The following is a 56,770-nucleotide window of genomic DNA, read 5'->3' on the forward strand; positions in this document are numbered from 1 at the left end:
CGAGGACGGGGGCGCCGACCAGCCCGGTGGCCGGCCGCCGGTGGAAGCGGAACTCGCGCTGGGTGAGCCAGGGCATCAGGCCCATGAAGAAGACGCCCATGAGGATCATGAGGACGCCGAGCACCTTGGACAGGACGTCCGACTGTTCCTGGAGGGTCTGCCCGAAGTAGCCGAAGAAGGCGCCGCCGGAGACGAACACGGCGGTGAAGCCGAGGACGAACAGGGAGGCGCCGACGACCATGCGTCCGCGCCGGGCCTCGGCCAGGTCGGTGCCGGAGACGCCGGTGACGTAGGAGAGGTAGCCGGGGACCAGCGGCAGCACGCAGGGCGAGAAGAAGGAGACGAGTCCGCCGAGCAGGGCGATGGGCAGGGCGACGAGCAGGGCGCCGTTGAGCACCGTGCCGTTGGTGCCCGTCTCGGCGGCGAGCGTGTGCAGGGCCGTCACGTCACTTCTCCGCGACGACCGGCTCGAGCATCTTCCGCAGCCGTTCCTCGTCGAGCGCGGTCAGCGAGCGGGCCGCGATCTTCCCGTCCCGGTCCAGGACCAGGGTGGAGGGGACGGCCTGCGGGTTGAGGGTGCCCTTCTCGAAGCGGAGCATCAGCTTGCCCGTGGGGTCGTACAGGCTCGGGTAGGGGATGCCGAAGTCCTTCTCGAAGGCGAGGGCTGCCGTGGTGCTGCCGTCCCGGGTGTTGATGCCGACGAACTGCACGTCCCGGTCGGCGTACTCCTTGGAGACCTTGGCGAAGTACTTGGCCTCCGCGCGGCACGGGTTGCACCAGGAGCCCCAGATGTTGAGGACGACGACCTTGCCCTTGTGGTCGGCGACGTCGAGCGGCTCGCCCTCGAGCGTCTTCCCGGACAGCTCGGGCGCGGCGACCCGCTCGCCCGCGGCGACCGTGGAGACGCCGTCGGTGCCGGTGACGAAGTGGGTGTCGCCGCCCCCGCCGGACGTTCCGCCCGAACCGCACGCGGAGACGAGCAGTGCGGCCGCGGCGGCGCCGGCGGCCAGGGTGGTGCGACGGCGGACGCGGAGGGCGCGGTTCGGGCTGTGGTCGGCCCGGTTCGAGCGCTGGGGGGCGCGGCTGGCGGCACTCATGTGAAAAGTTTCGCATGTCCGTTCCGGGGATCTTGCGCACCCCCCGGGCGGGCGGAAACCCGCATCTCAGGCGGCTTCGCCGGGGCCCGTTCCGGCCGTTTTCCCGGTGTCCTTCCCGAACGCCTTCCAGCCCCCGGCCGGTTCCTGGCCGACGTCCAGGGTGCGCAGCTTCTCCAGCACCTCCGGCTTCTGCACGTCCAGCCAGTCGGTGAACTGCCGGAAGGAGACGAGCCTCACGTCGCCGCCCTTCTCCTTCTCCCGCGCGATGTGCTTGAGCGCTTCCTCCACGGCGTCCATGTAGATGCCGCCGTTCCACTGCTCGAAGTGGTTGCCGACGAAGAACGGCGCCCGGTTCGACTCGTAGGCCCGCTCGAAGCCGGATATGTACGCCCGGGTCGCCTGCCGCCGCCAGCCGGGGTGGTGGCGGGCGGGTGCGTTGGTCGAGTTGACCGACTGGTTGGCGAGGATGTTGTAGTCCATCGACAGGACCTCGAAGGAGCGGCCGGGGAACGGTATCTGCTGGAGCGGAAGGTCCCATATGCCCTGTTTCTTCGACGGCCAGACCTGACGGCCGCCGGGCGAGGAGGCGTCGTAGCGCCAGCCGAGCTCGCGGGCGGTGGGCAGCAGGTTGTCCTGGCCGAGCAGGCACGGCGTACGGCCGCCGACGAGTTCCTTGTCGTAGTCGAAGGGGAGCGGCTCCAGGTCGGTCCAGCCGGAGTTGGTCCGCCACTCCTTGACGAAGGACGTGGCCTGCTCGATCTCGCTGCGCCACTGCCGCGGCGTCCAGGTGCCGACGCTGCCGGAGCCGGCGCAGAAGTGGCCGTTGAAGTGGGTGCCGATCTCGTGCCCTTCGAGCCAGGCGCGGCGGAGGTTCCTCAGCGTGTCCTTGATGTGGTCGTCGGTGAGGTAGCCGATGTCGGAGGCGCCGCGCGGGTTGTTCGGGGGGTCGTAGAGGCGCTTCTTCGACTCGGGGAGCAGGTAGATGCCCGAGAGGAAGAAGGTCATGGACGCGCCGTGCTCCTTGGCGAGGTCCAGGAAGCGCGGGAAGAGGCCGTTGCCGACCTCGCCGGCCCCGTCCCAGGAGAAGACGACGAACTGCGGCGGGGTCTGACCCGGCTCCAGCGGCACCGGCTCGTCGGGCTGGTGGGGCTGTGCGCCGGTGAAGGAGGTGGAGCCGTCGCCGATCGGGCGGGCGGTCCTCGTCGGCTTCGGGTCCGGCTTCGGCGTTCCGGTCCGGTCGCCCGTGCCCGGACGGGAACCGCCGGCGCCGTCCGCGTCCTCGTGGCCGCCGCAGCCGGCCAGCGGGACCGCGACGGCGGCCCCCGCCCCGAGCCCGAGCATTCCCCTGCGGGTGAGACTGCGCATGGCAACCCCGTTCGTCACGTCCTCTGGTGGTCACTCGTTCAGAGGACGTGACGGAGCGGGAAGTTCCCGCCGGCGTGCGAAGGTTTCGCAACGGAGTTCGAAGGGGGCCTTCCGTCCCGCGTCCCGAAGGCCGTCCCGCGTCCCGGAAACCGTCCTACGCCCCGAAGGCCTTGCCCTTCCCCTTCACCGGCTTGGCGCCCGCGAGCAGGTGCGCGGGGACGAGGTCGCGGGCCGGCTCGCTGTAGCCGACGGAGACGATCCTGTCCCCCCGGTAGGTGAAGGTGGTCAGCGAGGCGAGCGTGCACTGCCGCTTGCGCGGGTCGTGCCACAGCCGCCGCTTCTCGACGTAGGACCGCACGATCCAGATCGGCAGCTGGTGGCTGACCAGCACCGCCTCGTGTCCGCGCGCCGCGTCCTTGGCCGCGTTCAGCGCGCCCATCATGCGGACGACCTGGTCGACGTACGGCTCGCCCCAGGACGGCTTGAACGGGTTGACGACGTGCTTCCAGTTGGCCGGGCGGCGCAGCGCGCCGTCGCCGATGCCGAAGGTCTTGCCCTGGAAGACGTTCTCGGCCTCGATCAGCCGCTCGTCGGAGGCGATGTCCAGACCGTGCGCCTTGGCGATGGGCTCGGCCGTCTCCTGCGCCCGCTCCAGCGGGGAGGCGACGACGTACGTGACGTCGCGGGAGGCGAGGTGCTCGCCGACCCGGTCGGCCATGCGCCGGCCCAGCTCGGAGAGGTGGTAGCCGGCGAGACGGCCGTAGAGGACGCCGTCCGGGTTCTCGACCTCGCCGTGCCGCATCAGGTGGACGACGGTGACGTCGTCGTTCTTCTCCGGGGTGCTCACGCGGTCGCCTCCGCTGCCGCTCGGGCCGCCGCCGGGAGGGCGTCGGCGATCCGCTGGACGGCCCGCTCGTTGTGCGCGGTGGACACGAACCAGGACTCGAAGGACGACGGCGGCAGGTAGACGCCGTTCTCGAGGAGCGAGTGGAAGAACGCGGTGAAGCGGAACGACTCCTGCGCCTTGGCGTCCTCGTAGTTCCGCACCGGCCGGTCGGTGAAGAACACCGAGAACATGTTGGAGGCGTTCTGCAGCGTGTGCGCGACGCCCTCCTTGCCGAGCGCCTCGGTGACGAGGGACTGGATCTGCGCGGAGACGGCGTTCACCTTCTCGTACGCGGCGTCGTCGAGCAGCCGCAGCTGGGCGAGCCCGGCGGCGGTGGCGACGGGGTTCCCGGAGAGGGTGCCGGCCTGGTAGACGGGACCGGCCGGGGCGAGGTGGCCCATGACGTCGGCGCGCCCGCCGAACGCCGCGGCCGGGAAGCCGCCGCCCATCACCTTCCCGAAGGTCATCAGGTCGGGCCGGACGCCGTCGACGCCGTACCACCCTTCCCGGCTGGTCCGGAACCCCGTCATGACCTCGTCGGAGATGTACAGCGCGCCGTTCGCGGCGCACGCGTCCTTCAGTCCCTGGTTGAACCCGGGCAGCGGCGGTACGACGCCCATGTTGCCCGGGGACGCCTCGGTGATCACGCAGGCGATCTCGTCCGGGTGCGCGGCGAAGGCGCCGTGCACGGCGTCGAGGTCGTTGTACGGCAGGACGATGGTGTCGCCGGCCTGGGCGCCGGTGACGCCAGGCGTGTCGGGGAGCGCGAACGTGGCGACCCCGGAGCCGGCGGAGGCGAGCAGCGAGTCGACGTGGCCGTGGTAGCAGCCGGCGAACTTGATCACCTTGGTGCGCCGGGTGAACCCGCGGGCGAGCCGGATCGCCGACATGGTGGCCTCGGTCCCGCTGGAGACCAGCCGCACCTGCTCCAGCGGCTCGATCCGGGCGACCATCTCCTCGGCGAGCGCGACCTCGCCCTCACCGGGCGTGCCGAAGGACGTGCCGCGGGCGACGGCCTCCTGCACGGCGGCGATCACCTCGGGGTGCGCGTGCCCGAGGATCATCGGTCCCCAGGAGCAGACCAGGTCGACGTACTCGCGTCCGTCGGCGTCGGTCAGGTACGGGCCGCTGCCCGACACCATGAACCGGGGCGTGCCGCCGACGGCGCGGAAAGCGCGCACCGGCGAGTTCACGCCGCCGGGCGTGACGGCCGCGGCACGGTCGAACAGCGCCTGCGAGACCGGGGCTTCGTATGAATATGGCAGTTCGCTCATGACCTGCGACTTCTCCGACCTTCTCCGACATTCCGGGGGTCTCCCGGCTCCGGGTGCGTATGACGTGTCCAGGGTAGGCCAGGGGCGGCCTGCGGCATCCTGCCCCCGATCGGCCGTGATCTGCGAAACTGACGTTTGATACACACAGCTCACACGGCCCGGACCGGCCGGAGGCTGCGGACATCCCGCGGGCAGATGTTTCACCGTACGTTTCGGCGGGCGGCCGTGGGGGAGGTCACTGACACGATGATCGGGTTGCGCGGCGGGGGCCACGCGTCCTAGAAAAGCAGTCGGGTGGAGATATGCATCGCGGTGGCGGACTGGGCGAGGGGACCGATGACCTGGGTCCTCGACGTGCCCGGCGGGGAAGGCACCGACGCGAGGCGGAGGACACGGACGAGACACGACGGACGCGCGGTGAACCGGAGCGGACCGGCCCGCTGAGCGGGGCGGGGAGCAGGAATGGTGGTCGGGTGGGGGTGACGTACAAGTACTTCGGCGCGCCGGACGGCGCCACCGCGGCCCGCGTACCGATCTCGATGCGCCCCGAGGAACTCGGCGGCGACGAACTCGGCATGAACGGCATGTTCACCAAGATCAAGCCGGAGACCATGGCCGCGATGGTCCTCACCGGCATCGAGGGCGTCCCCCTGCACAAGGTCCCGCCCCTGGAACTGGTCGTCCTGCACCCCGACTACGCGGTCGTGAAACTCCCCATGACGGTCGTCGACCCGCTGCGCGGCATAGGCGAGGAGGCGGTCGGCGCGGCGGCCTTCATCTGGTCGACGGTCCCGGACCGCGGCGGCCCGCGCGACGCGTTCAACGTGTACCAACTGCTGCACGAGTGGCAGGACTTCAGCCACCGGCTGCACGAGGCGGGGCATCAGGCGTACTGCCTGGTGTGGCCCTGACCTGGGGCTTTACTGGTAGTGGGCGGGGTCTTCGGGCCTCGCCCGTCTCGGTGCCGGAGAGGGGCCGTCAGGCGGCCAGGGCACATTGAGGGCACATTGGTTTTGCTGGGGACGCTGATGTGCCCTGGGCTTCTCGTGCCGACTCCTCCATGAAGGCGTCGTCGATCGCCTTGCGGGTTCGCGTCTCGCTGGATGGCAGCAGGTGCGTGTACGTCCGGAGCGTGAAGCCCGGATCCGAGTGGCCAAGGTACTCGGAGAGCGCCTTGATGCTCTCCCCCACGTCCAGGAGCACGGAGGCACAGGCGTGCCGGAGGGCGTGCATCCCGTCCTCCCGGGCCGCCTGGAGGTACCTCGCACCGCGCTCACGCGGCGGGATCACGCCGGCGCCGGCCAGGGCGCGCTTCCAGTCCCCCATGTTGAAGACGCTGCGGTTGTAGGCCCGCCCCTTCTGGTCGACGAAGAGGAGACGGAAGGTCTTCGTCTCGCCGTCCGGCTTGGCCCAGGGCAGGGTCACTTCGACCGGCGGGAACTCCTTCATATGGGCCTTGAGGGCAGCGGCAAGCTGGGCCGGTAGAGGCACGGACCGGATCTTGTTCCCCTTGGGCAGCGCGAAGACGGGCTTCGTGCCGACGAGCCGCACCTGGCGGTTGACGTGGATCCAACCGGTCCTGAAGTCGATGTCCTCGACGGCAAAGCCGAAGACCTCGCCCTGGCGCAGGCCGCAGCCGAAGGCGAGCTTGCCTCCGGCCTGGAAGCGCTCGGGCAAGCCCGCGATGACTGCGCGGACGCGTTCCAGCGGCCAAGGGATGATCTTCTTCTTGGTCGCGGTCGGCAGCTTGACCGACTTCGCCTTGCAGGGGTTCTTCGGCAGGAGCCCATCCTCCACGGCCGCGCCGAGGATGCTGGAGAGGATGTCGAAGATGCCCTCGATCGTCGACACCTCCAGGCCGCCGTCCTGAAGCGTGCGGACCCAGCTCTGGATGACCGAAGGCTGGTTGAGGGAACGCAGCTCGCGTCGCCCGAGGTGCTCGACGACGTGGTTACGGACCGTCGCCTCGTAGCGGAGGGCGGTCGTCGGACCGACGGAGTTCGCCTTCAGCCATTTCTGCGCGTAGGCGCCGAGCGTCTGCTTCGTCTCGGCTGGTACGACGGAGGAGCCGCGCCTGATCTCGACGTCGACCTCAGCGGCCCGGTTGTCCGCCTCGGCCTTCGTGTCGAAGTTCTCCTTGCGCTGACGGCCGTCCAAATCGCGGTAGCGGACCTGCCAACGCTTGCCGACGCCGTGATTGGCCGGCGCCGTCCACCTGGACCTGGTCATCCGCCGCCACGCCACGAGCCTACGCAAAGAAGCCGCGGCCACACCGGGCCACAACACCTCCGGCCACAGCCACAACGGCACGCACAGCGGCAAGCCGCCTGCCCATTCGCAAGACGACGACTTCCTGCCGAAGCAGGCACCGAGCGCGCCCGACGTGGCCCAACCCTCAGGCGTGGCGGAGGCAGCCGCCAACGTGCCGCAGGCCCCGAAACCTCCCGCCAAAGAAGAAGGACACGCGCGGGACGCCACGTTTGACGAACTCCTCCTGGCCGCCCTGGCTCAGCGCCAACCGCCGGCACGCGCCATGGAACGGCACGCCCAGCGGATCCTCGTGATCCTGCCCGACCACGCCCAACAGGCCCTCGACGACCCTGCCTGGCCCGCACTGGCCGCAGTCCTCACCGAAGCCGAGAACGCCGGCCACGCCCCCGAGCAACTACTCCAGCACGCCGCACGCCAGCGCACCCTCGACGACGCCCGCTCCACCGCCAGGACCCTCACCTGGCGCGTCCAACGCCTCGCCGCCCGGCAAGCTCCCAGCGCCCGAGCACGGGCTGCCCAAGCCCGCATCAGCGTTGCAGCCCGACCGGCACAGCCTGGCCAGACTCCATCCAGCCCGTCACAGCCTGGCCTGGCGGCACCTGCTCGACACCGGTGATGCCGTCAGCGGGCGCGGAGGTACCTGCCGCGTCCACCCTCAGGTTTCCCACACCGAGGGAACAGCGTCACCGCACCGTGTTGGCCAGAGGCTCCAGCAACTCCAGCGCCTCCTGCCAGCGGAAGCGGTCCGCCGCGCCGCCGGCCCTCGGCCGGTGCGGTTCGCAGGAACCGATCAGGACACCCATCCCCCTCAGCCGGTCCAGACTCTGCTGGTAGGCGGGGTGGGCGGCCTGGGCGGAGTTCAGGTAGGGCAGGGCCACGGTCGGGATGCCCATGCCGTACGCCTCGCACAGGATGCCCAGGGCGAGGGTGTCGGAGATACCGGCGGCCCACTTGTTGATCGTGTTGAAGGTGGCGGGAGCCACGGCGATCGCGTCCGCCGGGGGCAGGGGGCGCGGGTCTCCTGGTGAACGCCAGGCGGAGCGGATCGGGTAACCGGTCTGTGCCTCGATCGCCGTGGCGTCGATGAAGCCACATCCCTGCGGTGTGGCGATGACGCCGACATCCCAGTTCGCCTCCTGGGCGGCTGTGATCAGCTTGCCGACATCACGGGCCACGCCTGCCGCGCACACGACGATGTACAGGAAGGGCTTCTTGTCCGGGGCGGTCGGTTCGGTCACGCGGGGACTCCCAGTTGGCGACTGAAGTGGTGCAGTTCCGGCAGGGTACGTCGGCGGTCGCGGGCGGCCATGTCGGCGACCAGGTTGCGGACGTCGGGGCGGCGGATGTCCTGGGCAGCGCAGGTCTCGGCGATCCTCAGGGCTTGGTAGCCGTCGGCAAGGCGGCCCTGCTGGCTGTAGGCGCGGGCCGCTTCGACCCATAGTGCGGCCCGGCGTTCGGGCACCGGGATGTGCCGGCGCATGAGGGGCCGGGCAGCCTGAAGGGCGAGGCCGGCGTCGCCGAAGGCCACCAGAGCGCTCAGCTCGTGCAGAGCGACGTTGGTCGGGCTGAAGGTGGCCCAGGCGTCGGGCCGGTCCAGGGTCACGTACCGGGAGACTTCCTTGGCCTCGGTGAGGAATTCCTTCGTGGCCGCGCGATCACCGCGGCTGCTGGCCGCGGTCACACCGCGCAGGAGCAGCAGTCCGACGGCGGCGAGGTACTTCGGTGAACGCCGGTCGTAGGAGCCGGTGAGCTGGTCCGCGGTGTGCCGTACCAGGGTGACGGCCTCTGTGGCGTGCTTCTCGCGGACCAGGACGTGGGCCTGGACACGGACGCTGGAGGCGAGAACGACCGGGTCGCCTGAGCGTTCGGCTTCTGCCATCGCCCGGCCGACGGCGAGCCATGCGTTGCCCTGGTCGTGCTGCTTGAGCAGCAGGCTCGTCGCCGTCTGGTACGCCGTGGCCAGGAGCCGGGACACGGTGTCCCTGCCCGTCGCATCACCGGCCGCCAGTCGCAGGTCGGCGATCAGGCTCGGGAGGGTGCGCTCCAGCTCTGTGTAGTGGCAGGTGTGGAAAAGCTTGAGTGCTGATCCGACGCGCTCGTACAGGACGGCCATGTCCTGAGGGCCATCGGTGCCCCCAGGGCCGGGACCGGGCAGGAGGGCCTGGACGAGGGCGGTGTGCGAGGCCGAAGAGCCGGCCGGGGCCGTGAGCGCTGCGATGCTCGCGGCGAGGAAGGTGCGGCGGTGCATGTCGTCAGCTTCTTGATCGGCGACGGGGACGTCCTGAGCTTGGGCAAGGCCCAACTCATAAGGCGGGATGTTCAGTTCCTGCGCGATGGCGCGTAGTACGCGGATGTCCTCCGTGCCTCGACCGCTCTCCAGACGGCTCACCTTGGACTGGTGATACCCGAGCGCTGCGACAACGTCGTGCTGTGAACGCCGCTGTAACACCCGTGCTCGACGGATCCGTTCTGCGATCCGTCTCGCTTCCCCATATGCATCGGCCATCTGCCACGGCTCCCTCCGCCGTCGCTGATCCTGCCTGCTCAACCGAGCATAGGTCAGCCGTAGTTCGCGGTGATGCAGCCCCTGCATAAGTCATGCAGCGCCAGCGTCAGGGCTCACCACTCACGGCGACGGCGTGGTTGCTTGGTGTAGCCCCACCTACACCGGGAGGCCGCTCATGGAAGCGCACCAGCTCGCTCTCTCCCTGCCCACGACGCCCGCCGCAGCAAGCCAGGCCCGGCACCAGGCCGTGGACGCTATAGCGGGCGGGGGCTGGGGACTGGGCACCGAGGTGGTGCACGCGGCCGAACTACTGATCAGCGAGCTCGTCACCAACGCGGTCCAGTACGCCGGCACCGGATCCGTCTCGCTCGTGGTCTGTCTCGACGAGGCCGTCCTGCGGATCGAGGTCTGCGACACGAGCCCGGTGCTACCCCACCCGGCTCTGCCCGACGCGGAGCGCGAGGGCGGCCGGGGCCTGTTCCTCGTCGCCGCTCTCGCCGACCGGTACCACGCCGAACCGACCGAGAACGGCAAGCGCTGCTGGGCCGAGATCGACCTGCCCAGCAAACCCAGCCAGGAAGTCGCCTGCGTCCTTCCCCTCCAGAGGAGTTGATGATGACGACCACCCACGCCCCCAGTGTGGCCGCCGAGGTGATCGCCGTACGCCCTGGGCCGCCGCTCGCCGGCACCGTGAGCGTCGACGGCTCCAAGAACGCCGCTCTGCCGCTTCTGGCCGCTGCGGCGGCCTTCGGTCGCCCGGTCCGATTGAGCAACGTCCCGGACAGCACGGACGTCCAAATCATGCTTGTTCTGCTGCAACAGGCGGGCTGGCATGTCGCGCAACCCGTCGGTGAACCGACCACCTATGTGATCCTGCCGACGGAATCATCTCGGGGACTGCCCGATCTAACGCAGGCGGCCCAGATCCGAGCCTCGTACTATCTCGTTCCTGCTCTGCTGGCGCGTTACGGCCAGGCGCGGCTGCCCTGGCCGGGCGGCTGCCGGATCGGTGCGCGCGGGATGGAGCTGCACTTCAAGGTGTACGAGGCGTTCGGCGACCGGAGCCGGCAGGACAGTTCCGGATACGGCATCGAGGCCCACACCTCACAAACCGGCACCGTCTCCATCGCTCTGCCCTTCCGCTCCCGCGGTGCGACCGTGGCCGCGACACTGCGCGCCCTCACGACCGGCCGACCTTTACGGCTGGGTCAGCCCAATCTCTCGCCCGAAGTCCTGAGCGTGCTCGGCGCCCTGAGTTCGGTGGGCTGGGAGACGCGCGCTGGCAAGCATGTACTCACACTCTCACCGCCCTCCTCGCCGCCCGCTGCCCCCGCCAACTGGACGGTGCCCGGAGACAAGATCGAGGCAGCCACGCTGGCCTGCGCGATCGCCGCGACACGCGGCACTGCCCGTATCAATGGCGTGCAGGGCAAGGACGTAGGCCCGTTCGTGGCAGCCCTTCATCAGCTCGGCATCCCCGCAGACGCGGAGCCGAATGGCCTTACCGTCCGCGCCCAGGAGACAGCCCTCACTGGCCGTCCCCTGCGGGCCATCGCTTCCCTGAGCCCGGCCGGTCTGGACGCCGACTTCGAGCCACCGCTCATGGCACTCGCCCTCGGGCTGCCCGGCACGCATCTGTTCGCCGACGCCATCAATCCCGGCCGCCACGGCAACCTGCTGCCTCAGCTGACCCGCCTGGGTGCCGAGATCGAAGAGATCTCCCCCACAGAATGCCGACTGACCGGGCCCCAGCAGCTGACGGGCGCGGGCGTCGAAGCTACCGACATCCGCACCGGGTCCGCCCTGATGGTCGCCGGCCTCACCGCCCGAGGCGTCACCACCATCGGCGGCCTCGACCAACTGCGCCGCGGCCACGCCGACCTGACCGGCAAGCTGCGCACCCTGGGCGCCGACATCTGCGAGGTCACCCCATGACCACCGACGACCGGAACCTGCGCCAGATCGTTGCCACGACGGACGTCCACTCCTCCTTCGACAACGCCGCGCCCTTCCTGACCCACCTCCACGCGCTGCGCCCGACCTCGCTCATCGTGGACTGCGGCGACTTCTTCGAAGGCAGCGGCTACTACCGCCTCGCCCGAGGCACCATCGAGCGGGAGATCCTGCTCAAGCTGTACGACGTGCTGGCCCCTGGCAACCACGGCTGGCCCCACCACTTCGAACCCGACCTTCACCGGCGCACTGTCTGCGCCAACGCCGTCGATGCCAACACCGGCGACGCTCTGTTCCGCCGCCTGTACATCGCCGACATCGATGGACGGCGCGTCGGCGTAACCGCTGTGATCGGCCGGCAAGCCTTCCACTCGATCCCGGCCGCCCAGCGAGCCGGCCACTGCGTCACCGATCCCCTCCAGGCCCTGCGGGAGGTGAGTCTCGCCCACCACGAGGTGGATAGCTGGGTCCTGCTCAGCCACTCCGGCTTCGACGAGGACCGGAATCTCGCGGCGGCCTGTCCCTTCCTCGACGTGGTCCTCGCAGGGCACTGCCACAGCGATCAGTACGGGCCGGTCCGAGTCGACGGCACCCTGGTCGTCAAGGGCCGAGAGCTCGCCGGCGGCTATGCGATCGCCATGCCCGTGGGTACGGGATGGGGCGCGGGCGCCACGTCCTTCCCCGATCGGGCCCCGAGCGTCGTTCCGACGGAACTTGCGGATCTGCGCTCCCGCATCGAAGACGTCAAGCAACAACTGGCCGACATCCTCGGCCCGATCAGTCCCGCCTACCGCCACCAGGTCCTCGATCGGCGCAGCCTGCTTCGGAACCTCACCGCCCGCCTGCGCACGTCGCTCGGCACGGACGCGGTCATCCTCAACGAAACGGCACTACGCGCCGTACCACTCGGCGACACCTTCACCCAGGGTGACCTGCTCTCCATCGAGCCGTTCGGTAACCAGCTGGTGCACGCCCACGTGCCGGATCCAGCACGAAGCGACCTCCCCGGCTGGCTGTCTCAGCTGACCACCCAGACCGGCCCGCTCGTCACCGCACCCGATCCCTTGCCGGACGCCGTCACCACCGTGCTGACCACCGACTACCTCGCCGACACCTACCTAAGCGGACGCACGCGCGAGGCCGGCCTGCGTCTGGACCAGGCCGTCCAACACGTCCTCACCGCTCCCGACACCGTGGAAGGAGGCAGGTGATGATCCTCACCGGCCCGGAGATCACCGTTGCCGCTCACGACGGCCGCCTCCGCATCACCCCGTTCGCCGCCGACCAGGTCAACCCCAACAGCTACAACGTGCGTCTGGGCCCCACCCTGATCACCTACACGGGCCCCGTCTTGGACGCCCACCGGCCCAACCTCACCCGCGAAACCACCATCGGCCCGGACGGGCACGTCCTCCAGCCGGGCGAGCTCTACCTCGGCCACACCCTCGAAGAGGTCGGCTCCGACACGTTCGTGCCGCTGCTGTTCGGCCGCTCCTCCGTCGGACGTCTCGGCCTGTTCGTCGAGATCACCGCCCCCATCGGCGACATCGGCTTCCACGGCCAGTGGACGCTCATGCTCACCCCGATCCGACCGCTGCGCGTGTACTCAGGCATGAAAATCGCGCAGATCATGTTCTTCGTCTCCACCGGCGTCGTGGACCTCTACCGCGGCAAATACCAGGCCGCCACAGGACCGCAGCCCTCCGCCTACTGGCGAGACCTCGCCCGGCTCCAGGTGGTGGCATCGTGATCCTCACCGGTCCCGCCATCGCCGCCGCCGTCCAGGCCGGCGAGATCACCATCGAGCCGTACGAGCCCAGCCGCGTCTCCCCCAACGCCTACGACTGGCGGCTGGGCGCCACCATCCGCGTCTGCGACGGCGACCTCGACGCCGCAACCCCCACCGCCTTCACCGAGCAGTCCATCCCCGACGCCGGCTTCGTGCTGCGCCCTGGCCTGCTCTACCTCGGCATCACCCTGGAGCGGACCGGTTCGGAGACGTACGCGCAGCTGCTGAACGGCGACCGCACCACCGGCTCCCTGGGCATCTGGGTCCACGTGTCGGCTCCGCTCGGACACCAGGGCCATGCGATCCGGTGGACGCTGGAGATCCGCGCCGCCCGACCTGTGCGCGTGTATCCGGGCATGACCTTCGGCAAGCTCGTCTTCCTCACCACCTTCGGCGCACCGGCCAGCTACCAGCAACAGCCCGCCAAGTACGCGACCACGGAAGGCATCGACGTCTCGCGACTCTACGAGGAGATCGACGGAGGCACGCGGTGAACGCTCGCTCGGCCACCGGCCCGATGGCTGCCACCTTCCTGGACCTCCCCGTTGGAAGCCCCGGCGGCAGCGTCGAGCTCTTCCTCGACCTCTACACCGGCGAGGAACCCCTCATCCCGGCCCGCGCCTTCATGCTCACGCCACCTGGTCACGGTCCCCGGCCACCCGCCGGACTCAGCGTGCTCCCCGTAGCAGGCAAATGTCTGGAAGGAACGGCCTTCAGTCGCTACGTCGCCACCCTGAGCAGAGCGCTCACAGCCATACTCGATCCCACGCAGATCGGCGTCCTCCACTTGCAGCACCTCGCATTCGGCGCCACTCCTGCCCTCATCCGCGCTCTGCCCGCGCATCCTCGGATCGCCCTCGTCCACGGCACGGACCTGCTCTTCGCCGAGACCCACCGAGACCAGCTCCAAGTGCTGCGCGAAACAGCCAGGGCCGCCGACGCCATCGTGGTCCCGACCAACGCAATGGCCGAACGCCTCCTCAAGCTCGCCCCGCAGATCGAACGCCGCAAGATCACCCCCATCCCCTGGGGCATCCCCGACCACCTGCTCACCGCACCGCCCGCCCGGCCGGCACGCACCTCCAGCAGCCACCTGCGGCTCCTGTACGCAGGACGCCTGACCGCCGAAAAGGGTGGTGAGGCCCTGATCAAGAGTCTGGCCCCGGTGCCCGGTGTCGAGCTGAGCGTCGCCGCGCCCAGAGCCCAGTTCCACGCACTGGCCCCGCTGCTGCAACGAGCCGGCGTACGAGTCCGCTACCTCGGCTGGCTGCGCCGCCCACAGCTGTGGAAAGCCTTCACCGAACACGACGTACTGGTCATGCCGTCCACCACCCTGGAAGCCATGGGACTGGTCGCGCTGGAAGCCCAGGCATGCGGACTACCCGTCCTGTACCAGCCCGTCCCTGGTCTCAGCGAAACGCTCGCCGCTTCCGGCATGGCCACTGACTTCACCCACTCCGCCGCATTCGCGCGCGACCTCGACCGGCTGAGAAGGACACCCGGGCTGCTGGCCGCCCTGAGACAGACAGGCTATGCAAACGCGGCACGCTATCCCCTCTCGGCGACCGCACGATTGCTGACCGACCTCGGCCAGCAGCTCACTTGAACCGACCGCCAGACGACCCGACACGTCACTACCCGAACCGCTCCGCGAACGTCACTACGCTGGCCGACGGGACACCCCAGCGAAGAGGGAGACCATGACGTACGACCGCGACCGCATCGAAGCCCTGCTCGACGAGGGAGTCCGCGACAAGGTGTATCCGGGTGCCGTGTGGGCCCTCGGCGACGCCACCGGCATCCTCGCCCAGGGCACCACCGGCATCCTCGACCCCGACGAGCCGGACGTGCCGATGCGCACCGACACCGTCTTCGACGCCGCCAGCCTCACCAAGATCCTGGCCGTCTGGTCCTCCATCGGCGCCTTGTGGGAGCACGGAACCCTCGACCTCGACCAGCCGCTCGCCAGCTTTTGGCAGGAGGTCACCGGACACCCACTCGGATCCGTCACCGCCCGGCAGTTGCTGACGCACACCGCCGGCGTCCCACTGCGAGCCCAGCTGAAGAACCTCTACGGCACCAACCCGGACGACATCCGCCGTGGCGTACTGCACGAGCCACTCCACCGATCACCCGGCGAAGCCGTCGAGTACACCGACCGGGCCGCCCTCATCCTCGGCTACCTCGCCGAACACCTCGCCGACCAGCCCTTGGACCAACTGGCCACCGCCCGCACCTGGCACCCGCTGGGCATGACCGGCACCCGCTTCGGTCCCCTGCCCGCCGGCCTCGCCGCCCGCTGCGCTCCCACCGAACTCGACCAGAACACCGATACCCACCTCAAGGGAGTCGCCCACGACTTCTCTGCCCGCCTCCTGGGAGGCGTCTGCGGCATCGCAGGCGTCTTCACCGTACTCGACGACCTCGCCACCTTCCTCCGGTACATGCTCGGCCCTGCCGCGTCCCATGTGCGGGCTGGTTTCGGCAGCGAGTGGATCACCCGCTCCCTGACCATCGAGACTGGTGAGCTCCAGCCGGCTCGTGGCCTGTTCTGGCATCCCGCTCCCGGCACCACCACCGAGGAGGACGTCTGGGTGCACTACGGCTTCACCGGCACAGGCATGTGGATCTCCCCCACCGGGGGCCGCTGGGCGGTGCTCCTGACCAACAAGCTTTACTACACCCGCGACCGCGCACCACTGACCGACATCCGCAACGGCTTCCGGGAGCTCGCCTTCAGGTAAGACCGGATGGTGTGACCGCCAGTCTGAGTGGGCACCGTCCAGCAGAGGCTAACGGTCTCAGTCACACAAGACTCTACTCAGAGAGCACCGTCGCGTACTCCACGAAGAGCGGGCTCGCTACCACGCATCGAGAATCAGTCCCGGTGCTCGGAAGAAGCCCGGTTACACGCGCGTATCCGGTCATCAACGCGGACGTGTCAATGCTGACGTCCTCACCATCCAGGGCGCGCAACAGCTCCTGCACTCCGCGGCCGTGCAGGTCCACGGCTGTGCGAGTTGGAGTCTGATCCACGGGCAGCGGGTCGCGGTGCCTAGCGAGTGCCTCGACGACCTGCCCGGCCCGGGTGACGAAAGAGGACCCCAGACTGGACCCGGAGTTAACCACCTCCAGCACAGGACCATCCACCGACACCGGAGTCCAGCCTCTCAGATGCCGGACCGACCCATGCATCAGCAAACGGCAGCTTCTTTCTGTATCGCCTGTGCCTTCTCCACGCACCGAGTCCACGAACAGCACGAGATCCTGATGGGCACCGCTGAGTGTCACGCACCGAAGCGAGACCTCGAACTGCATCCACTGGCCGGGACGCAAGTCGGGCTCGGTGTACCAATCCGCAACAAGCTCCAGATGCTTGTGCACCTCACGCAGGTGCCGCAGCTGGCCTTGCTCCCCATCCGCGACCGGCGCGTCCATGTCGATACCGCCGAGCGGCGTGGTCACACGAAGTGCGCCCGTGCGCGGGACACGTCGCGGCTCAGGCACGAACTGCCGCAGTTTACTTTCCGACAAATAGACGATCTCACGCAAGGGACGCCCCCATCCGGTGTACTGGCCACGTGCCCGCTCATACTGCCATCCCACGCTGACACCGACCGGTGCAGCGCAACCATGCAATGAATCAGGCCAGTTGAGCCCAGATCATGCTCTCGGACTCGATAATGAGCAGGCACATACCGTACGCCGCGATGACCTCGGGGGACGTCATGGAAGACCGGCTTGAGACGGACTCAGCACTGCATCAACTCAGCGAACGGGTGGAGGGCATAGGGAAAGGACAAGCCCGCCACGAGGACAAACTGCACGACGTGCGAGCGGACGTCGTCAGGCTCAGCGGCGAGGTCACCGAAGTGCGCCAGGAGGTCGCAGGTCTAGAGAGCGCGATCACCGACACACGCCAAGTCCTCGACACCTTCATCGAACAGTATGGCCGCGATCGAGAGGTGGCCAAAGCCCAGGCCGAACTGTCCCGCCTGACAACCGAGTGGCACGCGGACTTCGCACAACGCAAGCACACCCGCGCTCTCGCCCGCGGGTTGGTCCACACCCTTACCGCACAGGCTGTCTATAGAAATGTGGTCAACACGGCTACCGTGCGAGCCTGCACCGAAGAGCGGATGCTCCTCGAACCGACATATTGGCTGGCTCCGGCCGCGATGGCGGTCGCGGCCAAGTTCCGCAACGAGGACGAGCGGGGCGAGCGCGCCCGCGCACATGCATGCATGCTGGACGCCGCCAAAGCCAACCTCTTCTTCTCGCTGACCTGTTCCCGCCTCGGAGACGAGACTGAAGCGGCCGCATGGATGGACCTCTACCTGCAGTCGCTCGACCCTGGGGAACTCGGACAGGACTTCTTCGTCGTCCTAGACGCCATCGCGAGCAAGGAACTGGGGGACAAGGCGCTCAGCTACACCCAGCAGGCCATGGCGCGATGGAACCGGAGCAGCATTCGCATTTTGAGCGACACCTACGCAACAGCTGACATGAACGGTGGTGAGCAGTGGGAGGCTCGGCTGCAGAGCCTGCGCCGGCGCATGACCAAGAACCAGTACACGGCACTGCGCAAGACTTGCGGAGACCAGTGGGACACACTCTGCCACGGCTGGGAACTCGCGACCGTACCCGACAGAACCCTGGCCTATCTCAGACGCATGTTCCCAGACGGTCCCGACGGAGTGGACTGGCCCGTCAGCGACGGCAACCACATCGAAAGTGCCCTGGAGCGCCTGATCAACCAGCTCGAACCCGACGAAGCAGACATACGCGAGAAGATGCGGCGGCTTGAGCGTGTCATCGAACACGGAGGAGACCTTGAGGCAGCCACGCGGGCACATGAGTCGTCATTCGGCCCCGACACGCAACCAGTGACCTTCATGGAACTGCTCGACCAAGCCGTCTTCGAGCCGGACGAAGCACAACTCGGGCCGCCGGCTCGCCGCATGGCCCTTCGCGCCATCTGGCCGAGCTTGGAGCACGCCGCCAACCGAGTCGTCACAGACTCCCGGCATCACCTTCCACATCACATCACCCTGAGCGTCGCGGGCTGGTCCTCCACCGTTCCGACGGATCCGCAACTTCTGGTGGAGCCGGGCCCGCTGGTCAATGACCTCACCTCGCACATCAAGCAACAGACCCAGGCCCAGTCAGACGCTGTGGTACGCAGATGGCCACGCGTCTGCTGCGCCTTGGTGATAGGGGGCTTCAGTGGGTCACTCGTAGTGCCGTTCGTCGACGGGGCATGGCAGGGGCTCTTCCTCCTACTCACCCTCGGCATGGTCTCGTGGGTGATATGGGAGATTTGGAGCGTTCCACTACGCAAGAAGCATGTGAACGAACAGGGAGACCGATTGCGGAACGAGTCCGTCGCTACGCTGGCGAAGGCGCTGGACCAGCGCGAGGACTTCTTCGAGGAATGGCACGAGGCAATGAAACAACTGACAGCTCTCACCCTATGGGGAGGGCACCGCAACGAGAACTGACCACTGGGTGACATGATCCGACGAGAAGGCAGAAAAGGAAACGGGTGGACACCTCCAAGCTGATCGGCGGCCGTTTCAAGCCGAGGGAACGCCGCGACAGCGGCGCCATGGGCGATGTGTGGACAGCCGAGGACACGAAGCTGGGCCGCACCGTGGCCCTGAAGTTCCTCGCACGGCGACGTCTTACCCAGCAGGGAGCCCTCACAGAGTTCACCGAGTGGACAGTGAGAATGTTCGAACGTGAAGGCTTGGCCATGGCGCGGGTCAACCACCCCAACGTCGCACACATCTACGACACCGGCGAACACGACGGCGAGTTCTACATCGTCATGGAGTACGTAGAGGGTAGGTCCCTCGCCGAGCATCTGAAGACAGGGCCGACTCTCACGCTTGAGCGAACCGTGCGATGGACGCGCCAGATCTGCGAGGGCCTAGGCGCCGCGCACGCTGCTGAGGTGATCCACCGCGACATCAAGCCTGGCAACATCATGATCACGCACAAAGGTGACGTGAAGATCGTGGACTTTGGGCTGGCTTTTCTCGCCGACGTCACTCAGTCCCACACAAGTGCGGGTACCCCGCTGTACAAGGCACCGGAGCGATGGAACGACGAGCAAGGTAGCCAGCGCAGCGACCTGTACTCCGTAGGATGTGTCCTCTACGAGATGCTGACAGGGCGCCCACCGTTTGGCAGCCCACAGGACGACCCTATGACTGTGGGCAGAATGCATCAGGACGATACGCCAGCACCCCCGAGTGCCCACCGCCCTGGCGTTCCCGCTCAGCTCGACTCCATTGTCCAGAGGCTCCTGGCCAAGGATCCAGCGCAGCGACCGAAGAGCGCCCAAGCGGTTGCACAGGCGGTGAGCAAGACCCAGATCGTCCTGGACGCATTGGACTTGGACGACGTCGTCGGACAAGCCGACTTGCCCGAGTCTCACAGAAGCAATGCCGGTCTCTCTGGACGCATCCGAGGACTGGACCACCGCATCTTCGATTTGGAGCTCCGGTTCGGACCGAGCGACCAATCGGTGATTGAGGCACGGGAAGAACACGCCGAACTCACAGGCCAGTCAGGTGACGCACGAGGAGCAGCAGCCCTCTACGACCGACTCGGCCATGACTGCCAAGACTTCTTCGGCCCCTACGACGTACGAGCACTGAACGCCTTCGAGGGTGTCGCACGGTGGATTACGCGATCGGGCGCGAACTAGCGATTCCTTCAGCCCACGTGACGCGCTGCACATAGCTGGGTCCGAAGCACGTTCCACAAGCTAACCGCACCTCACGAGCTGAGCCGGTGGGAGGAGAATGCGGAGCCGCATCCGGTGCATGTCAACACCGTCCGACTTTTTTCCTCTCAGTGTTCTGCGGCTGCATCGCCCGCCTGCGCGCCTGGGCCAGCATCATCTCCGATCTCACCAGATCGTCCGAACCATCGACGAACTCGTAGTGATGGGCCTTGAGTTCGCGAGACTGCGGCTTGGTAGAAAGTCCGTGTGCCAGAGCCTTGGCAGCTATCTCCGTCCGTTGGTCCCACGGGGGCACGGGCTCTTGAGTTCGCCGCAAATCACCCGACAGGCGGCTCGGCATTGTTGACGGCAACGATCAGATACGGATCGATTTGCACCCAGAAGGCGCCCCCGTCCCGTTGGACTGCTCCATCGAACGCCATTCCGCGCAGACGCTCCCAGGCCACTTGCACGTCGGCGATGGCTACACGAAGTTGGACACGCGGAACGCCCGTGGCCCGTTCCCTGGTATGCGCTTGTCTAATGACGAGATTCTCGTAGGAGACCCAGTCGCTGCCGCGGCGGGGTGCACTCAACCCCAGAGCCGTGAGCGCTTCGGTCACGCGGCTGATGTCCGTGACGGGCAGGTAGGCGCCCTGGAGCCGGGCCTCGGTCGGAAGGCGGCTCGCTCGTTGCCCGGCGGTCGGTGCTGCCTCACTGCGAGGAACTTCGTGGACGCTTTCCGCTTCCGCCCGCTGGACCTTGCGGATGAGGAAGAGGTTCTGGCCGTCCGCGGTGGCCAGATGGGTGCGTTGCGCCGTCCAGTTGCCGGACGTCATGGGGCCTCGGGCGACGATGCGGGCCTGGCGGCGGTCTGGGAGCAGGAGACTGGCCCGGGTGTCGGCCCTGTCGAGCTCCTCTAGGAACCGCGAGCGAGCTTGGTCAGCCTCGTCGCGGGAGGGCAGGACGAGTGTCGTGGAGACGGGACAGAGCAGGTTCTCGGCCAGCCTGATGATCAGGGCACTGTCCTGAACGGTCCGGCCGAATGAGCCGAGCCATTCCTGGCCCAGACCTGCGCCGAGCAGACTGGCAGTCATGGACGCCAAGGTGTCCGTGTCCGCGCCTTCCTGGCGGGCTGGGATACCGATGCCACGTTCAGGGCCGGCGGCGGACCGGGCCGCGAGGTAGATGGCGGCCACCGCGCACAGGGTTCCCGAACCACGCGTCTTCGTCCGGGTGAGGCCATGTTCCTCCAGAAAGGCGGAGGGAGCACTTAGCGCGCCACTGTCCAGTGAGGACCGTGCGCTGGTGAGAAGATCCTCCACCTCCTGCACGGTGTCGTCCCAGGCCCGCTCATAGCCGCCGGGCAACGCCTTGGCTGCGGCATCGAGCCAGTGTCCGTCCAGGCTCTGCCACACCGGTTCCCGCCAGTCTTTCAGACCGTCCAGCGCGGCCTCGATGAGCCAGCCGTAGGCCAGCGGTGCGGGTTGTCGCAAACTGATCCATAGAGCGTACGCATGCACCAGGGCGCCCAAGAGAGCACGCGGGTGTCCGTGTGTCGTCACCGCGTCGCGGATCACGTCGGCTGCTAGGTCGCCAAAGGAGCCCTCGTGGTGAACGATGACGTGCGGCGCAATGCGCATGGCCGCGCCGTTGGCCCCGGCACTAAAGTACTTCTCCTGGTCATCGGCCCTCTTACCCCAGGCCGATTCATGCTTCTCCCAGGCACGGCAGGCGCGTTTGACGCTGGCCCCGGCGCCACGTTCGTAGTCGAGGAGGAAAGGCCACTCAACTCGCTGCAGCCAGGTGAGCCAGTCGTCTCCCGCTGTGAGGCGAGCGCGGGCCACGGCGATGAGCATCTGAGTGTCGTCGCTGTACTCGCCTGGTCCGATCTCCTCGAGGATCGGGCGGAATCGGCTGCTGGCCATCCGCTGCCAGGCGAAGAATCGACCCGAGACCTGGCTGAGTGGCGGAAGTGAGCGTGTCCGGTCCCGCCGCTCGTAAGGCCAGCCCATGGCGTCCCCGACGGCTGCTCCTAGGAGCATGCCGCAGGCTCTGTCGGTCCATGGGTGAAGCTCAGCGTTCACGTGTTCACTCTGCCAGAGTTGTTCGGGGGATGTACGGGCTCTCCGGTGGCCGATTGCCGGAGCGCACCGAGCGGCTCAGGGCGTACTTGTCGAAGAGCACAGGAGCGACAACCAGAGGTGGCAGCAAAACCGCCATGCCGAACTGGGCATGTCTGAAGTACTCCAGCTCCGCCTGCTTCTCGTCCCGGACGATGACAGAGTGTACGGCGGACAGTGGGATAGTTCCGGGTATCTGTATCTCCGCCTGGTCGTCCGTGGGCCACCAGGACGGGTGCCCATGTTCTCGCCGCAAAGTCACCTTGCCGGTCACCGTGGGCGCGAACATGGCGTTGAAGCCGTCGGCACCCAGCCGGGCGCCGGCGCTCCTGTCTCGTGCGGAATTGTAGGGACAGAACCGGGCGCCGGAAGTGGCGAGCAGGTCGACGTCCAGCGTGAGAACCACCCAATCCTGAAAATGGCGGTCCCTGCTCGCTGCCTGAGCCAGGTACCAGGTGTTCGGATACTCCATGCTCAGGAAGGTGAACTCCAGTGCGCCGTCCAGACGCTGAGTATCGGCAGGCCGGAAGGCGTCGGCAGCCGTCTGCAGGGTGGCCACGGGACGTATCTGCCGGGTGTCGAGGATGTGGGACAGGTTGGCCGACTTGGTGAGATGGCACAGACGGGTGATACCGCGGGCCCGGGCCTGCTCAAGGACGTCACTCACAAGCTCACCCGCACGTACAAGTCAGACATCTCCTGCGGCAGCAGATCGGTCAGCTTGCTTGAGTGCAGCATGATGAGGTCTGTACGAGCCCGGGTGATGGCCACGTACAACTGCCGGGCCTCGCGTGCCTTGGCCTCGTCGAGGCCATGCGCCTCCACCTCACTTGCTTTCGGCAGCTCGTCCGCATCACAGAATGGGAGGATCACCGAGTCGAATTCGAAGCCCTTCGCCGCAGAGTAAGTCCCGTAAAACACCCCCGGCTCGTCCGTCCACCGCGCAAGCTCACGGTGCAGGCGGTGAACCGGGACACGACCTCCGTCGAGGAGCGACCTGAGTTTGTCCTCGTGGTCTCGGGTGCGCATAAGAATGGCGACCTGACGGTCCGCGCCCAGCGCCAGGGCGTTGCTCGCCGCCTGAACGAGCTGTTCTTCCTTGCCTGCAGTCTCCAGGATGGTGGGTTTCGGGCCGTCGGCCGCCGCACCGGTCGGCTGGACCAGATCGACGTCGTCCTTGAAATGCGGCATATCCGACAGGGACTGGGCGAGTTGGGCGACCTGACGGCTGTTGCGATAGTTGTGGGCGAACTCCACGACATTTGACACATGAAGGCCCAGGGAGCGCCAGGACATCCGGCTTCCGTAGATCTGCTGCGCGTAATCTCCGAAGAAAGTCAGTGATCCGTCGCCGGGAATGGCCGCCGCCAGGCTTCGAATCATCTCGGGTGTAAAATCTTGGCCCTCATCGACGACGACATGCCGGTAAAGCCGATTGGTGGGATCAACCTTCAGGGCGGCCAAGACGGTTGACGCCATGTTGTCGAAGTCGTACTCGTACCCGGCTTCGGTACGCAACTGCACGTACCGTTGGCAGATTTCGAAGACGACTTCGCGATCGAGCTGCTGAAGGGGCCTGCCCCGGCCAACCCGACGGGCGCGGCCTTCCACATACGTCTGCTGGTCGACTATGCCGTGCCCGACCATCCAATGCAGCTCATCTAAGAAGAAATCGAGCGGGCGGTGAATAACGGCCCGGGAGGGGTGGCGCTCACGAGCCTCCCCCAGCGCCCGCTCAACCATTTGCTTCTTGGACTTGCATATGCGCACCGGCGCCTTAGTGCGATGCGCGAGATAGCCGCGCGCGAAGGTGTGATAGGTCTCGATCTGCAGGTTCGGAGACGCGGTGCTCATACCCCTGAGATAGGTAACGAGAGCCTTGTTAAAGGTGACCAACAGAGTGCGGCCTCCGATACCCGGGGCCGTGGCCAGATAATGAGCCCGATGGACCGCCATCGTCGTCTTGCCGCTGCCCGCCGTGCCCAGAACGACGCAGTGACCGCGTTCGTTCAGGAAGACGACGTCCCGCTGGTGACCCTTCGGGTCAGGTAACGAAAGCCCCATCGCGACATTATGACGCGTCCATGGTCACTTGGTACAGATGATGCACGGTCTGGTCTCCTCAACTTGCTCTCCACCTACCTACGAACCGCAGGGCCCCTCCGCTGTAGCCTGTGCCGTCGGCGTCAGGCCGCTTGCCCCGGGGTGCATAGCGTCGCCCCAGCGCTCGAACGGCTACTGACGGCCGTGAACTGCATCGTCGCGAGCCACACCGCGGCACCCTGCCCACCTAGCCAGCCGATCACCGCCGGGGGCACATCCAGGGCACATGAGCCTGGGAAACGGCGTTGACCCGTGAGAACTACGGAGAAGAGTTTCCCCAGGTCAACGCACATTTCCCTGCGAAACCCCAGGTCAGCACCGCACCCCTCCCACTCGCTGCACGAGTGGCAGGACTTCAGCCACCGGCTGCACGAGGCGGGGCATCAGGCGTACTGCCTGGTGTGGCCCTGAGCCGGGGTTCCGGTGGTAGCGGGCGGGGTCTTCGGACCCACCCCTTCCAGTGCCGGGGAAAGGCCTTCCCGCATCCGGGGTGTATGAGCTGAAACCCGGGGCACCCATATGCGCCCACGGTCCGCCGAGCGCTGGGCGGCACCCGGCGAGACCACCCTCTCGCCCCCGCCGCCACCAGCACGCCGACGCTGATCACGATCGCGCGGACAGCCTCGGGGCGAGCAGCTCCAGCACTTCCTCCCAGCGATAGCGGTCGGCCCCGCCGCCCGCCTTCGGCCGGTGAGGCTCGTAGGAGCCGATCAGGACACCCATCTCGCGCAGCAGGTCCAGACTCCGTCGGTACGCAGGGTGGGCGGCCTGGGCGGAGTTCAGGTACGGCAGCACGGCGACCGGAACGCCCATGGCGGGCGCCTCGCACAGGATGCCCAGCGCGAGGTTGTCGGAGATTCCGGCGGCCCACTTGTTGACCGTGTTGAAGGTGGCCGGGGCGACCGCGATCGCATCCGCAGCTCGGCTAGGGCGCGGTTCCCTCGGTGATCGCCAGGCCGAGCGGATGGGGCGGCCGGTCTGGGCCTCGACCGCCTCGGCATCAAGGAAGCCGACTCCTTGCGGGGTGGCGACGACGCCGACGTCCCAGTGCCGTTCCTGTGCCGCGGTGATCAGTCGGCCGACGTCGGCGGCGATCCCGGCCGCGCAGACCACGATCTGGAGGAACGGCTTGTCGTGCTGGTCACTCACGCGGGCACTCCCAGTCGGCGGCTGACACTGACGCATGTGCAGCTTGGGCAGTGTCTCAGCCGATGCACGTCTCGCCGTCGGTGATCGCTGAACTTCAGAGGACCACGGCCCCGGCGGACACCCCCGTCAAGGCCGCCGAACAGCGCTGGGCCGCATACGCTCCACCCGGAACCGCCGCCCTCTTCGCCGGTGACCCCCTCCTGCACACCGACCTCGCCCCGCACAACGTGCTCGTGGACGACCGTGCCCACATCATCGACTGGGCCTGGCCCACACGCGGTGCAGCCTGGATCGACCCCGCCATCCTCATCCTGCGGATCCTCGAAGCCGGACACACGCTCGTCGATGCGGACGCCCTCGCCTGCCGCTTCCCCTCCTGGCGCACCGCACCGGCGGAGGCCAAGAAGGCGTTCGCCGCCGCCAACGCCGCGGCGTGGCAGGAGATCGCCCGGGCCGATGCCGCGCCCTGGAAGGCTTCGATGGCCGGCCACGCGGTCGCCTTCCATGTCCACCTGCATGCCAAGCCCGGCAACAGGTAGAGCGGGAAAGCCGCGGCCCGAAGGAGGCCAGTGACGCCCTCTCCCGCTCGGAGCGCTGATGACGGCTCGGGAGCCAGGCAGGTCCTCTACTCGCTCCTAGCCTGCTTGTCGGTGTCAGGACTGGTCCAGGCCGCAGTCGAAGCGGCGATCATGGAGATGGCGGCCAGGAACACAAAAAGGTGGCTGTACCCACCTAGTGGTGCGGCGAGCGCGGCTCCGGCGAAGGGGGCCATGGCGGCCGCAGTGGTTGCCGGTGCCGCGAGGAGTCCGGAGAGCCGACCGTAGTGGGCGGTTCCCCACCGGTCGGTGACGGCGGTGGCCTGGAGCAGGGTGAGCTTGCCTCGGACCATGCCGGCCGCGATGGACACGGCGACCAGCAAGGCATAGGGGCCCGAGACGGCGGCGAAAGCGGCGGTGGTGAGGCCGCCGAGAGCGATCAGGATCGTCGTGCGGGCCGTCACGGTGGTGCGACGGGCCAGTGCGGCGTACAGGGTGCGGCCGAGGGTTTGTCCGGCCCCGCCGAGTCCAAGCGCCCAGGCGGCCTGGCTGGTCGTGTAGCCGCGTTCCATGAGAAGCGGGACGAGGGCCACGACGACGGCGTACATCGTGAACGCCGACAGGGTGAAGGCTGCTGCGAGCAGCAGGAACGGTCTGCTGCGCTCTGTTCTGGACTCGCCGGTGTCCGCATGCGCGGTCGTGGGTGGGGCGTCGGGCCACGGGGCACGCAGCGCCAGAGCGTGGGCGGGGATGGTGACGGTGGCGAGGACGGCGGCCAGTACGAGGTAGGTGTGGCGCCAGGAGAGGTGGTCGGCGAGCAGGGCGGTCAGCGGTGCGAAGACGGTGGAGGCCAGGCCGCCGGCGAGGGTGACGACGGTCAGGGCCCGGATGTGGTCGGGGGCCCACCAGCGGGTGAGGGCGGCGAAGGCGGGCTGGTAGAAGGTCGCCGCCATGGCGAGTCCGGCGAGTGACCAGCCGACGAAGAAGACGGTCAGGTTGGGAGCTGTGGCGACCACCAGCAGGCTGGTGACGCCGAGGGCCGAGCCGATCGTCATGACGGCGCGCGGGCCATGCCGGTCGAGGATGCGCCCGACACGGATTCCGGCGAGCGCGGAGACGAGGAGGCCGAGCGAGAACGCCGCGGTGGTCGCTCCGGCCGGCCAACCGGTCGCGGCGGTGATCTGGGGGTTGAGGACGGGGAAGGCGTAGTAGACGATGCCCCAGCTCACGATCTGCGTCAGGCAGAGGGCGGGGAGGGCGGCGCGGGGCCGCGACCGGTCCCCTGTTCCGGTCGCGGCCCCGCTGTCGCGGGTGTGGAGGCCGGTCACGAGCCGCAGCAGCCGCCCGCCGGTGCTTCCTCGGCAGCCGTGCCCACCGCCGCGGGCGCGGCGAGCTGGACGAGCTGGGGTTCCGGTGCGGCGCAGCAGCCGCCGGTCTGCTGGGCGTCGGGGGTGTCGAACAGGCCCGCGCCGCCGCAGACTCCGGTCTCGGGGAGGGTGAGTTCGACGCGGTCGGCGGAGTCGAGGTCGCCGGCGATGGCCGCGGCGACGGAGCGGACCTGCTCGTAGCCGGTCATGGCCAGGAAGGTGGGGGCGCGGCCGTAGGACTTCATGCCGACCAGGTAGACGCCCTGCTCGGGGTGGGAGAGCTCCCGGTGACCGTGCGGGTAGACGGTGCCGCAGGAGTGCTGGTTGGGGTCGATCAGCGGGGCGAGTTCCACCGGCGCCTGGAGCCGCTCGTCCAGGCCCAGGCGCAGCTCGTCCAGGAAGGACAGGTCGGGGCGGAAGCCGGTCAGCACGATCACCTCGTCCACCGGGTCGAGACGACGTCCGTCCTCGCCCACCAGGACGAGGCGTCCGTCGGCGTCGCGTTCGAACGCCTCGGCGCGGAAGCCGGTGACCGCGTCCGCGTGCCCCTTGTCGACGGCGGCCTTCGCGGCGAGGCCGAGGGCGCCGCGGGCGGGCAGCTGGTCGGCGGCGCCGCCGCCGAAGGTGGAGCCGGAGATGCCGCGGCGCAGGATCCACACCGCGTGCGTGCCCGTGCCGCCCTCGGACTCGGCCAGCTCGGCGAGGTACGCGAGCGCGGTGAAGGCGGAGGCGCCCGAGCCGATGACGGCCGTGCGCTTACCCGCGTACCGGGCACGGACGGTCGGGTCCTTCAGATCCGGTACGCGGTAGGTGATCCGGTCGGCCGCCGCCTTCTCGCCGAGCGCGGGCAGGCCGCTGCCGCCGGCCGGGCCGGCCGTGGCCCACGTACCGGAGGCGTCGATCACCGCGCGGGCGAAGACGCGCTCCTCACGGCCGTCGGCGTACTCGACGTGCACGACGAACGGCTGCTGTTCCCGGTCGGCGTCGACGATCCGGTCGCGGCCGGCCCTGGAGACACCGGTGACGGTGGCCCCGGCGCGGACCCGGTCGCCGAGGGCGTCCGCGAGAGGCTGCAGATACTGCTCGGCCCAGTCACCGCCGGACGGGTACGTCGCCGGGTCGGGCCGGGTCCAGCCCGTGGGGGCCAGGAGCTTCTCGGCGGCCGGGTCGACGACCTCGCCCCAGGTGGAGAACAGGCGCACGTGGCTCCACTCACGCACGGCCGCGCCGGCACGGCCGCCCGCTTCCAGGACGAGGGGCTCGATGCCGTGCTCGACGAGGTGGGCGGCGGCGGCGAGCCCGACGGGGCCGGCCCCGATGACGACGACAGGGAGCTGCTGGGTACTCATGATGCTCGGTCTCCTCGGGGACGAAGGGGTCAGCGCGCGTGGGTGAAGGCGGTCAGCTGGGCGTGCTGCCTGCGTTCGGCCGCCCGGGTGGCGCTGTCGCTGACCTGGGCGCAGCTGTCGCAGAAGCTGACGCCGGCCAGGTGGCGGGCGGCGCGGCGGGCCCGGGCCGCGGTGAGCACGGTACGGAGGGTGGTGGTCACGACGACTCCTTGCTTCGACGCCTGTCGATGTCTCTCCACGCCTCGGAGCTTGCCACCCGTATCGACGAGTGTCAACATAGACACATGTCGAATTCAGAGGTCGTGGAACTGCCCGTCCTGCAGGACGGCGACGCGGCGCCGTGCTGCCCGCCGATCACCGCCGGTGAGCTGTCCCCGGCGGACGCGGAGAAGATGGCCGCCATGTTCAAGGCGCTCTCGGACCCGGTGCGCCTGCGCCTCTTCTCCAAGATCGCCTCCCATCCGGGCGGCGAGGCGTGCGTGTGCGACATCGCCGACGTCGGCGTCTCCCAGCCGACCGTCTCCCACCACCTCAGGAAGCTCCGCGAGGCCGGCCTGCTGACCTCGGAGCGGCGCGGCACCTGGGTCTACTACCAGGTCGCCCCGTCCGTGGTGGCGGCCATGGCCGCCCTGCTCGACCTGCGCGGCTGACCACCGCCCGAGCCGGATCCACGGCCAGACGCCGCGGCCGGGCGGGACGGCGACGACGTCGCCGGGCGAGGCGGCCCCACCGGCGCCGCGCCGGCGTCCAGGATCACGTGGTCGAGGCCCTGGTGGCGCAGGCGGTGGCCGGCGGCGAGCCGGTCTGGCCGCCGCCGACCACCACCACGTCCGTGTGCTGCGTCACGGCGCCGTCGTCACCGTGCCGGCGGCGAACTTCTTGCGCCAGGCCAGCGCGACGTAGACCAGGCCGATCAGCACCGGGACTTCGATGAGCGGGCCGACGACGCCGGAGAGGGCCTGGCCGGAGGTGACGCCGAAGGTGGCGATGGCGACCGCGATGGCCAGCTCGAAGTTGTTGCCCGCCGCGGTGAACGCCAGCGTGGTGGTGCGGTCGTAGGCGAGCCCGAGGCCCTTCCCGAGGAGGAAGGTGCCGAAGAACATGACCGCGAAGTACACCAGCAGCGGCAGCGCGATCCGGGCGACGTCCCAAGGCTGGGAGGTGATGGTCTTGCCCTGCAGGGCGAAGAGGATGACGATCGTGAACAGCAGCCCGTACAGCGCCCAGGGGCCGATCCTCGGCAGGAAGCGCTGTTCGTAGCCTTCACGGCCCATCTTCCGCTCGCCGATCCGGCGGGTCAGGAAGCCGGCCAGCAGCGGGACGCCGAGGAAGACGACCACGTTCAGGGCGATCTCCCCCATCGAGATGTCCAGGTGCTCCCCGTCGCCGAGACCGAGCCAGCCGGGCAACAGGTCGAGGTAGAACCAGCCCAGCAGACCGAACGCGATGACCTGGAAGACGCTGTTGAGGGCGACCAGGACGGCCGCGGCCTCGCGGTCGCCGCAGGCCAGGTCGTTCCAGATGATGACCATGGCGATGCAACGGGCCAGGCCCACGATGATCAGGCCGGTGCGGTACTCGGGCAGGTCCGGCAGGAAGATCCACGCCAGGGCGAACATCACCGCGGGTCCGAGGATCCAGTTGACGACCAGGGAGGAGATCATCAGCTTCCGGTCGCCGGTGACGGCGTCCAGCCGGTCGTAGCGGACCTTGGCCAGGACCGGGTACATCATGATCAGCAGGCCGAGCGCGATCGGCAGGGAGATCCCGCCGACCTCCACCTTCGCCAGCGCGTCGTTCAGTCCGGGAATCGCTCGCCCGAGTCCCAGGCCGACGGCCATGGCGAGGAGGATCCACACCGCGAGGTAGCGGTCGAGGGTGGAGAGCTTCTTGACGATCGAGTCGTCCCCGACCCCGGCCGGAGCGGATGTGGTGGGCTCGGTGGAGGTCACGGGCAGGCCCTCTTGTTCTCGGCGGCGGTGCGGGCGGAGGCGGCGAGTTCGGCGAACTGTTCGGACAGGCCGGTCAGGACCTCGGGCTTGAGCTTGTAGTAGGTGTAGCGGCCGCAGGGCTCGGTCTCCACGATCCCGGCCTCGCGCAGCACCTTCATGTGGTTGGAGAGGTTGGTCTGCTTGGCTCCGGTCTCCTCGACCAGGTGCGTCGTGCAGAGCGTCTCGCGCGCCAGGAGGGTCACGATCCGAAGGCGGAGCGGATCACCCAGCACCCGGATCACATCAGGATCGACTGAAGTCAGCATGCACTGATACTTTCACATCATCGCCCGCTGATATCAGCGAAGGTTGAAGTCATTGGCGGCTGGGTTCCGCCATGCGACGAGAAAGAACGATCATCATGGCCGACAAGCCGTCCGTACTGTTCGTCTGCGTCCACAACGCCGGCCGCTCCCAGATGGCCGCCGGCTTCCTCCAGCACCTCGCGGGCGACCGTATCGAGGTCCGCTCCGCCGGCTCCGTCCCGGGCGACCAGGTCAACCCGGCCGCGGTGGAGGCGATGAAGGAGGCCGGTGTGGACATCACCGGCGCCAAGCCGAAGATCCTCACCACCGAGGCCGTCCAGGCGTCCGACTACGTCATCACCATGGGCTGTGGTGACGCCTGCCCGGTCTTCCCCGGCAAGAAGTACCTCGACTGGGCCCTGGAGGATCCGGCCGGCAAGGGCGTCGACGCAGTCCGCCCCATCCGCGACGGGATCAGGACGCGCATCGTGGCCCTCATCGCCGAGATCGACGCGAAGCGGGAGACGTGAACCGTCCCGGGGCAGGCAGAACTCCCGGAGCGTCCCGAGTTCGGTGGTGGCCCGGTAGTGGTCGTTCTCGTACTCGCCGGGCGGGACGTGGTCGCCGACCGTCGCGGTCCCTCCGACACCGGCCGGGTGGGTCCGGCCCAGGGCCGGAGAGACCGCGAGGACGGCGAGCGGGAGTCGAGCCTGCCTGCTCCGGACGGTGATCGCCAGGACCGCCGTGACCGCGGCGGGCGTGAGGTGGAGCAGGTTGCCACGGAGGCCCACCCGGGTTCTCGTTCCTCCTTGATGCGGTCGTACTCGGCCGGTAGCGGTCTGCTCGCGGTGACGCCTTCCGTGGCGGCCACGGCCCTTCCTGAGCTCGGGTCCCGGTGGGACCGATGAGTGGGCGGGCAGGGATCCGACGCTCCGGGCCCTGCCCGCTCCGAAGGCCCGGGAGACTCAGCCGACAGCGTGGAAGGACGGCAGGTTCTTGGAGTTGCTTCGTTCGATCCAGCCCTTTCCGTCCGCCGCGATCCCCTCCAAAAGGCGGAAGGTGTGGATGAAACCGGCCGCATCGAGGTTGACTTCGGAAATTTCCTCGGCGTCCTCGTCCGGCGCGAGTTGATGGCTGTCGGCGTCCTTGACGCGAATGTTCCTGGCCGGTCCGTTGGTGAGGAAGAGCTCCAGGTCGTAGCCGACCTCGCTGCGTTCCGTGACCTGCACGGAGGACAACGCGTCGAACCGGTAGTTGCTTCGCTGCCGATTCCCGCGTTTCGCGTCGGTGAAATCGAATTCCGAGCTCACTTCACGAACGCCGTCCTGTGTGACCAGGAAAAGACGGAAGCTGTAGCGCGAGTACCGCCAGGGGCCGCCCTTCACCCGCCCTCGCTTGTAGGGGCGCGCGGGTGTCACCAGGATGGTGTGGGTGATCACATCGCGCCAGGTGAGCTGGTAGTGGCGGAGCGCTTCGTCGACGAACAGCGTCTTGTCGCAGGCGAGCCAGGTCTCCATTTCCTGCTCACTGGGGCGGGTGGCGTCCAGGAACGACTTCCAGTTCTGGTACGCGGCTTGGCGCACAGCCAGCTGCTCCTGGTATTCCCTGGTTTCCTCGGCCAGTCGGCGGTCCTCACCCCGGGCCTCCAGCCACGAGGACCCGGCCGCGTGTCCGGACCAGACCGCGCCGCCCACGGCCAGGACGGCCAGCAGCAGCTGCGGCGCGCCGACGCCTGAGGCCACTGTTACGAGCAGGGCCAGAGTCGTGAGGCCGACAACGCCGAGGGCGACCACGCACAGCGCCTTCGTCCCCGCCGGCGTCTGGTTCTGGTGGTGGTGATCGAACAGAGTGCCTTTGCTGTAGCGGTCCCGGGCGTCCTCGGCGAGATGGCGGATCAGCCAGTTGACCCGGTCCACGCCGATTCGGCTTTCCCGGTAGAGGACCGCGATCTCGGCGACGAGGCTGTTGCGGATGTGGACGGTATGACCGAGCCATTCGTGCGGGGCGATTCCATGGGGCACGCGGATGCCGAAGTAGTGGTCGAACGAATGACGGACCTGGTTGGTGAACCCGTCCCCGGCAGAGGCGGGATCACGCGGGTGCGGGACCTGGAGCACACGGTTCCTGGTCCTCAGCCGATGTTCCTGGAACCACCATCGGCGACCGAAGTGAGCTGCGGTCAGACCCGCACCGAGCGCCACCGGCAACTCGACGGCTGCCGCGGCCGGGTCCGCGACCAGGGCCAGGACGCAGAGGAATGCGGTGGCGACGACGAACAGGCCGACTCGGACCGGGAGGGCCTCCTGGGCGGCGGCGACGGTGCTCGGACGGGGTGGCAGGGCCCGTGGCCCGATGGGGTCGGGTTCGAAATAGGCCCAGACCCGTTGGGCCCGGTGGTCGCCGAAGCGAGCCGCCTCGGCCCGCTGGCGGTGCTCGGCCCACAGGCTGTCCTTCAGCCCTCCGGTGAGCACCAGGTCGAAGTGGTGGAGGATCATGTCACGCAGACCGGGTGACAGGGCTCGCAACCGCTCCAGTACGCGTCCTGTTTCACCGTCCGGGATGCTGAGCGTCTCCAGCAGTTCGAAAGCGACGCACAGCGTGTCCTTCCACTTCCCCTCGGTGTATCCCGGTACGAGCCCGGAGGCACGGTGCAGCCGCTGGCGCTCCTCGGTGCTGAGGTCGTCGTAGGCACGTCCACTGAGCATGGCGAGCACCCAGTGGAAACGGACCTCCGCGTTGTCGTGTCCGTTGGCGATCGCGTCACTGATCAAGTCGCGAGCGCGGCTGGGGACGCCATCCTCCAGGAACCGCACACCGGTCTTGTACTTCTGCTGAGGTGACGCATCCTGGTGGCCGATGGAGACGTGGGCGTTGTGCACGACTCCGGCCTGGATTCCGACGGTGGAGCCGTAATCGGCTGAATTGTGCGTGACACTGTTGCCGTCGTTCACGACACGTCACCCGCCGCGACGACCAGGGGCGCCAGCCTGGCCACCAGCTCGGGAAACTCCGCGACCAGACCGCGTAATCTCTTGAGTGCCATGGTCGCCCTCTTGGACGCATCGGGAGTGTTCTCACCCGCCGCCCGACGGGCGACGCCCAGCTCGGCCCGCGCCTCTCGGTAGGTGTCGTCGTCGAGGGCGCCCTCGGCGTGGTGCCGCATCAGGCGTTCACGGAAACGGTCCAGTTCCGCGACCAGGTCCGCCGGGCCGGTCACCTTCGGGTCCGCGTTGAAATGGACACTGCTTTCCTTGACGGAGCCGGCCATGATGCCGACGGTGCTGTTGTGGGCGGTGTTGCTGACGTGAGCTCCGAGCCTGTCGGTCGTACGGGCCCTGTCTGCCTGGGACATGGCGATCTGCTCCTGTTCTCCCACCAGTTCCACGGCCAGCCGTGTGGCGAATGCCGCCGCGTTCGCCGCGGCCCGTGGTTGCCAGTTGCGGTCCTTCGTGCTGTTCTTCGTGCCGTCCGCCCGGTCGCTGATTCCCCGGATGATGGCCACCGGCGCCCCGTTGAGATGACCGGCCTGCGCCACGCCGGCGGCCTCCATCTCGATCGCGAGCGCGTCGTTGTAGTGCTCCCGGATCCACCGGGCCTCGGCCGAGATCCTCGAGTTCTGCACGATCTCACCGGCGGCGATCGCACCGAAGCGCACCTGCGGCGCGCGCCCCTGACCGGGCGAGCCGTCGACCCAGTCGTTCATGCGAGCCAGATGCGAGCCGAGCTGGCTGATGCCGTGCGCCGTCTCCCACACCCGGGGGCGGCTCTTGAGCCCGTCGTCCTCGCTGGTTCCTCCGTGGTAGGCGTACACGTGTGTGGCCATCACCACGTCGCCCAGCCTGGCGGTGTCCCACAGCGCACCGGCGACGCCGACGAACAACACGGCCACCGGCGAGAACTCCTGTACCGCGCGCTCGGCGATCACCGCGGCGGAATGATTCCCTTTGCTGGTCAGACCGAGCGCGACACGGCATGAGGTGCCCTGAACGGTTCCCACCTCGAACAGCGTCCCGCGCTCATGACGGTGCACCTGCGCACCGGCCAGTTTCCGGTGCACGGCCTGGTACTCGAGATTGAGGGCGGTGAGGATCACCACCAGGTCTTTCTGCATCTATTCCCTTTCCTCTCTCGTGCTTTCTTCCGTCGCGGGCGGCACAGGTCGGATCAGCGGCGGGAACAACACCGTCTTAGGGCCGGTCCGGTACAGCCGCGCGGGCCGGCCCCCCGTGCTCCTGCGACCGGAGCCGGCGGGGATGATGAATCCCTCCACGGCCTGGACTTTCCGGTAGAAATTCCGGGTGTCGAGTTCGGTGCCCCACACCGCCTCGTACACCTGCTGCAACTCGGCTATGGTGAAAAGCTCCCCGCAGAATGCCGTGGCCAGCGCCGAGGATTCGAGTTTGGTACGCGCGCGTTCGATTCCGTCCGTCACGATCCGGCGGTGGTCGAAGGCCAGTTCCACCTCACCCGACAGGACGTCTTTCGCGGGAACCCACGCGGCATCCATGGCATCCGTTCCCGCGACCGGCTCGGGGAGTCCCGGCGCGATCGCCAAGTGGGCCACGGAGACGACTCGCCCCCGTGGATCACGGCCCGCGGCCCCGTAGGTGGCCAGCTGTTCGAGGTGCACCCACCCTGCGGTCAGAGCGGTTTCCTCGCTCAACTCGCGGTGGGCGGCGTCCAGGATCTCCTCACCGGCGTGGTTGAGGAATCCGCCGGGCAGGGCCCGCATGCCCTGGAAAGGAGCTTCGCCCCGCTCCACGAGCAGGACGCACAGTCGCCCCTCGCGCAGCGTCAGGATCACGAGATCGACCGTCAGGAGCACGGATGGAGGTGACCAGGCATCAGCTTGCATGCCAGGTAAGGTACTTGGGTTACTGTCACTTTCACAAGAAGGGGACATGGGGGCCGCTCGTGCGGTGGGGAGGAGGCCCTCCGAGCGGTCGACTCGTCGTCCGCTCCGCGGCCGGGCGTGAACCGGCGGAGCGGCTCAGGGGACGGGTGATCGTGTTCCAGGAAGGCCGGGAGGACGCCCCGGGACGTGTGATCCGCCGCACGGTGCGGCGTGCACGTCGTGGCCGGCCGTCAGGAGGCGCCCCGCGGAGAGCGGGCGGAGGGGGCGCCCTTGCCGAAGGCGCGCATGGCGAGGGCGCCGGCCAGGGGGCCGGGGGCGAGGAGGAGGAAGGCGTACTCCCAGCCGACGGCCTCGGCCAGCAGGGGGGTGAGCTGGATGCTGACGACGGTGAGGGCGAAGCCGATCGCGGTCTGGCCGGTGAGCGCCGTGCCGATGTAGCGGTGGTCGGCGACCTCGCTCAGCGAGGTGGAGAACACCCCCGAGTCGGCGATCACGGCGGCGCCCCACAGTGCGCAGAAGGCGAACAGGAGCGGCGGCGGGGCGTGGAAGAGGAGCGGGGAGAGCAGGCAGCACAGGCCGCTGAGGAGAAGCGCCGTCAGGGCGGCGGGAGAGCGGCCGAAGCGGTCCGCGCCCCAGCCGCCGAGGAGGCAGCCGGCCGCTCCGCCGAGTCCCATGGCGAGGAACACCGTGATCTCCACCGAGCCCGGGAGTCCTCCCGCGGCGGGGGCCGCCAGCAGGAAGGACGGGATCCAGGTCCACAGGGCGTAGAGCTCCCACATGTGCCCGAAGTAGCCGAGGTTGGCCAGGCGCGGCCCGCGTTCGGTGAACATGGCCAGCGCGTACCGGGGGTTGCGGGCGGGAGCGGACGACGCCGTGTGGGGGCCGGGCCGGACGAGGGCCAGGGCGACGACGGAGCCCGCGAGTCCGGCCGCCGCCGCGGCGAGCAGGACACCGCGCCAGGGCAGGGAGCCCAGCCCGGCGATGAGGTGGGGAAGCGTGGAGCCGAGGGTGAGGGCGGCGATGAGGACGCCCATGGTCCTGCCCCGTCCGGCGCTGCCGGACCACGAGGCCATGAGCTTCATGCCGGTGGGATAGACCCCGGCCAGGAACATCCCGGTCATGAAGCGCAGCGGGACGGCGACGGCCGGCCCGTCGGCGACCAGGGCCAGCGCCACGGTGCAGACGGCGGCCGCCGCGGCACTGGCGGCGAGCAGGCGCTGGGGCGGGACGCGGTCCGCCAGGTTCAGGGCGGTCGAGGCCACGGCCCCGGCGACGAAACCGAACTGCACGGAGGCCGTCAGCCACACCGCGCCGCCGGCCGTGAGCCCCCAGTCGCTGCGCAGGCCGGGGACCACCGCCGACATGGAGAACCACACGGCGAGGCCGAGCACCTGCACGGCGGCGATCGCACCGCGTCGCACCCCGACGTTCACAGCCGCCCCCTCCCTTGGACCGAGACCTCGCTCCCGCGGCCCGGCCACGGCCGCGACCGCCCCCTTCCGTCCGCCCGCCGGGCCGATGTCCCGGGCCGTCACGGAGTGCGGAACCCGCGGAAGGTCACCTGTCGGCGGGTCCGGAACCCGATCCGCTCGTAGAGCGCGATCGCGTCGGCGTTCGACTCGGCCACGTGCAGGAAAGGACGCTCCCGCCGTGCCAGGACGCGCGCGACGAGCGCGCGCACCAGGCGTGCGGCGTGGCCGCGGCCGCGTGCCTCGGGTGCGGTGCAGACGGCGCTGATCTCGGTCCAGCCGGGAGGCCGCAGACGTTCCCCCGCCATCGCCACCAGCACGCCCCTCTCGCGGACGCCGAGGTAGGCGCCGAGTTCGTGCGTGCGCGGACGGAACGGCCCCGGCCGGGTCCGTTCGACGAGGTCGAGCATCTCGGGGACGTCCGCGGGGCCCAGTCCGACCACGCCGGAGCCGGGCTCGGCATCGGGGTGGCCAGGGTGGTCACCGCCGGACCAGATCATCTGACGGCCTTCGAGGGTGAAGACCGGCTCCCAGTCCGGCGGCGGGACGGCCGGGCAACTGAACATGTCGGCGAGCTCTCCCCGGCCGAGCAGCCGGGCCAGATCGTCCCACTCCGCCGCGTCCGCGGCGGCGGGCACGGCGCAGAAGGTCGCGACCGGCGACAGGTAGGCGGCGGCCGCGCCGAACCGGCGGGCGAGGTGTGCGTGGCGCCCCCTGAGCGACTCGCCCACCGGATCGTCGAGGACGGCCGCAACGCGGTGACCTGCCACGGTGCTGCGCCTTTCGTGTCATGGGCCGGATCGGTCGCCCGGCATCGTGCGGAGCGGCGCCGGCCGGTCCGGCCCCGAGCCGGGACAGCCGGGACAGCGATCCGGGGACGGCCGCAGTCTATGGGGGCCGTAGAGGAGCTCTCCCGGTGGCCCCGAACCGGCCTGAAGAGGGGGCCGGGACGCCGTGGCCGCCGCACAAGCCCGTCCTGGGGGTGCGCGGACCGGCGGCGTGCGCTAGCCGGCCCTCTCCCCCACGTCCCGGGCCGTCGTGCGTCCGCGTCCCCAGGCCGCCAGGGGCCCGAGCGCTTCGTTGAGGTGCTCGCCGTCCTCGGTCAGCGAGTACTCGACGCGGGGCGGCACCTCGTCGTAGGAGACGCGGCGCACGACGCCGTCCGCCTCCATCTCGCGCAGGTGGGAGGCGAGCACCTTCTCGGTGATGCCCGGGAGCAGCCGGCGCAGCGCGCCGAAGCGGCGGTGGGGGTGCTCGTGGAGTGCCCAGAGGATCAGCACCTTCCACCTGCCGCCGATCACCTCCATCGCGGTGTCGATCCCGCAGACGTGTCCGTCCGGTGTGCCCGGCCGGTTCAGCGTCGTCATGCCCCACCCCTTCGACGTGCTCGCTCACCCCGGGGTAACCACCCACTCCGAAGTGCGTACTTGATCACTTCCGGGCCTGCTCCCAGCCTAGTCGGCATGGCACAGAACACCGTTGAGAAGACTCCCGTCACCCTGCTGGGCCTCGGCGCGATGGGCGCCGCGCTGGCCCGTACCTGGCTCGCCGCCGGCCACCCGGTCACCGTCTGGAACCGCACCCCGGCCCGCTCCGCGCCGCTCGCCGCCGAGGGGGCGAAGGTCGCGGACGGCGCCGCCGCCGCCGTCGCGGCGAACACGCTCGTCGTCGTCTGTCTGCTGGACGACGCCTCGGTCGAGGAGACGCTGGCCGGCGTCGACCTGGCCGGCCGGGACCTGGTCAACCTGACCACCGGTACCCCGGCCGAGGCCCGGGCCCGCGCCGAGTGGGCCCGTGAGCGCGGCGCCCGCTACCTGGACGGCGGGATCATGGCCGTCCCGCCGATGGTCGGCGTCCCCGAGGCCGGCGGCTACGTCTTCTACAGCGGTTCGCGGGAGCTGTTCGAGCAGCACCGGGAGACGCTGCGCGTACCGCTCGGCACCACCTACGTCGGTGCGGACGCGGGCTTCGCGGCCCTCCACGACGTGGCCCTGCTCAGCGCCATGTACGGGATGTTCGCCGGGGCCGCGCACGCCTTCGCCCTGATCCGCGAGGAGGACATCGACCCCGCGTCGCTCGCCCCGCTGCTCGCCGACTGGCTCGTCGCGATGGCCCCGTCCGTGCACCAGACCGCCGACCGGCTGCGCAGCGGCGACTACACCGAGGGCGTCGTCTCCAACCTCGCCATGCAGGTGGCCGGCACACCGACCTTCCTGAGCACCGCCGAGCAGCAGGGCGTCAGCCCGGAACTGCTCGCCCCGTACTTCGCGCTGATGCGCCGCCGTCTGTCCGAGGGCAGCGGCGAGGAGGACCTGACGGGCGTGATCGACCTCCTCGTGCGCCGGCCGGCGTCCCCCCGCTCCTCGTGAGAACCGGTGTCCGGGTCGGCGGCCGTCGGACGCGGGCGGGGCGACCGCGTCGATCCGCGGCGCGGCCGGGGCACCGCGACAGCCGCCGCCTTCGCCGCTCCGCGCGGTGCCGGGATCGCCGTACGGGCCCGCGCCGCCGCACACGCCGGTCTCCGGCGGCGTGAGCTCGACGCGCTCGCCGTTCACGCGGGGGCGTGTCCGGCCGAGGTGTGCCGTCGTCGGCCGTGGGGCCCGACGACGAGGGCGGGACACGGGTCTTCGTGGCGGGCGCGGTCGGCGCCCGGGCAAAGCGGCCGCGTCCGCGGGCGCCGCACCACGGCGCCCGCGGGCACCGCTCACCCGTCCGCCGGCCGGCCGGCCACGCCGCCCACCGTGAACCCGGTGACCGTGCCGCCGCCCTCCCGCCGGAAGGCGTACGGCGCCCCGCCGTGGGCGAGCGCGACCTCCCGGACGATGGAGAGACCGAGCCCCGACCCCGGCAGGGAACGCGCGTCGGCGGCGCGGTAGAAGCGGTCGAAGACGCGGGTCAGGTCGTCGTCGGCGATGCCGGGGCCGCGGTCGCGCACCTCCACCCGGACCGTGCCCGGACGCGCCGGGCCCGCGACGTGGATCTCGACGGGGGCCCGGCCGTCCCGGTCGAACTTGACCGCGTTCTCCACCAGGTTGGACAGCGCCCGGGTGAGCATCCCGGGCCGCCCGTCGGTCGTGGTGTCGCCGCTCGCGCCCACCACGATCTCGCGTCCGGTGCGGCGCCGGGCGAGTCCCGCGACGTCCTCGGCGATGTCCGCGAGGTCGACCCGCCGCGGCGGCTCGGTGTCCGACTGCCCGGCCGCGAGGTCGACCAACTCGTTGACCAGGTCGGTCAGTTCGCGGGCCTCCTGGGTGAGGTCGGCGACCAGTTCCTCGCGGGTGCCGGGCGGCAGCTCGTCGATGCGGCGCAGCAGGGAGATGTTGGTGCGCAGCGAGGTGAGCGGCGTGCGCAGCTCGTGCCCGGCGTCCTGGACCAGCCGGCGCTGGTCCTCCTCGGACTGGGCGAGCCGGCCCAGCATCCGGTCGAAGGCGCGGCCGAGGCGCCCCACCTCGTCGTAGCCGGCGACGGGCACCTGGATGCCGAGCCGGCGCGTGCGGGCGACGGCCTCGGCGGTGTGGGTGAGGACGACCAGGCGGCGGGTGATGCGCCGGGCCAGCCACCAGCCGAACAGCCCGGCGCCGACCACCACCGCCGCCATCAGGATCAGCGTGCGCCGCTGGAGCGCCCGCAGCAGGTCCTCGGTGTCGCTGAACTCCTGCGCGACCTGCACCGCGCCGCGCTCGCCGCCCAGCGCGACGGTCGCCACCCGGTAGACGTCGTCGCCGACGTCGACGTCCGCGTGCACGACCACCCGTCCCGCGGTCGCGGCGCCCGCGACCCGCCGGTCGGCGCCGACCACCGGTAAACCCGGGTTGCCCGGGTCGACGACGCCGCCGTCCGGCCCGAGCACCTGCACGTCGGTGCGCGCGGGCCGCACCAGGTCGTGGCCGGGCGCGGCGGAGGAGAAGTCGTGCGGCGACATCCGGTTCTCCCGGACCTCGTCCCGCAGGTCCTGCACCACCTCGTCGAACACGGACTGCTGGTCCACCCGCACCAGCCGGGCGGCGGCGTTGTACGACAGGATCCCGACCAGGACGGTGACGGTGGCGGTGACTGCGGCGAACGCCACCGCGAAGGTGGTTCCCAGGGACAGCAGCCGCAGCCGCCTGCGGGAGACCGGCCGCCCGTACGACACTCAGCCCTCCCGCAGCACGTAACCCACTCCGCGCACGGTGTGGATCAGCTGCGGCGCGCCGGGCTCGTCGAGCTTGCGGCGCAGGTAGCCGACGTAGACGGCGAGGTTCTTGGAGCCGGGGCCGAAGTCGTAGCCCCAGATGCGGTCGTAGATGGTGGAGTGGTCCAGGACGATGCCCGCGTGGCGGACCAGCAGCTCCAGCAGCTCGAACTCGGTGCGGGTCAGCTCCAGTTCCCGGCTCCCCCGCCAGGCCCGGCGCGCCTGCGGGTCCATGCGCACTCCGGCCGCCTCCAGGAACCGGCCGGAGGTGTCCGGCTCCGGCTCCGCGACGGGCTCGGGGGCCGGCGCCGCGGGGGCCGCCCGGCGCAGCAGCGCGCGCAGCCGGGCGAAGACCTCCTCGACGTCGAACGGCTTGACGACGTAGTCGTCGGCGCCCGCGTCCAGTCCCGCGATCCGGTCGGCGGTCTCCACCAGCGCGGTCAGCATCAGCACCGGCGTGCGGTCGCCCTCGGCGCGCAGCACCCGGCACACCTGGAGCCCGTCGATGCCGGGCATCATCACGTCGAGGACCAGGACGTCGGGCCGGCCGCGGTGGGCCTGCGCGAGGGCCTCGACGCCGTCGGCGACGGCCGTGACCCGGTAGCCCTCCAGGGTGAGGGCGCGTTCCAGGGCGTTGCGGATGGCGCGGTCGTCTTCGGCGAGCAGAACGGTGTGCGGCACGTGCCCAGTGTGCCAACCGCCGCCGCCCCGCGGCTCCGGCGGACGGCGGCGGGGGCCGCTTCTTACCCGTATCTCACCCGGCGGGCCGCAGCGCCGCCAGCCGCTCCTCGAACGGGGTGACCTCCTCGAAGGAGTCCCGCCGGGGCCGCGGGCGGGCGGTGGCCGCCCCGGCCGTCAGCGCCGCCAGCTCCCCGGCCGCGCGCTCGATACGGCCGTCCAGGCCCTCGGCGCCCCAGTCCTCCGAGGCGGCGTAGACGCCGGTGGGGACGACGACGGCCTTGAGGTGGGAGAAGAGCGGCCGCAGCGCGTGGTCCAGGACCAGCGAGTGGCGGGCGCTGCCGCCGGTCGCGGCGATCAGCACCGGCTTCCCGGCGAGGGCGTCCTCGTCGGTGCCGCTCAGCGCGTCGAAGAACGACTTGAACAGCCCGCTGTACGACGCCGAGAACACCGGGGTGACCGCGATCAGCCCGTCGGCCCCGGCCACCGTGTCGAAGGCCTCGGACAGCGCCCGGCCCGGGAAGCCGTTGGTGAAGGTGTGCGCGATCTCGACGGCGAGGTCGCGCACCTCGATCACCTGGACGTCCGCCGGGGTCCGCGCGGCGGACGCGGCGGCCAGGCGGTCGCCGAGCAGCCGGGTGGAGGACGGGACGCCCAGTCCCGCCGAGACGACGACGAGCTTCATGCCTGTGCACCTTCCTCGGCCTTGGCTCCGGCCGACAGCGAGCCGTGGGTGGGCGCGTCCGGCACCTCGGCCGGGCGGTTCTTGGCGAACTCCGCGCGCAGCACCGGCACGACCTCCTCGCCGAGCAGGTCGAGCTGTTCCAGCACGGTCTTCAGCGGCAGGCCCGCGTGGTCCATCAGGAACAGCTGGCGCTGGTAGTCGCCGGCGTACTCGCGGAACGACAGCGTCTTCTCGACGACCTGCTGCGGGGAGCCCACGGTCAGCGGGGTCTGCGCGGTGAACTCCTCCAGCGACGGCCCGTGCCCGTAGACCGGCGCGACGTCGAAGTAGGGGCGGAACTCGCGCACCGCGTCCTGCGAGTTCCTCCGCATGAACACCTGGCCGCCGAGCCCGACGATCGCCTGCTCGGGGGTGCCGTGCCCGTAGTGGGCGTACCGGGTCCGGTACAGCTCGATCATGCGCTTGGTGTGGTCGGCCGGCCAGAAGATGTTGTTGTGGAAGAAGCCGTCGCCGTAGTACGCGGCCTGTTCGGCGATCTCCGGCGAGCGGATGGAGCCGTGCCAGACGAACGGCGGTACGCCGTCCAGCGGGCGGGGCGTGGAGGTGAAGCCCTGCAGCGGGGTGCGGAACTTCCCCTCCCAGTCGACGACGTCCTCGCGCCACAGGCGGTGCAGGAGGGCGTAGTTCTCGATCGCGAGGTTGATGCCCTGGCGGATGTCCTGCCCGAACCAGGGGTAGACCGGGCCGGTGTTCCCGCGTCCCATCATCAGGTCCACCCGGCCGTCGGCCAGGTGCTGGAGCATCGCGAAGTCCTCGGCGATCTTCACCGGGTCGTTGGTGGTGATCAGGGTGGTGGAGGTGGAGAGGACCAGCCTCTCGGTGCGGGCGGCGATGTAGCCGAGCATGGTGGTCGGCGAGGACGGCACGAACGGCGGGTTGTGGTGCTCGCCGGTCGCGAAGACGTCCAGGCCCACCTCCTCGGCCTTCAGCGCGATGGCGACCATGGCCTTGATCCGCTCGCGCTCGGTCGGCGTACGTCCCGTGGTCGGGTCGGGCGTGACATCCCCGACGCTGAAGATCCCGAACTGCATGGCCGCTCACCCTCCAGGTTGTTTACGCTTCAACTATACCCCTGGAACGACTCCCCGCCCCCTCCTATTCCACCCCCGGCCGGACGCCCGCGGCACCGGCGCCGGCCGCCCCGCACCCCGCCCTCCGCCAGGCGCGCGTGCGCCTTCACCGCGCCGGCCGGCGGACACGTCTCCGCGCCCGGAGCGTGCGCACCCCCTCGTCCGCCGGCCGGGCCCCGTCGGCGGCCGCCCTCACCCCGCGCTCCGTGCCGGCGCCGCCCGCGGGACCGCACCGGCGTACGCGCCCCGTCCCGCACCCACGCCGGCGCCCACCCACCGGGCGCCGCCGCGTCGCGCAAGGCCTCACCCACCGCCTCCGCCGCACCGCCCGTGAAGCGCGCGGCACCGGGGGAGCGCACCGGCTCCCCGTCGTCCCCCCGGACCCGTGACCGCTACGGCGCCGGGGCCGGCCGGTCGTCCGGGGACTCCCCCGACCGCAGCCGGGCCGCCTGCCGCGCGCTGAAGTCCGTCGTACGCCTCATGTGGTCGATGAACAGGGAGAGCTCGGAGTCGTCCAGGTCGTCGAAGAGCGCGAACCAGCCGCCGCCCAGCCGCTCCCACACCCGCCCGAACTCGGCCGCCCGCTCCGGCACCACCGCCACCAGCACCAGCCGCCGGTCCCCCGCGTCCCGCTCCCGCACCGCGTACCCCGCCCGCTCCAGCCGGTCCACCAGCCGCGTCGCCGAGCCGGTCGTCAGCCCCGTCAGCTCCGCGATCCGGCCCGTGGTCACCGGGCCGTCCTCCAGCGTCAGCAGGCTCAGGCACTGCAGATCGGTGGGGTGCAGGCCCAGATGGTCGGCGAGCGCCTGGTTGAACAGGGCGTGGGCCGCCATGTACCGCCGGGACACCACGCCCAGCTCCGCCAGCAGCCCGGCCCGCGTGGTCCCCGGCATGCGCAGCTCCTCTCCGCTCCAGCGGATGTATCCCACCTCCGGCCCGCGACAGGCGCCGCCCATCAGGTGACACACCCGCATGCGGCGCCGCCCCGCCGCCCTGCCGGATACCGGCGGCGCCCGGCCGGTCCTGCGGGGCGTGCGCGAACACCGCGGCCGGACGGGGGCGGCCGGCGGCGTCCTCACCCCGGCGCCCGCGGTTCCGTCGCCGCCCTCCGGCCCGGCGCCCACCCCGGCCGTGGCCCCGCCGCGCACGGCGGGATCGTCGTCGCCGGTCCGCCCCCGCGGGACGTGATCGCCGACGGCCGCCGCCCGGACCACCGGGACGCCACCGGCGCGCCGGCCCGCCCCGCCGGACCGGCCGTGATCACACGGGCGCCGCGCGACGGCCGACGTCCTCGGACCACCGCCTCCGGCAGCGCCCCCCGCCGGTCCACGGCCCCGCGCGCCCCACCCGTGATCCGCCTCCCGCCCCGGAGGGCCACCCGTCCCCCCGCCCCGCCGGGCCCCCGGCCTATGCTGGCCGCGCAGGTCCCGACCGCGAGCCAGCACGCCCGAGGAGCAGCCCATGGCCACCGCCGTACCGCCCGCCGCGTCCCGCATCGCCGTCGTCACGGGTGCGAGCAGCGGGATCGGCGCCGCCACGGCCCGCCGGCTCGCCGAGGCCGGCTACCGCGTCGTCCTCACCGCCCGCCGCAAGGACCGCATCGAAGCCCTCGCCGAGGAGATCACCGCGGCCGGCCACGCGGCGACGGCCTACCCGCTGGACGTCACCGACCGCGCCGCCGTCGACGAGTTCGCCACCGCCTTCAAGACCGTCGGCGTCCTCGTCAACAACGCCGGCGGCGCGCTCGGCGCCGACCCGGTCGCCACCGGCGACCCGGACCAGTGGCGCACGATGTACGAGACGAACGTCCTCGGCACCCTCCACCTCACCCAGGCCCTGCTGCCCAAGCTGGACGCGAGCGGCGACGGCACGGTCGTCGTCGTCTCCTCCACCGCCGGCCACGCCACCTACGAGGGCGGCGCGGGCTACGTCGCCGCCAAGCACGGCGCGCACGTCCTCGCCGAGACCCTGCGCCTGGAGATCGTCGGCCGTCCGGTGCGCGTGATCGAGATCGCGCCCGGCATGGTCAGGACCGACGAGTTCGCCCTCACCCGCTTCGGCGGCGACGCGGAGAAGGCCGCCAAGGTCTACCAGGGCGTCGCCGAACCCCTCACGGCGGACGACGTGGCCGACACCATCACCTGGGCGGTCACCCGCCCGCCCCACGTCAACATCGACCTGATGATCGTCCGGCCCCGCGCCCAGGCCTCCAACACCAAGGTCCACCGGGAGCCCTGATGCCCGACAGCGAACAGCGCCGGCTGGCCCTGGAGAAGAAGCGCGAGCGTTACGTCTGGTACTACCTCGGCTACTTCCTCTTCGGCATCCACATCGTCGCCTTCGTGATGATCTACGCGGTGACGCACGCGAAGTAGCGGCCCCCGCAGGGCTCCGCCCTCCTCGCCGCCTCCTCGCGTCAGCCCTTCACGCAGACGACCTGCTTCAGCTTCGCGACGACCTCCACGAGGTCCCGCTGCTGGTCGATGACCTGCTCGATCGGCTTGTACGCGCCCGGGATCTCGTCCACGACGCCGGAGTCCTTGCGGCACTCCACGCCCCGTGTCTGCTCCTCCAGGTCCTTCGTCGAGAAGCGCCGCTTCGCCGCGTTGCGGCTCATCCGCCGACCGGCGCCGTGCGACGCCGAGTTGAAGGAATCGGCGTTGCCGAGGCCCTTGACGATGTACGAACCCGTGCCCATGGAGCCCGGGATGATCCCGTACTCGCCGGACCCCGCGCGGATGGCGCCCTTCCGGGTCACCAGCAGGTCCATGCCGTCGTAGCGCTCCTCGGCCACGTAGTTGTGGTGCGCGCTGATCTCCGGCTCGAAGGCGGGCCGGGCCTTCTTGAACTCCTTGCGGACCACGTCCTTCAGGAGCGCCATCATGATCGAGCGGTTGTACTTCGCGTACTCCTGCGCCCAGAACAGGTCGTTGCGGTACGCCGCCATCTGCGGGGTGTCCGCGACGAAGACGGCGAGGTCGCGGTCGACCAGGCCCTGGTTGTGCGGGAGCTTCTGAGCGATGCCGATGTGGTGCTCGGCCAGTTCCTTGCCGATGTTGCGGGAACCGGAGTGCAGCATCAGCCAGACGGAACCGGCCGTATCCGTGCATATTTCGACGAAATGATTGCCGGATCCGAGCGTTCCCATCTGCTTCGTGGCACGTTCCTGACGGAACTTGACCGCATCCGCCACCCCGCCGAACCGTCCCCAGAAGTCGTCCCAGCCGCCGGTCGCGAAGGCGTGGAAGCGGGACGGGTCGACCGGGGCGTCGTGCATGCCCCGCCCGACCGGGATCGCCTGCTCGATCCTCGACCGCAGCCGCGACAGATCGCCGGGCAGGTCGTTCGCCGTCAGGGACGTCCGCACCGCCGACATGCCGCAGCCGATGTCGACGCCCACCGCCGCCGGGCACACCGCGCCCCGCATCGCGATCACCGACCCGACCGTCGCGCCCTTGCCGTAGTGCACGTCCGGCATCACGGCCAGGCCCTTGATCCACGGCAGGGTGGCGACGTTCCGCAGCTGCTGGAGGGCGCCCTCCTCCACCGTCGCCGGATCCGTCCACATCCGGATCGGCACCTGCGCGCCCGGCAGTTTCACGTACGACATAACGTCCTCGTCCCCCAGAAAACCAACAGAAGTCCCGAATCGCAAAACCGGCGCCAAGGTCGGTGAAAAGGGATGACGGACCGGCGTCCACGGCAGTGCGTGCGATACACATTGTCTGCCGGGGACGCCCCCGTGCGGCAAGCGATTAACCAGCGGGGACACTGGGGAGACCCGGCGGGCGGCAGCCCGCACCCGCCGTCGAGAGGAGCCCGACCGTGCAGCGGAAGGCGTACGTACCCGGCGTCGCCGCGCTCCTGGCGGCCGTCCTGGCCGGCTGCACCGGCAGCCCGGACGACGGTGGCCAGGCGGACAACTCCAACCCGGGAAGCGCCGGTACGGCCACCCAGGCCGCCCAGCCCGGCAAGTACGCCACGCTCCCCGAGCCCTGCGGCGTGGTCGAGGACGCGACGCTCGACCAACTCCTGCCCGGCATCGGGGAGATGACCGACGAGGCGCAGCGCGAGAAGGCGTACGCGGGCGAGGCCACCCTCACGTACGACACCGACCGCAAGGTGGGCTGCCGTTGGAAGGTGGAGTCGGCGGCGGCGACCGACCACCTGCTGGTCGACTTCGAACGGGTCGTCTCCTACGACAACGCCGTCAGCGACGACGCCCAGGCCGGGGAGCTCTTCGCGACCAAGCAGGAGGCGGCGCGGCTCCCGGAGCCGACGGTGACGACCACGGAGACCGGCACCCCGTCCACGGACCCTTCCACGGAGCCGAGTTCGTCCCCCTCGTCCGGGTCGCCCGCCGCCTCGCCGTCCGCCGCCCCCTCCGACCTCCGGCCCCGCCTCCTGGAGGACCTGGGCGACGAGGCGTTCCTCGACGACGAGCTGAGCGACTCCGGTTCGATCGCCGAGCAGCGCACGGTGACTGTGGCGTTCCGCACGTCCAACGTGATCGTGACCGTCGAGTACGCGGAGCAGCCGATGACCGTCGGCACCGTCCCGGACAGCAAGGAACTGCAGGACAGGGCACGGAAACTCGCCTCCGAGCTGGCCGATTCACTGGGCGGCTGAGCCCGGTTCACGGTCCTTCCGCCCCTGCGCGCGAAGCAGGCGGAGGAGGACCGCACGGGTGACTCACCGCGTACCGTGACCCCTCGGACCCCGTCCCGACCGCAGGGAACACGAGCGTCATGAGTGAAGGAACCATGCAGCGACGAGCACAGCGAGAGCAGCCCGAGCGAGCGAAGCGCCTTACCCGCGTTCTTGTCTGCGCGACAGCCGTCCCCGTGCTGCTGGCCGCCGCCGGCTGCTCCTCGGACTCCGGCTCCGGCGAGGGCGGGGGCGGGGGCAAGGGCGCCTCCGCCCCCGCCTCCGCCTCGCCGTCCGCGAGCCCGTCCCCGACGGTGCGGGCGGCGGCGTACCAGAAGCTTCCGGAGCCGTGCACGGTGCTGTCCGAGAAGACCCTGGACGACCTGGCGCCGAAGGCGAAGACGGGCAAGGAGGGCTCCTCGGACGACGTCTCCACTCGGGGCAGCTGTTCCTGGAGCAGTCTGGACAACAACGGTGTGAAGGGTTCGCAGTTCCGCTGGCTGAACGTGTCGCTGCTGCGCTTCGACTCGAACGCCACCCGCGGTCCGGGCGACAAGCTCGCCCAGGACTACTACGACAAGCAGGTGCGGGACGCCCAGTCGGCCGAGGGCGCGAAGAACACCGCGTCGGAGCCGGTCACCGGGACCGGTGACGAGGCGACCGCGGTGCGCTACGACCTGAAGAAGGAGGAAGGCGCCTTCAAGCAGCAGACGGTCGTGGCGCGCGTCGAGAACGTGGTCGTCACCGTCGACTACAACGGCGCGGGTCTCGCCGGTGACAAGACGCCGGACGCCGACGACCTGATGAAGGACGCGCAGAAGGCGGCGAAGGAGGCGGTGGCCTCGGTGACGGAGGCGAACGGCACGGGCGCCGGATCGTCCCCGTCGGCCTCGAAGTCCCCTTCCGCGTCCGCCTCGGAGTCCGCCTCGAAGGCGTCGAGCAAGGGCTGACGCGACCCTGAACCGGAACCGGCCGCCCGTCCTCCGCACACATGTGCCACTCTGTTGCGCGCAACAACACGCACTGGGAGGGGAGTACGGGTGGCCGCGCCACTGCAGCTGACACGGATGCACCGGGTTCTCATCGGCGTGGTCGTCTTCGGTGCCGTGATCATCGCCGGAATCGGCTTCGCGGGTTCGTACGCGGCCGTCCGTGAGCTCGCCCTGCAGAAGGGGTTCGGGAACTTCAGCTACGTCTTCCCGATCGGCATCGACGCCGGCATCTGCGTCCTGCTGGCCCTGGACCTGCTGCTGACCTGGATCCGCATCCCGTTCCCGCTGCTGCGGCAGACGGCGTGGCTGCTGACGGCGGCGACGATCGCGTTCAACGGCGCGGCGGCGTGGCCCGATCCGCTGGGCGTGGGCATGCACGGCGTGATCCCGATCCTGTTCGTGGTCTCGGTGGAGGCCGCCCGGCACGCGGTCGGCCGGATCGCCGACATCACCGCCGACAAGCACATGGAGGGCGTCCGGCTCACCCGCTGGATGCTGTCGCCGGTGCCGACGTTCCTGCTGTGGCGCCGGATGAAGCTGTGGGAGCTGCGCTCCTACGAGCAGGTGATCAAGCTGGAGCAGGAGCGCCTGGTCTACCAGGCCCGCCTGCGCTCCCGCTTCGGCCGCGCCTGGCGCCGCAAGGCCCCGGTCGAGTCCCTGATGCCGCTGCGCCTCGCCAAGTACGGCGTCCCCCTGGCCGACACGGCCCCGGCGGGCCTGGCGGCGGCGGGCATAGAGCCGGCGCTGATACCCCCGGCGCCCGAGACGGCCGAGGTCAGCCGCGCCGACGCGGTCGCGGGCAGTCGTGCCGACGCCGTCGCGGGCAGTCGTGCCGCCGGGGCGGCGCCGGTGGGCGCGGCGCCGCACGGCGAGCAGCGCCTGGAACTCGAGGGCAACCCCGATCCCGAGCCGCCGAAGGACACCGCGGAGGACACCGCCGGCAATCCCTGGCTGCACGCCCGCGACCCGCAGACCGTCGAGTACCAGGGCGGCTACGACCCCACCTACGACCCCGACGAGGAGTACGCCCGCTGGTACGCGGAGCAGCAGCAGGCCGAGCAGTACCAGGACCAGTACCAGGAGGAGCCGCCCCTCCAGGAGCCCTCTCCGGAGGAGACCGGGAGCTTCCCCATCCCGGTGGTCCCCGGTCGCACCCGCGAGCTGGGCGAAGGCGGCGGCACCCCCGCCTCCGTCCCGGACGAGGAGGCGTACTACCAGGTGTTCCGCCAGTCGATAGACGGCAGCTACCCCACCCCCCGCGTCCTCGGTGACAACATCCAGACGACCTACGGCACGACGCTGAACCCGAGCGAGCTGAAGGCCCTCGCCGAACGCTTCCAGGCGCGCCACACGGCGGAACTGGAAGAGGACCACATCGCCTAGTCGGCCGGTCGGTGCGCACGCGCACACGGCGACAGGGGGCGCCCGGCCGGCACCGGGCGCCCCCTGTCGTCGTACCGCCGTCTACTCCCCGAGCAGCGACCGCACCCGTTCCTGGCCCACGGCCAGCAGCAGCGTGGGCAGGCGCGGCCCCGTGTCCCGCCCGACCAGCAGGTGGTACAGCAGCGCGAAGAACGACCGCTGGGCGGTCTTGATCTCCGCCGGCAGTTCCTTGGGCGTGGCGTCGGCGGAGAAGCCCGCCTGGACCTTGGGCACGCCGTAGACGAGGTGGGTGAGCCCGTCCAGCGACCAGTTGCCGGCGAGTCCGTCGAGCAGCAGCCGCAGCGACTGCCGACCCCGCTCGTCGAGCGACTTCAGCAGCTCGGCGTCGGGTTCGGCGCGGACGATGGTGCGCTGGTCGGCGGGGACGTGGGTGTTGATCCACGCCTCGGCCTTGTCGTAGCGCGGCCGGGCCTCGTCCAGGGAGCCCAGCGGGTCCGACGGGTCCAGCTCGCTGAGGATCCGCAGCGCCTGGTCCTCGTGGCCGGCGGTGATGTCGGCCACCGAGGCGAGCGTGCGGTACGGCAGCGGCCTGGACGTCCTCGGCAGCTCACCGCTCGCCGTGCGCACCGCGCGGGAGTGCGCGGCGGCGTCGGCGGGCAGGACGGAACCGTCGGCGACCTTGGCGTCGAGGCGGTCCCACTCGTCGTAGAGGCGCTGGATCTCCTGGTCGAAGGCGATCTTGAAGGACTGGTTCGGCCTGCGCCGGGCGTACAGCCAGCGCAGCAGCTGCGGCTCCATGATCTGCAGCGCGTCGGCCGGGGTCGGCACGCCGCCCTTCGACGAGGACATCTTCGCCATGCCGCTGATGCCGACGAACGCGTACATCGGCCCGATCGGCTGCTCGCCGCCGAAGATCCCGACGATCTGCCCGCCGACCTGGAACGACGACCCGGGGGACGAGTGGTCGACACCGCTCGGCTCGAAGATCACGCCTTCGTACGCCCACCGCATGGGCCAGTCGACCTTCCAGACCAGCTTGCCGCGGTTGAACTCGTTCAGCCGGACGGTCTCCGAGAAGCCGCACGCCGTGCAGGCGTAGGTCAGCTCGGTGGAGTCGTCGTCGTACGCGGTGACCGTCGTCAGGTCCTTCTCGCAGTTGCCGCAGTACGGCTTGTACGGGAAATACCCGGCGGCCCCCGAGCTGCCGTCGTCCTCGGCGGCGGCGCCGGAGCCCTCGGCGGCCTCCAGCTCGGCCTCGTCGACCGGCTTCTGCTGCTGCTTCTTCGCCGGGGCCTTCTTGGTGCGGTACTGCGCGAGGATCGCGTCGATGTCGGCGCGGTGCCTCATCGCGTGCAGGATCTGCTCGCGGTAGACGCCGGAGGTGTACTGCTCGGTCTGGCTGATCCCGTCGAACTCCACGCCCAGCTCGGCCAGCGACTCGACCATGGCGGCCTTGAAGTGCTCGGCCCAGTTCGGGTGCGCGGAGCCCTTGGGCGCCGGGACGGAGGTCAGCGGCTTGCCGATGTGCTCGGACCACGACTCGTCGACGCCGGGGATCCCGGCCGGGACCTTGCGGTACCGGTCGTAGTCGTCCCAGGAGATCAGGTGGCGGACCCGGTGGCCGCGGCGGCGGATCTCGTCGGCGACAAGGTGGGGGGTCATGACCTCGCGGAGGTTCCCGAGGTGGATCGGGCCGGAGGGGGAGAGACCGGACGCGACGACCACAGGTTTGCCCGGGGCCCGACGCTCCGACTCCTCGATGACGTCGTCCGCGAAACGGGAGACCCAGTCGGTGGTCTCGGTGCTCTGAGCCACGATCGGCACGTCCTTCTTTCTGCTCGGGCAGCCGGTACGGTCGCACGGCTGACCACTCCATTCTCCCAGCAACGACGGCAACGACGAAAACGCCTTCTCACCGGCTCGCCCGGGCGCGGACCGTGCCGGTGCGCGGCTTTGCCGCGCGGGCGCGGCCGGCCCCGCCGGCCCGCGGCGAGAAAACCGCTTCACCCCCCGTGGGATACTGACCGTGTCTATCCGAACCCACGAGGAGAACGGCACCCACCCCTATGGCCTCGGTCACATCGCTCACCGATCTCGTCAACCGGCAGCTCACGTCCGCCCTCTCGGCCACCCAGCCGGAGGCGGATCCGCTGCTGCGACGTAGCGACCGGGCGGACTTCCAGGCCAACGGCATCCTCGCGCTGGCCAAAAAGGCGAAGGCGAACCCGCGGGAGCTGGCGGCCGAGGTCGTCTCGCGCATCACGACCGGTGACCTGATCAAGGACGTCGAGGTCTCCGGCCCCGGCTTCCTCAACATCACCGTCGCCGACCGGGCGATCACCGAGAACCTCGCCGCGCGGCTCGCGGACGGCGAGCGCCTCGGCGTGCCGCTGAACGAGGACGCGGGCGTCACGGTCGTCGACTACGCCCAGCCGAACGTGGCGAAGGAGATGCACGTCGGTCACCTGCGGTCCGCGGTCATCGGCGACGCCCTGCGCGCCATGCTCGACTTCACCGGCGAGAGGACGATCGGCCGGCACCACATCGGTGACTGGGGCACCCAGTTCGGCATGCTCATCCAGTACCTGTTCGAGCACCCCGGCGAGCTGGCCCCCGCGGCCGACGTCGACGGCGAGCAGGCCATGAGCAACCTGAACCGCGTGTACAAGGCGTCGCGTGCGCTCTTCGACGCGGACGAGGAGTTCAAGGAGCGGGCCCGCAAGCGGGTCGTCGCCCTCCAGTCCGGTGACCGGGAGACGCTCGAGCTGTGGCAGCAGTTCGTGGACGAGTCGAAGGTCTACTTCTACTCCGTCTTCGAGAAGCTCGACATGGAGATCCGCGACGAGGAGATCGTCGGCGAGTCCGCGTACAACGAGGGCATGCCCGAGACCGCCCGTCTCCTGGAGGAGATGGGCGTCGCGGAGCGTTCCGAGGGCGCGCTCGTGGTGTTCTTCGACGACATCCGCGGCAAGGACGACCAGCGGGTCCCGCTGATCGTGCAGAAGGCCGACGGCGGCTTCGGCTACGCGGCCTCCGACCTGACGGCGATCCGCGACCGCGTCCTGAACCTGCACGCGACCACGCTGCTGTACGTCGTCGACGTGCGCCAGTCGCTGCACTTCCGGATGGTCTTCGAGACGGCCCGCCGGGCCGGCTGGCTGAACGACGACGTCACCGCGCACAACATGGGCTACGGCACGGTGCTCGGCGCGGACGGCAAGCCGTTCAAGACGCGTGAGGGCGAGACCGTGCGCCTCGAGGACCTGCTGGACGAGGCGGTGCAGCGGGCCGCGGAGGTCGTCCGGGAGAAGGCGCGGGACCTCACCGAGGACGAGATCGGGGAGCGGGCCGCGCAGGTCGGCATCGGGGCCGTGAAGTACGCGGACCTGTCGACGTCGCCGAACCGCGACTACAAGTTCGACCTGGACCAGATGGTCTCGCTCAACGGCGACACCAGCGTGTACCTCCAGTACGCCTACGCCCGTATCCAGTCCATCCTCCGCAAGGCCGGCGAGGTCCGTCCGGCCGCTCACCCGGAGCTGGACCTGCACGAGGCGGAGCGCGCGCTGGGCCTGCACCTGGACGCGTTCGGGGACACGGTCTTCGAGGCGGCCGCGGAGTACGCCCCGCACAAGCTGGCGGCGTACCTGTACCAGTTGGCGTCGCTGTACACCTCGTTCTACGACAAGTGCCCGGTGCTGAAGGCCGATTCGACGGAGCAGGTGGAGAACCGCCTCTTCCTCTGCGACCTCACGGCCCGCACGCTCCACCGGGGGATGGCCCTGCTGGGCATCAGGACGCCCGAGCGGCTCTGACGCCTCCGCCGGTGAACAACGGCGCCGCGGCCCGTCCTCCCCGCGGGGAGGACGGGCCGCGGTGGTGTCAGGGGCCGTCGAGGCCGTGGGTCAGCCGCAGTTCACCCACTTGTTGGACTTGATGTAGTGGGACGCGCTGTCGGTCGTCTTGTAGCCACGCGGGACGACCCCGCTGGACCCGCCGTGGTTCTTGGCCGAGTACCACTTGAAGTCGCAGGTCGCGCCGTGGTTGTACCAGGACTTGAAGCTCTGGAAGACCGAGAACCCGGTCAGGTCCGCGTTCGTGCCGGCGACCTTCTGCATCCGGCCGGTGTAGTTCTGACCGGACCAGACGCAGAACCAGCCCGACGGGCAGTCGCTCGCGGCGGACGGCGCCGCCTCGGCGGCGCCCGCGGTTCCGGCCAGCAGGCCGCCGGTCATCGCGACCCCCGTGGCCAGGACGGCGAGCTTCCGGGTGATGGTCATGCTGTTCCCCCTTCGGAATGCGGGTTGCGCCGGCCCCGCGGACCGGCTCGGCACCCAGCATGCGAGACACCGGGCGGCGACCTCCACCGATCCCGGGGAAGTGACGTCACCGCGGGACGTCCCAGCCGCTGACCTGCGGTTTCCCACCCCCTTGGGGACGGTCCGGCGGGACGGGGGCGGGGTGGCCGGATCGGTGCGGGCCCGGCGCCGTGCTCCCGGCCGGGCTTCTGAGCCTGTTGCAGAATGCGAACGGGGAAGACCCGCGCACGCGATCGGGGGAATCATGTCGCGTTGGAAAGCTCTGCTCCCGGATCTCGACCCGAGGGTGCGGCATCTGGTGGTGTGCTTGCGCCGGCTGAAGGACCACAGCGGGCTGAGCATGCGTCAATTGGCGGCGAAGACGGGGTACAGCACGTCGTCGTGGGAGCGCTACCTGGGAGGCAGGTCGCTGCCGCCCCGGGAGGCCGTCGAGGCGATCGCGTCGGTCACCGGCGACGACCCGACCCGGCTGCTGGCGCTGTGGGAGGTCGCGGCGGCGGCGTGGACGGGCCGGCGCACGAGCACGACGGCGGCCGCGGGCGACGGGGCCGAAGCCGTACCGGAGACGACGTCGGCCGGGTGGGAGCCGCCCGTCCGCCGAAGGCCCCCGCGGGGCGTACTGGCCGCCGGTGTCGTGGCGTTCCTGCTGGTGACCGCCTCGGCCGTGGTCCTGGTGGTCCGGCTCGCCGAGGACGACGACGGGCGCATGCAGCGCCCGCCGGTGTCGTCGGCCGCGCCGGCCGGTGCCGGGCCGGCGTCGCCGGCTCCCTCGTACGCCTGCCGGATCGAGCGGATCGACGGCCGGTGGTACGCGGGACTCAGCCGGACCCGGGACGCGATCCTGCTGTCCGGCAACGCCGGGGCGCCGGTCGCCGAGGCGCAGTGTCTGCTGCGCCGGGCCGGGTTCCCGCCGGGGGACGTCGACGGCATCTACGGTCCGCGGACCGAACGGGCCGTCCAGCGGCTTCAGCAGAAGGCCGGCCTGGTCGTGGACGGCATCGTCGGCCCGCACACCTGGGGAGCCCTGCGCGGATGACGCCGGCACCGGAACGCACCGAACTGGCCGCCGCCCTGCGGGAGATGCGGCAGCGCACGGGCCTGAGCCTGACGGGCCTGAAGGAGCGCACCCCGTTCAGCAGGTCCTCCTGGGGCCGCTACCTCAAGGGTGACACGCTGCCGCCCCGGGAGGCGGTGCGGGCGCTGTGCCGCCTGGCGGGCGAGCCGGAGGGGCGCTGTCTGGCGCTGTGGGAGATCGCGGAGGCGGCGAGCAGCGGACGCGCCGCCCACGCCCCGCCGGACGCGCCGGCACCGTCCCGTGGGGCTCCGCCGGACGTCCCGCCACCCGAAGGGACGAACCGAATCAGGTCGTTACGGATCCCGCCGCGCGTCGCGGTGGTGGCGGTGGCCGTGCTGGCCGTCCTGGCCTCGGTCGTCCTCGCGACCGTCCTGCCGGCGCAGGACGGGGCGCCGGGCGGGGCGCCGGGCGGATCCGCCGGGGCGGCCCGTACGAGCCCGGCCCCGGGGGCGACCGGGGTGCCGCCGCCCCGTTGCCGGGGCGCGTCCTGCGCGGGGAAGGACCCGATCAACATGCTCTGCGGCGTCGCGCCGGACACCCTCACCACGTACCGCACGGTGGGCGGGGCCCGGCTGGAGCTGCGGCACAGCCCCCGGTGCGGGACGAGCTGGGCCCGTATGTGGTCC

General features: G+C 70.2%; 54 protein-coding genes and 1 pseudogene (2 of these 55 cut by a window edge). 23 read left to right on the forward strand and 32 right to left on the reverse strand.

All coding sequences use genetic code 11. The features are described from left to right. The 5 genes from ADK41_RS02975 to hemL all read right to left on the reverse strand — a co-directional run. Positions 1–445, reverse strand: partial view of a cytochrome c biogenesis CcdA family protein gene (locus tag ADK41_RS02975; RefSeq protein WP_030823134.1) — the 5' portion only. 329 nt of this gene lie to the left of the window's left edge; 445 of the gene's 774 nt are visible here — the first part of the coding sequence; it begins with the start codon at positions 443–445; its stop codon lies off the left edge, out of view. Between the two features lies 1 nt (position 446). After that, positions 447–1,097, reverse strand: coding sequence for a TlpA family protein disulfide reductase (locus tag ADK41_RS02980; RefSeq protein ID WP_030823131.1), 651 nt, complete (start codon positions 1,095–1,097; stop codon positions 447–449). A gap of 66 nt (positions 1,098–1,163) precedes the next feature. Beyond that, positions 1,164–2,438 (reverse strand): hypothetical protein, encoded by a 1,275-nt coding sequence (locus tag ADK41_RS02985; RefSeq protein WP_030823129.1) that lies wholly within the window; start codon positions 2,436–2,438, stop codon positions 1,164–1,166. A 178-nt stretch (positions 2,439–2,616) separates the two neighbouring features. Then, positions 2,617–3,264, reverse strand: a complete 648-nt coding sequence (locus ADK41_RS02990; RefSeq protein ID WP_380955008.1) for a histidine phosphatase family protein — start codon at positions 3,262–3,264, stop codon at positions 2,617–2,619. 41 nt (positions 3,265–3,305) lie between these two features. After that, a complete protein-coding gene (gene hemL / locus ADK41_RS02995; protein ID WP_030823123.1) occupies positions 3,306–4,622 on the reverse strand; it encodes a glutamate-1-semialdehyde 2,1-aminomutase in 1,317 nt (438 codons plus the stop codon). 473 nt (positions 4,623–5,095) lie between these two features. On the opposite strand from hemL, the gene ADK41_RS03005 reads away from it, so the two are divergent. Beyond that, positions 5,096–5,533, forward strand: coding sequence for a hypothetical protein (locus ADK41_RS03005; protein ID WP_003992141.1), 438 nt, complete (start codon positions 5,096–5,098; stop codon positions 5,531–5,533). A 67-nt stretch (positions 5,534–5,600) separates the two neighbouring features. On the opposite strand, the gene ADK41_RS03010 is transcribed toward ADK41_RS03005, so the two are convergent. Further along, a complete protein-coding gene (locus tag ADK41_RS03010) occupies positions 5,601–6,851 on the reverse strand; it encodes a tyrosine-type recombinase/integrase (protein ID WP_051843057.1) in 1,251 nt (416 codons plus the stop codon). Positions 6,852–7,116: 265 nt separating this feature from the next. Between ADK41_RS03010 and ADK41_RS38660 the strand changes: the two are divergent. Further along, a pseudogene (locus ADK41_RS38660) lies at positions 7,117–7,509 on the forward strand (mobilization protein); the annotation flags it as partial. Positions 7,510–7,576: 67 nt separating this feature from the next. Here ADK41_RS38660 and ADK41_RS03020 read toward each other — a convergent pair. Beyond that, positions 7,577–8,131 (reverse strand): flavoprotein, encoded by a 555-nt coding sequence (locus ADK41_RS03020; RefSeq protein ID WP_030823116.1) that lies wholly within the window; start codon positions 8,129–8,131, stop codon positions 7,577–7,579. Continuing rightward, entirely contained in the window at positions 8,128–9,399 is a 1,272-nt protein-coding gene (locus ADK41_RS03025; RefSeq protein ID WP_030823114.1) for a helix-turn-helix domain-containing protein, read from the reverse strand. Before ADK41_RS03025 ends, ADK41_RS03020 begins: the two co-directional genes overlap by 4 nt. A gap of 175 nt (positions 9,400–9,574) precedes the next feature. Between ADK41_RS03025 and ADK41_RS03030 the strand changes: the two genes are divergently transcribed. From ADK41_RS03030 to ADK41_RS03060, 7 genes are all read left to right on the forward strand, one after another. Next, positions 9,575–10,012, forward strand: a complete 438-nt coding sequence (locus ADK41_RS03030) for an ATP-binding protein (RefSeq protein WP_030823111.1) — start codon at positions 9,575–9,577, stop codon at positions 10,010–10,012. Positions 10,013–10,014: 2 nt separating this feature from the next. Beyond that, the gene (locus ADK41_RS03035; protein WP_030823109.1) at positions 10,015–11,334 is read left to right on the forward strand and encodes a UDP-N-acetylglucosamine 1-carboxyvinyltransferase; all 1,320 of its coding nucleotides are present in this window, start codon (positions 10,015–10,017) and stop codon (positions 11,332–11,334) included. Beyond that, on the forward strand, positions 11,331–12,563 hold the full coding sequence (locus ADK41_RS03040; RefSeq protein WP_030823106.1) for a metallophosphoesterase: 1,233 nt from the start codon (positions 11,331–11,333) through the stop codon (positions 12,561–12,563). Before ADK41_RS03035 ends, ADK41_RS03040 begins: the two co-directional genes overlap by 4 nt. Continuing rightward, complete coding sequence (gene dcd / locus ADK41_RS03045) at positions 12,563–13,102, forward strand: dCTP deaminase (protein ID WP_030823103.1); 540 nt, start codon at positions 12,563–12,565, stop codon at positions 13,100–13,102. Before ADK41_RS03040 ends, dcd begins: the two co-directional genes overlap by 1 nt. Continuing rightward, positions 13,099–13,635 (forward strand): dCTP deaminase, encoded by a 537-nt coding sequence (locus ADK41_RS03050; RefSeq protein ID WP_030823100.1) that lies wholly within the window; start codon positions 13,099–13,101, stop codon positions 13,633–13,635. Before dcd ends, ADK41_RS03050 begins: the two co-directional genes overlap by 4 nt. A gap of 23 nt (positions 13,636–13,658) precedes the next feature. Continuing rightward, positions 13,659–14,747, forward strand: coding sequence for a glycosyltransferase family 4 protein (locus tag ADK41_RS03055; protein WP_030823097.1), 1,089 nt, complete (start codon positions 13,659–13,661; stop codon positions 14,745–14,747). Positions 14,748–14,841: 94 nt separating this feature from the next. After that, entirely contained in the window at positions 14,842–15,885 is a 1,044-nt protein-coding gene (locus ADK41_RS03060; RefSeq protein WP_030823095.1) for a serine hydrolase domain-containing protein, read from the forward strand. Between the two features lie 73 nt (positions 15,886–15,958). On the opposite strand, the gene ADK41_RS03065 is transcribed toward ADK41_RS03060, so the two are convergent. Next, a complete protein-coding gene (locus ADK41_RS03065) occupies positions 15,959–16,693 on the reverse strand; it encodes an SAVMC3_10250 family protein (RefSeq protein ID WP_030823093.1) in 735 nt (244 codons plus the stop codon). Positions 16,694–16,851: 158 nt separating this feature from the next. On the opposite strand from ADK41_RS03065, the gene ADK41_RS03070 reads away from it, so the two are divergent. Both ADK41_RS03070 and ADK41_RS03075 read left to right on the forward strand, forming a co-directional pair. Next, a complete protein-coding gene (locus ADK41_RS03070) occupies positions 16,852–18,642 on the forward strand; it encodes a hypothetical protein (protein WP_158717653.1) in 1,791 nt (596 codons plus the stop codon). A gap of 44 nt (positions 18,643–18,686) precedes the next feature. Further along, a complete protein-coding gene (locus ADK41_RS03075) occupies positions 18,687–19,856 on the forward strand; it encodes a serine/threonine-protein kinase (RefSeq protein ID WP_051843054.1) in 1,170 nt (389 codons plus the stop codon). 356 nt (positions 19,857–20,212) lie between these two features. Here ADK41_RS03075 and ADK41_RS03080 read toward each other — a convergent pair whose 3' ends face one another. The 4 genes from ADK41_RS03080 to ADK41_RS03095 form a co-directional block, all read right to left on the reverse strand. Next, entirely contained in the window at positions 20,213–21,919 is a 1,707-nt protein-coding gene (locus ADK41_RS03080; RefSeq protein WP_078661863.1) for an ADP-ribosylglycohydrolase family protein, read from the reverse strand. A 46-nt stretch (positions 21,920–21,965) separates the two neighbouring features. Further along, the gene (locus ADK41_RS03085; RefSeq protein WP_030823086.1) at positions 21,966–22,664 is read right to left on the reverse strand and encodes a DarT ssDNA thymidine ADP-ribosyltransferase family protein; all 699 of its coding nucleotides are present in this window, start codon (positions 22,662–22,664) and stop codon (positions 21,966–21,968) included. Continuing rightward, positions 22,661–24,061 carry a UvrD-helicase domain-containing protein gene (locus ADK41_RS03090; protein WP_030823084.1) on the reverse strand — a complete coding sequence of 467 codons (1,401 nt, stop codon included), beginning with the start codon at positions 24,059–24,061 and terminating at the stop codon, positions 22,661–22,663. The genes ADK41_RS03085 and ADK41_RS03090 overlap by 4 nt, the downstream gene beginning before the upstream one ends. Before the next feature lie 642 nt (positions 24,062–24,703). Further along, positions 24,704–25,249 carry a flavoprotein gene (locus tag ADK41_RS03095; RefSeq protein ID WP_030823082.1) on the reverse strand — a complete coding sequence of 182 codons (546 nt, stop codon included), beginning with the start codon at positions 25,247–25,249 and terminating at the stop codon, positions 24,704–24,706. Between the two features lie 62 nt (positions 25,250–25,311). On the opposite strand from ADK41_RS03095, the gene ADK41_RS03100 reads away from it, so the two are divergent. Then, positions 25,312–25,788 carry a hypothetical protein gene (locus tag ADK41_RS03100; protein ID WP_051843052.1) on the forward strand — a complete coding sequence of 159 codons (477 nt, stop codon included), beginning with the start codon at positions 25,312–25,314 and terminating at the stop codon, positions 25,786–25,788. An 86-nt stretch (positions 25,789–25,874) separates the two neighbouring features. Here ADK41_RS03100 and ADK41_RS03105 read toward each other — a convergent pair whose 3' ends face one another. The 3 genes from ADK41_RS03105 to ADK41_RS41965 are packed head-to-tail and all read right to left on the reverse strand — an operon-like array spanning position 25,875 to position 28,701. Beyond that, complete coding sequence (locus ADK41_RS03105) at positions 25,875–27,113, reverse strand: MFS transporter (protein WP_030823078.1); 1,239 nt, start codon at positions 27,111–27,113, stop codon at positions 25,875–25,877. Continuing rightward, positions 27,110–28,501, reverse strand: a complete 1,392-nt coding sequence (locus ADK41_RS03110) for an NAD(P)-binding domain-containing protein (protein WP_030823075.1) — start codon at positions 28,499–28,501, stop codon at positions 27,110–27,112. The genes ADK41_RS03105 and ADK41_RS03110 overlap by 4 nt, the downstream gene beginning before the upstream one ends. 29 nt (positions 28,502–28,530) lie before the next feature. Beyond that, positions 28,531–28,701, reverse strand: coding sequence for a hypothetical protein (locus ADK41_RS41965; RefSeq protein WP_167353441.1), 171 nt, complete (start codon positions 28,699–28,701; stop codon positions 28,531–28,533). Between the two features lie 84 nt (positions 28,702–28,785). Here ADK41_RS41965 and ADK41_RS03115 point away from each other — a divergent pair, with 84 nt between their 5' ends. Further along, positions 28,786–29,151 (forward strand): ArsR/SmtB family transcription factor, encoded by a 366-nt coding sequence (locus tag ADK41_RS03115; protein WP_030823072.1) that lies wholly within the window; start codon positions 28,786–28,788, stop codon positions 29,149–29,151. A 192-nt stretch (positions 29,152–29,343) separates the two neighbouring features. Here the strand turns inward: ADK41_RS03115 and arsB are convergent, their stop codons facing one another. Together arsB and ADK41_RS03125 are read right to left on the reverse strand one after the other, a co-directional pair. Then, positions 29,344–30,453 carry an ACR3 family arsenite efflux transporter gene (arsB, locus tag ADK41_RS03120; protein WP_030823068.1) on the reverse strand — a complete coding sequence of 370 codons (1,110 nt, stop codon included), beginning with the start codon at positions 30,451–30,453 and terminating at the stop codon, positions 29,344–29,346. Further along, positions 30,450–30,758, reverse strand: a complete 309-nt coding sequence (locus ADK41_RS03125; protein ID WP_030823065.1) for an ArsR/SmtB family transcription factor — start codon at positions 30,756–30,758, stop codon at positions 30,450–30,452. Before ADK41_RS03125 ends, arsB begins: the two co-directional genes overlap by 4 nt. Before the next feature lie 95 nt (positions 30,759–30,853). Between ADK41_RS03125 and ADK41_RS03130 the strand changes: the two genes are divergently transcribed. Then, positions 30,854–31,267 (forward strand): arsenate reductase ArsC, encoded by a 414-nt coding sequence (locus ADK41_RS03130; protein ID WP_030823062.1) that lies wholly within the window; start codon positions 30,854–30,856, stop codon positions 31,265–31,267. Between the two features lie 435 nt (positions 31,268–31,702). Here the strand turns inward: ADK41_RS03130 and ADK41_RS03140 are convergent, their stop codons facing one another. The 6 genes from ADK41_RS03140 to ADK41_RS03165 form a co-directional block, all read right to left on the reverse strand. After that, positions 31,703–33,688, reverse strand: coding sequence for a hypothetical protein (locus ADK41_RS03140; protein WP_030823057.1), 1,986 nt, complete (start codon positions 33,686–33,688; stop codon positions 31,703–31,705). After that, entirely contained in the window at positions 33,685–34,848 is a 1,164-nt protein-coding gene (locus ADK41_RS03145) for a 5'-methylthioadenosine/S-adenosylhomocysteine nucleosidase (protein ID WP_030823053.1), read from the reverse strand. Before ADK41_RS03145 ends, ADK41_RS03140 begins: the two co-directional genes overlap by 4 nt. Further along, the gene (locus ADK41_RS03150; protein ID WP_030823050.1) at positions 34,849–35,592 is read right to left on the reverse strand and encodes an NUDIX hydrolase; all 744 of its coding nucleotides are present in this window, start codon (positions 35,590–35,592) and stop codon (positions 34,849–34,851) included. A 230-nt stretch (positions 35,593–35,822) separates the two neighbouring features. After that, positions 35,823–37,025 (reverse strand): MFS transporter, encoded by a 1,203-nt coding sequence (locus ADK41_RS03155; protein ID WP_030823044.1) that lies wholly within the window; start codon positions 37,023–37,025, stop codon positions 35,823–35,825. A 98-nt stretch (positions 37,026–37,123) separates the two neighbouring features. Then, positions 37,124–37,831, reverse strand: a complete 708-nt coding sequence (locus ADK41_RS03160) for a GNAT family N-acetyltransferase (RefSeq protein ID WP_030823041.1) — start codon at positions 37,829–37,831, stop codon at positions 37,124–37,126. Positions 37,832–38,065: 234 nt separating this feature from the next. Then, positions 38,066–38,428: a winged helix-turn-helix transcriptional regulator gene (locus ADK41_RS03165; protein ID WP_030823038.1), complete on the reverse strand. Its 363-nt coding sequence runs from the start codon at positions 38,426–38,428 to the stop codon at positions 38,066–38,068. Between the two features lie 96 nt (positions 38,429–38,524). Here ADK41_RS03165 and ADK41_RS03170 point away from each other — a divergent pair, with 96 nt between their 5' ends. After that, on the forward strand, positions 38,525–39,430 hold the full coding sequence (locus ADK41_RS03170; RefSeq protein ID WP_030823035.1) for an NAD(P)-dependent oxidoreductase: 906 nt from the start codon (positions 38,525–38,527) through the stop codon (positions 39,428–39,430). Between the two features lie 335 nt (positions 39,431–39,765). Here the strand turns inward: ADK41_RS03170 and ADK41_RS03175 are convergent, their stop codons facing one another. The 5 genes from ADK41_RS03175 to ADK41_RS03195 all read right to left on the reverse strand — a co-directional run bounded on the left by ADK41_RS03175 (position 39,766) and on the right by ADK41_RS03195 (position 44,621). Further along, positions 39,766–41,196: a HAMP domain-containing sensor histidine kinase gene (locus ADK41_RS03175; protein ID WP_030823032.1), complete on the reverse strand. Its 1,431-nt coding sequence runs from the start codon at positions 41,194–41,196 to the stop codon at positions 39,766–39,768. After that, positions 41,197–41,916, reverse strand: coding sequence for a response regulator transcription factor (locus tag ADK41_RS03180; protein WP_030823029.1), 720 nt, complete (start codon positions 41,914–41,916; stop codon positions 41,197–41,199). 73 nt (positions 41,917–41,989) lie between these two features. Beyond that, entirely contained in the window at positions 41,990–42,598 is a 609-nt protein-coding gene (locus ADK41_RS03185; RefSeq protein ID WP_030823026.1) for an FMN reductase, read from the reverse strand. Then, entirely contained in the window at positions 42,595–43,689 is a 1,095-nt protein-coding gene (locus tag ADK41_RS03190) for an LLM class flavin-dependent oxidoreductase (protein WP_030823023.1), read from the reverse strand. Before ADK41_RS03190 ends, ADK41_RS03185 begins: the two co-directional genes overlap by 4 nt. 431 nt (positions 43,690–44,120) lie before the next feature. Next, on the reverse strand, positions 44,121–44,621 hold the full coding sequence (locus ADK41_RS03195; protein ID WP_030823021.1) for a MarR family winged helix-turn-helix transcriptional regulator: 501 nt from the start codon (positions 44,619–44,621) through the stop codon (positions 44,121–44,123). Between the two features lie 568 nt (positions 44,622–45,189). Between ADK41_RS03195 and ADK41_RS03200 the strand changes: the two genes are divergently transcribed. Together ADK41_RS03200 and ADK41_RS44170 are read left to right on the forward strand one after the other, a co-directional pair. Then, positions 45,190–45,966 carry an SDR family NAD(P)-dependent oxidoreductase gene (locus ADK41_RS03200; protein WP_030823018.1) on the forward strand — a complete coding sequence of 259 codons (777 nt, stop codon included), beginning with the start codon at positions 45,190–45,192 and terminating at the stop codon, positions 45,964–45,966. Beyond that, complete coding sequence (locus ADK41_RS44170; RefSeq protein ID WP_051843065.1) at positions 45,870–46,103, forward strand: hypothetical protein; 234 nt, start codon at positions 45,870–45,872, stop codon at positions 46,101–46,103. The genes ADK41_RS03200 and ADK41_RS44170 overlap by 97 nt, the downstream gene beginning before the upstream one ends. A gap of 41 nt (positions 46,104–46,144) precedes the next feature. On the opposite strand, the gene ADK41_RS03210 is transcribed toward ADK41_RS44170, so the two are convergent. Further along, positions 46,145–47,338, reverse strand: a complete 1,194-nt coding sequence (locus tag ADK41_RS03210; protein ID WP_030823016.1) for an RtcB family protein — start codon at positions 47,336–47,338, stop codon at positions 46,145–46,147. Between the two features lie 215 nt (positions 47,339–47,553). On the opposite strand from ADK41_RS03210, the gene ADK41_RS03215 reads away from it, so the two are divergent. The 3 genes from ADK41_RS03215 (at position 47,554) to ADK41_RS03225 (ending at position 50,750) form a co-directional block, all read left to right on the forward strand. Further along, positions 47,554–48,357, forward strand: a complete 804-nt coding sequence (locus ADK41_RS03215) for a hypothetical protein (protein ID WP_030823013.1) — start codon at positions 47,554–47,556, stop codon at positions 48,355–48,357. A 134-nt stretch (positions 48,358–48,491) separates the two neighbouring features. Next, complete coding sequence (locus ADK41_RS03220; RefSeq protein WP_063756490.1) at positions 48,492–49,325, forward strand: DUF3558 family protein; 834 nt, start codon at positions 48,492–48,494, stop codon at positions 49,323–49,325. Positions 49,326–49,415: 90 nt separating this feature from the next. After that, the gene (locus tag ADK41_RS03225; RefSeq protein ID WP_030823007.1) at positions 49,416–50,750 is read left to right on the forward strand and encodes a DUF2637 domain-containing protein; all 1,335 of its coding nucleotides are present in this window, start codon (positions 49,416–49,418) and stop codon (positions 50,748–50,750) included. 81 nt (positions 50,751–50,831) lie between these two features. On the opposite strand, the gene lysS is transcribed toward ADK41_RS03225, so the two are convergent. Further along, positions 50,832–52,574, reverse strand: coding sequence for a lysine--tRNA ligase (lysS, locus tag ADK41_RS03230; protein ID WP_030823004.1), 1,743 nt, complete (start codon positions 52,572–52,574; stop codon positions 50,832–50,834). A 242-nt stretch (positions 52,575–52,816) separates the two neighbouring features. Here lysS and argS point away from each other — a divergent pair, with 242 nt between their 5' ends. Next, complete coding sequence (argS, locus tag ADK41_RS03235) at positions 52,817–54,565, forward strand: arginine--tRNA ligase (RefSeq protein WP_030823002.1); 1,749 nt, start codon at positions 52,817–52,819, stop codon at positions 54,563–54,565. A gap of 90 nt (positions 54,566–54,655) precedes the next feature. Here argS and ADK41_RS03240 read toward each other — a convergent pair whose 3' ends face one another. Next, on the reverse strand, positions 54,656–55,030 hold the full coding sequence (locus ADK41_RS03240; protein WP_030822999.1) for a peptidase inhibitor family I36 protein: 375 nt from the start codon (positions 55,028–55,030) through the stop codon (positions 54,656–54,658). 283 nt (positions 55,031–55,313) lie between these two features. Here ADK41_RS03240 and ADK41_RS03245 point away from each other — a divergent pair, with 283 nt between their 5' ends. Both ADK41_RS03245 and ADK41_RS03250 read left to right on the forward strand, forming a co-directional pair. After that, entirely contained in the window at positions 55,314–56,105 is a 792-nt protein-coding gene (locus tag ADK41_RS03245; protein ID WP_030822996.1) for a peptidoglycan-binding protein, read from the forward strand. Continuing rightward, positions 56,102–56,770: the 5' portion of a helix-turn-helix domain-containing protein gene (locus ADK41_RS03250; protein WP_030822993.1), read on the forward strand. It continues 192 nt past the right edge of the window; the window shows 669 of its 861 coding nt (coding positions 1–669); its start codon is at positions 56,102–56,104; its stop codon lies off the right edge, out of view. Before ADK41_RS03245 ends, ADK41_RS03250 begins: the two co-directional genes overlap by 4 nt.

It is taken from the genome of Streptomyces caelestis, assembly GCF_001279005.1.
Classification (GTDB): Bacteria; Actinomycetota; Actinomycetes; order Streptomycetales; family Streptomycetaceae; genus Streptomyces; species Streptomyces heliomycini.

Coding starts and splice junctions, on each gene's coding strand:
- ADK41_RS03125 (WP_030823065.1), bottom strand. CDS start 30,758: ATGCTGACTTCAGTCGATCCTGATGTGATCCGGGTGCTGGGTGATCCG.
- dcd (WP_030823103.1), top strand. CDS start 12,563: ATGATCCTCACCGGCCCGGAGATCACCGTTGCCGCTCACGACGGCCGC.
- ADK41_RS03025 (WP_030823114.1), bottom strand. CDS start 9,399: ATGGCCGATGCATATGGGGAAGCGAGACGGATCGCAGAACGGATCCGT.
- ADK41_RS02980 (WP_030823131.1), bottom strand. CDS start 1,097: ATGAGTGCCGCCAGCCGCGCCCCCCAGCGCTCGAACCGGGCCGACCAC.
- ADK41_RS03170 (WP_030823035.1), top strand. CDS start 38,525: ATGGCACAGAACACCGTTGAGAAGACTCCCGTCACCCTGCTGGGCCTC.
- ADK41_RS03165 (WP_030823038.1), bottom strand. CDS start 38,428: ATGACGACGCTGAACCGGCCGGGCACACCGGACGGACACGTCTGCGGG.
- ADK41_RS03145 (WP_030823053.1), bottom strand. CDS start 34,848: ATGCAGAAAGACCTGGTGGTGATCCTCACCGCCCTCAATCTCGAGTAC.
- ADK41_RS03010 (WP_051843057.1), bottom strand. CDS start 6,851: ATGACCAGGTCCAGGTGGACGGCGCCGGCCAATCACGGCGTCGGCAAG.
- argS (WP_030823002.1), top strand. CDS start 52,817: ATGGCCTCGGTCACATCGCTCACCGATCTCGTCAACCGGCAGCTCACG.
- ADK41_RS03240 (WP_030822999.1), bottom strand. CDS start 55,030: ATGACCATCACCCGGAAGCTCGCCGTCCTGGCCACGGGGGTCGCGATG.
- ADK41_RS03060 (WP_030823095.1), top strand. CDS start 14,842: ATGACGTACGACCGCGACCGCATCGAAGCCCTGCTCGACGAGGGAGTC.
- hemL (WP_030823123.1), bottom strand. CDS start 4,622: ATGAGCGAACTGCCATATTCATACGAAGCCCCGGTCTCGCAGGCGCTG.
- ADK41_RS03055 (WP_030823097.1), top strand. CDS start 13,659: ATGGCTGCCACCTTCCTGGACCTCCCCGTTGGAAGCCCCGGCGGCAGC.
- ADK41_RS03150 (WP_030823050.1), bottom strand. CDS start 35,592: ATGCAAGCTGATGCCTGGTCACCTCCATCCGTGCTCCTGACGGTCGAT.
- ADK41_RS03130 (WP_030823062.1), top strand. CDS start 30,854: ATGGCCGACAAGCCGTCCGTACTGTTCGTCTGCGTCCACAACGCCGGC.
- ADK41_RS03115 (WP_030823072.1), top strand. CDS start 28,786: ATGTCGAATTCAGAGGTCGTGGAACTGCCCGTCCTGCAGGACGGCGAC.
- ADK41_RS03185 (WP_030823026.1), bottom strand. CDS start 42,598: ATGAAGCTCGTCGTCGTCTCGGCGGGACTGGGCGTCCCGTCCTCCACC.
- ADK41_RS03210 (WP_030823016.1), bottom strand. CDS start 47,338: ATGTCGTACGTGAAACTGCCGGGCGCGCAGGTGCCGATCCGGATGTGG.
- ADK41_RS03090 (WP_030823084.1), bottom strand. CDS start 24,061: ATGGGGCTTTCGTTACCTGACCCGAAGGGTCACCAGCGGGACGTCGTC.
- ADK41_RS03030 (WP_030823111.1), top strand. CDS start 9,575: ATGGAAGCGCACCAGCTCGCTCTCTCCCTGCCCACGACGCCCGCCGCA.
- ADK41_RS03190 (WP_030823023.1), bottom strand. CDS start 43,689: ATGCAGTTCGGGATCTTCAGCGTCGGGGATGTCACGCCCGACCCGACC.
- ADK41_RS03070 (WP_158717653.1), top strand. CDS start 16,852: ATGACCTCGGGGGACGTCATGGAAGACCGGCTTGAGACGGACTCAGCA.
- ADK41_RS02985 (WP_030823129.1), bottom strand. CDS start 2,438: ATGCTCGGGCTCGGGGCGGGGGCCGCCGTCGCGGTCCCGCTGGCCGGC.
- ADK41_RS03220 (WP_063756490.1), top strand. CDS start 48,492: ATGCAGCGACGAGCACAGCGAGAGCAGCCCGAGCGAGCGAAGCGCCTT.
- ADK41_RS03200 (WP_030823018.1), top strand. CDS start 45,190: ATGGCCACCGCCGTACCGCCCGCCGCGTCCCGCATCGCCGTCGTCACG.
- ADK41_RS03110 (WP_030823075.1), bottom strand. CDS start 28,501: ATGAGTACCCAGCAGCTCCCTGTCGTCGTCATCGGGGCCGGCCCCGTC.
- ADK41_RS02990 (WP_380955008.1), bottom strand. CDS start 3,264: ATGCGGCACGGCGAGGTCGAGAACCCGGACGGCGTCCTCTACGGCCGT.
- ADK41_RS03040 (WP_030823106.1), top strand. CDS start 11,331: ATGACCACCGACGACCGGAACCTGCGCCAGATCGTTGCCACGACGGAC.
- ADK41_RS03080 (WP_078661863.1), bottom strand. CDS start 21,919: ATGCTCCTAGGAGCAGCCGTCGGGGACGCCATGGGCTGGCCTTACGAG.
- ADK41_RS03100 (WP_051843052.1), top strand. CDS start 25,312: ATGCACGTCTCGCCGTCGGTGATCGCTGAACTTCAGAGGACCACGGCC.
- ADK41_RS03035 (WP_030823109.1), top strand. CDS start 10,015: ATGACGACCACCCACGCCCCCAGTGTGGCCGCCGAGGTGATCGCCGTA.
- ADK41_RS03195 (WP_030823021.1), bottom strand. CDS start 44,621: ATGCCGGGGACCACGCGGGCCGGGCTGCTGGCGGAGCTGGGCGTGGTG.
- ADK41_RS03245 (WP_030822996.1), top strand. CDS start 55,314: ATGTCGCGTTGGAAAGCTCTGCTCCCGGATCTCGACCCGAGGGTGCGG.